Here is a 56,618-nt window from a genome sequence, read left to right on the forward strand (position 1 = left end):
GTTTTTATATTTAACTGCGCGATTTGTTTTAGCTCATCTTCGCTAAGACAAGCCAAATTTGCTAAATTTGGCTGTATTTCGCTCTCATAAGTGCCATTTTCTCCCCATAAAATGGATTTTTGCTTGTTTGCGATAACGCTTGAAATCAAATTTAGAGAATTTTTGTCTATGTGGTATTCATCGACATCGTATTCCCCACACACCACAGACTCGCCAAGTCCGTAGTTTGCGTTGATTAAAATTTCGTCAAAATTTCCATTGACTGGATTTATAGCAAAACTCACACCAGCCTTATCAGCAAAAATCATCTCTTGCACGACCACAGCCATATCAGCATTTTCTTGCGCAAAACCTTGTTTGTGGCGATAGGCTATGGCGCGAGGAAGCCAGAGCGAGATGAAACACTCTTTGATTTTTTGCGTAATTTCATCTATGCCTTTTTGGTTCAAAAATGTATCGTGCGCCCCTGCAAAAGCCGAATTTGCAAGATCTTCTAGCGTAGAAGATGAGCGGACGCTGTAAGATTTGTTTGCGCCAAGTAGCGCTAAATTTTCTTTGATTTCATCTTTCAAATCATCTGGCAGAGGCAAATTTAATAGCTTTTTTCGTAAATTTTCGCTCTGTTTTTCTAAAATTTCTAAATTTCCATACTCGAAGTTCAGCTCTAAATTCGCATTTGCGATAAATTTTTTATACGCACTAGCTGTAACGATAAAGCCCTGTGGCACAGCAAAACCAGCTTGACTCATTTTGGCTAAGCTTGCACCTTTTCCGCCACAAAGCGCGATATTTACGGCTTTTTGGTCGTTAAATTTTAATATATTCATTTTTTTCCTTTACGCAATAAAAACAAATCGTAGCTAGCATAATGCCTACAATGCAATCGATTAAATAATGATAGTGCAAATACACCGTAGAAACCCAAAGTAGCAGTGTTGGGATCAGCCAAATACGAAATTGTTTTTTATCAAATTTGAAATTAAAAAGCAAAATAAAGCACGAAACACCACAATGCAGACTCGGGAAAACATCGGTTAGATTGCTGCCTTTGGCGTAGTTTTCGTTTAATAAATCAAAGAAAAAATATCCTTGCAAAGCTGAGTGAAATTTTTGAGCCAAAAACTCATACGGACCGATTGCAGGGACAAAAATATAACCCAAAAACCCGGCAGCATAAAGACTCATAAGTCCAGTGTAAAATTTTTGGGTCAAATTTTTTTTGACAATGTAATATATAAAAAAGAAAAGCAGTTGTGGCAGAAATAAAAGATAAAAAAATGCAAAAATTTCAGTTAAAATTTCGCTATGAAATTTTTGCAAATAAAAACCCACAAAATCCCCAAATAGCGCACAATCAACGCTGTATAAAAATGCGTCTTTTTTGCCACTAGGATTAATGAAGGGCGAAATGTATCTAAGCAAGACAAAGATTAAATTCATTAAAAATACATAAAATCCAAAACGCAAAATTTGGCTTTTGCTAGAAATATTATAAACTATCGCACACATGCAAACTACGCAAAATATGGCAAATGCGTATTCGCCGAAAAATAAAAGTCTAAGTAATAAAATGCTAAAAAATGTAAGCCAAAGCACTTCGTGTGCTAAGATATTTTTATAAATTTGTGCAAATTTCATTTTCTAACCTCAAAAAGTCTTTTCTTGCGTTTGGAAAAATTGCTAAATTTAAAATAGCAAAAAGGTGTTTTTTAAAAGCGCCGTATAATCTAAACCCAAATAGCGAAAAAATCAAGGCAAAAATCACAACCAAAGCCCCAAATCCTCCACCAAAAACCATACCCAAAACAGCCAAAATAAAGTAAAAAACCGCCCCGATTCCATATCCTACAATAATTTTATATAGCGATATAGTGTGGATTTCCTCTGATTTTTTGCCAGCGAAAAACGCACAGATTATGGGGATAAAATTTAGCGCAAATGTCGGCAAAACCACAACCGAAGTTATAAATAAAGTCCAAAAAGCAAGGAGGATATTTTTTGGATAAATTGCGATTTTTTTGTAAAAAAGTAGATTTTTGCCTTTTATTTTTTCTTCGTAAATTTGCAAATTTTGTGTTAGATTTGTGAAATTTTGCTTTTGTAATTTTAATAAAATTTCGCCGTAATTTTTGCTCTCATCAAACAGCGTGGCTAAAATAGCGATTTTATGCGCATTTTGCATATCTTTTTCGCTTTTGTAGCTGGTTAAAATCTTTTCAAAATTTTGGGTTAAGTTTGCGTGAATAGTATTTGGATTTGCAGAATTTACGATAATTTCCTCGCCCGAATTTACAAAAACCTTTCCGCCCATACAGGTCGGATCATCGTAAAATATCGCAAACGGCGTGATTGCAAGGGATTTTTTATTTTGTTTTACAAAGGTAGCACTAAGCGTAGAAATTCCCTTTTCGAAAGGCAAATGCGATAATCCAAGCGAACTTGTGCCCTCTGGAAATATGCAAAGCGGAGTGTGATTTAGGGTGTTTAGCATATTTTTAAAGGCTCGTATATTTTTTTGTTTGTAGGTTTTTGGTTCGTCTTTTTCGCGAAAAATCGCAATTCCTGGAAATAAAATTTTTAAAAAGAAATTCCTTTGAAGGGACTTTGCAAGAGTAAAAACTGCATTTTTAAAAATGTATGAATAAACCCAGCCATCAACCGCCCCGTTTCTGTGTGAAAGGGCGAAAATTTTGGCGCACTTGATGCGATTTGTGGCAAAATTGTCAAATTTGGTAATTTTTCGAAAATATGAATTTGCTATAATCCAAACTAAAATTTTAGAAATCACTTCTGCTCTTTGAAAATAAAATAAGCAGACATTTTACAATAAATTTTATAAAATTTCTACGCTTAATAAGTAAATTTAAAGCTAAATTTGGATAAATTTGCCATTTTTTGCAACTAACTGCGTGAAGAAGTGTTTTCAAAATCACCGCTATTTTGAAAACAGTTGGTTTGATACTTTCGCCTGAAATTCGTTAAACCTAAGTGCAAGTTGCATTAAGCGGAATAAAATTTTAGGAGTGTAGGATGAAAGTTCGTCCTTCTGTTAAGAAGATGTGCGACAAATGTAAAGTCGTCAAACGCAAAGGTGTTGTCCATGTAATTTGTGACAATCCAAAACATAAACAAAGACAAGGATAAGTTATGGCTCGTATCGCAGGTGTTGATTTACCAAAGAAAAAAAGAATTGAGTATGGCCTAACTTATATCTATGGTATAGGTCTTTTCACTTCAAGAAAAATTCTTGATGCCACTGGCATTTCTTACGACAAAAGAGTTGCTGATCTAAGCGAAGATGAGGCTGCTACAATCCGCAAAGAGATCCAAGAAAACTATATGGTTGAGGGTGATCTTAGAAAAGAAGTTGCGATGAATATCAAAGCTTTGATGGATTTGGGTGGTTATAGAGGTTTAAGACACAGAAAAGGTCTTCCTGTTCGCGGTCAAAAAACAAAGACAAATGCTAGAACCCGCAAGGGCAAACGCAAAACTGTCGGCGCGGCAACTAAATAAGGATTGAGAAATGGCAAAAAGAAAAGTTGTTAAGAAAAAAACCGTTAGAAAAAATATAGCAAAAGGTATCGTTTATATCTCTGCTACATTTAATAACACAATGATTACAGTTACAGACGAAATGGGAAATGCTATCGCATGGAGCAGTGCTGGCGGACTAGGATTTAAAGGCAGCAAAAAATCAACTCCATACGCAGCTCAACAAGCAGTAGAAGATGCGCTTGGCAAAGCAAAAGAGCATGGCATTAAAGAAGTTGGTATCAAAGTTCAAGGTCCAGGTAGCGGTAGAGAAACTGCTGTAAAGAGCGTGGGTGCTATTGAGGGTATTAAAGTTACATTTTTAAAAGACATTACTCCTTTGGCTCACAATGGTTGCAGACCACCAAAACGCCGCCGCGTATAATAAATTTAGGAGAATATAATGGCTAGATATACAGGACCAGTTGAAAAATTAGAAAGAAGACTAGGCGTTGATTTATTTATGAAAGGCGAAAGAAGACTAGCTGGAAAAAGCGCTCTTCTAAAAAGACCTTATGCGCCAGGCCAACACGGACAAAGACGCGCTAAACTTAGCGAATACGGCTCGCAACTAAGAGAAAAACAAAAAGCTAAATTTATGTATGGCGTTAGCGAGAAACAATTCCGCAAACTATTCGCAGAAGCTGCTCGTCGCGATGGAAACACAGGTGCGATTTTAATCCAACTATTAGAGCAAAGACTTGATAATGTAGTTTATAGAATGGGTTTTGCTACAACTCGCCGTTTTGCAAGACAACTTGTAACTCACGGACATATTTTAGTCGATGGAAAAAGACTAGATATCCCATCATACAATGTAAAAGCTGGACAAAAAATCGAAGTTATCGAAAAAAGCAAAAACAATCCTCAAATTTCAAGAGCGGTTGATTTGACAGCTCAAACAGGTATCGTTGCTTGGGTCGATGTAGAGAAAGAGAAAAGATACGGAATTTTCTCACGCGTTCCAGAAAGAGATGAAATAGTTATTCCTGTCGAGGAAAGATTTATCGTAGAGCTTTACTCTAAATAGTAGGTGAAACATGAGAAAAATTACAACATCAGCTCATATGCCAACTGAATTAAAGGTTGAAAATGTCAGCGAAAATGTTGCTAAAATCGTAGCATATCCTTTTGAGACAGGATACGGCGTCACTCTGGCTCACCCTTTAAGAAGATTGCTATATACTAGCACCGTCGGATTCGCTCCGACTGCTGTCAAAATCGAGGGTGTAACCCACGAATTTGATAGTATGAGAGGTATGCTCGAAGATGTTGCTGCATTTATCATAAATTTGAAAAGCCTAAGATTTAAAATCAAGGGCGATTCAAAAAGAGAGGTTGTAGAATACAGCTTCAAAGGACCAAAAGAGATTTGCGGAAGCGATCTTTGCAACGATTTGGTCGATGTAGTAAATCCTAGCGCATATTTGGCTACTATTAACGAAGATGCCGATTTGAAATTTACTCTAATCGTAGAAAAGGGCATTGGTTATGTTCCAAGCGAAGAGATAAGAGACACTCTTGATAGCGATTATATCGCGCTTGACGCTTTCTTTACGCCTGTTACAAAAGCAGTGTATGATATCGAAAATGTCCTAGTCGAGGATAACCCAGACTTTGAAAGAGTAGTATTTACGATCACAACTGACGGACAAGTAAGCGCAATCGACGCATTTAAAAATGCGTTAGAGGCTATGTATCAACAACTAAGCGTTTTCAAAGGCATAGTAAATATCAATATTTCTGATACTTTGGGAAAACAAATCCCTACAAATTCAGAATTTGCTAAATTATTTGAAAGCATTAATAGTTTGAATTTAAGCGCAAGAAGCTTTAACTGCTTAGAAAAAGCCGATATTAAATTTGTCGGTGAAATCGCTATTATGAGCGAATCAGAGCTAAAAGACCTTAAAAATTTAGGTAAAAAATCTCTTGAAGAGATTAAAGGCATTATGGAAGAAATCGGTTATCCATTGAGTAATGATAAACCAGAATTTTTAAGCAAAAAAGATAGCCTTAAACAAAAGCTTGAAGAGCTTAAAGCACAATCAAAAAATTAAGGATAATAAATGAGACACAATCACGGATATAGAAAGCTAGGTCGCACTTCGTCTCATCGTGCTGCACTGCTAAAAAATTTAACTATCGCATTAGTAAATAGCGGCAAAATCGAGACAACGCTTCCTAAGGCAAAAGAGCTTAGAAGTTATGCTGAAAAACTAATCACAAGAGCTAGAAAAGGCGATAGCGAAGCTCATAGATTTGTTTTCGCTGCATTACAAGACAAAGGCGCAACAAACAAACTAGTTACCGAAATCGCTCCAAAATACGAGGGCGTAAATGGTGGCTATACTCGCGTCATCAAAACTCGCGTTCGCCGTGGCGACGCAGCTGAGATGGCATACATCGAGCTAATTAGCAAATAATCAAAATTCGGGAGAAATCCCGAATTTTAAATTTTAAAATTCTTCAAATTTCCCTTTAAATTTCAACCTTTAAATTTAGATTTTAATCCCAAATTTACGCAAAATATTGTAATATTTCGACTTTTAAAAGCCTCAAAAATAAAAAAAGGAAAAAGTTGCAAATCCAAAATGATTTTTTAAAAAAACTAATTGATTTAAGGCACAAAATCGCCTTTGGTCTTATCCTTATCATCACCTGCGCGCTAATGGCGTATTCAAAGAGCTTTATGACAATCGCCTTTGGAATTTGCATTTTTATCTTTGCGATAAATTTGCTAAATCAAGCCCTAAGCGGTCTAAGCATAATCGAAAATTTCTTACACAGCGTAACTTCTAGCAAATTTAAAAGCTTCCTTTTTGGGTTTATCACGACCTTTATCATGCAATCAAGCGGCCTAGTTAGCGTGCTTGCGATATCGTTTTTAAGCGCGGGGCTAATCGGGCTTAGCGCTGGGCTAGCTATCATTTGCGGGGCAAATTTGGGCACGGTTTCTGGTGGCTGGCTCTTTGCACTGGGGCTAAAAACGCAAATCGCATACTACGCAATGCCTCTGATAATTCTAGGCTCGCTGTTTTTATTCACCAAAAACCAAAATTCCAAAAGTTTTGGCTATTTTTTATTTAGTTTAGGGCTTTTGTTTTTAGGAATCCACTATATGAAGGGCGGATTTGAGGAGATCAAAGACACGGTCGATCTAGCAAAATACGCTATGAGCGGGTTTGGCGGGCTTTTGATTTACACATTTGTGGGTATTGTCATTACGATACTGACCCAGAGCTCGCACGCCACGCTCGCCCTTGTCATCGCAGCTCTTGGCGCGTCGCAAATAAGCTACGAAAACGCAATCGCAATCGCCATTGGCTCAAATATCGGAAGCACAATCGTGGCAGTCATCGGCTCACTTTCGGCGAATTTCGACGGAAAAAAGCTAATGCTTGGCCATGTGATTTTCAATGTCGCCACGGCTGTTTTGGTGATCGCACTGATAAAATACTTTGTGCTTGCCACAGACTGGGTGAGTGCGTATGTGGGGATAAAAAGCGATGATTACGCGCTTAAACTCGCTGTTTTTCACACGATTTTTAATACTTTTGGGTGCATGATTTTTTATCCGCTGATTTCAAAACTTGAAATTTTACTAAACAAAATCATCACCGGCAAGGTCAAACGCGCCAAAATCATCAAGGCAAAATTTCTCGACGAAAACGCGCAAAAGGTGCCAAATACAGCATTTATCCTGCTTATCAAAGAAATGGGCAGGCTGTATTCTAACACCGTCTCAATCGTGGCAAAATCAATCAGCATTAGCAAAAATGACCTTAGCTCAGAGCTTGGCTCGGCTGAGATTATCGCCAAACGCTCGAAGCCAAAGGAGATAAATTTCGACGAGCTTTACGAAAACCGCTTCAAAGAGCTTTACTCTCAAATCACAGACTATCTCATCGGCGCTAGCGCAAACGCCAAAGACAGCGATTTGGCGCGCTTTATGAATATCCGCAGAGCTAGCCTGCTTCTAGCCGAAACGCTAAAAGATGTCAAACTAATCCAGCCAAATATCTTTAAATTTATGAGCTCATCGAACGAGCATATCCGCGCCGAATACGACAAACTGCGCGCAAAAATCGTGAAAATGCTCCGCATTATGGATAATTTGCGCGATTTCGAAATTGATAGCAAAGAGGGTATGAAGGAGCTTAGGGCGCTTTTTGAAGAATACCGCAAAAGCGCGCTTGCGCCCGATAAACTTTTAGCTGGGAAGCTCATTTCAAACAAAATGGCGACCTCGCTGATGAACGATATGGAAATCGTCAATGAAATCACTTCAAGGCTTTTAAAAATCGTGGAAATTACATTTAATTACGGCAAAGAAAACGATGATTTTGAAATCATCCGCGATAATCTGCGCCCAAAAGAGGCGTGAAATTTAGCTTTTATGTCAAATTTAAGTAGTAAATTCGCACCAAATTTAGCCCCTTTTGGTAAAGGGGCATTTGGATTAATCCGCCAAATTTATCGTATCGATAATCTCTCTGGCATGGATTGCGTAGTCGTTGGCAAGGGCTTTTTGGAAAATTTCGGCTAGTTGCTCATACGAGCCATCACCTCCGCCGAAAAACTCGCTATCGCCGAAATTTCGCTCATTTGTAGAGATTGTTTTATTATAAATCGGCTTGCCGTTTTTTAGAATTTTAAGCTTCAAATCGTAGCTGATAAATGGTTTGGCCGTCACATCAAAGCCATCTGCGCTATAAAAGCCAAATTTAAAATCGCTGATTTGCGGGACGATTAAAAGCGCGCTAGGGCTTATGAGTTTTTCATCGCTTATCGTATTTGCTCGCACCAAATACGAGCCGATAAATCGCTTCGTCTCGCCTCCGACAAACTCGCCAAGGCTAAGGGTTAGATCCTTTTTTTTGCCAAGGCTAGTTGAAGAGACGAAAGTTTGCTCGCTCATAATATCAGCCGGGATATAAATTTGAGTTTCCCTCATGGCGTTTGCGACTAGGATATTTTCATCATACGGGGCGACATCTGCGCCGTTTTTGAACTCGGCCTTGTGTGCGCAACCGGCAAAAAGTGCGCAAACAAGGGCAAAAGAAAAAAGCTTTTTCACGAAATTTCCTTTATTTTATCACTTTTACGACATCGTCAAATGCACGGCGTAGTTTTTTAGGCTGCGGATTTACGCGGTATCCAAACGGAAGCACGAGTGCCACGCGGCGGTCGTTTGGCTCGTATCCTAGCACTCTTGTAAGCTCAGCCCTATCATCAATCCCCTCGATTGCACAGCTATCGATCCCACGACTTGCGGCCTCGTTCATCATAGTCATCGCTGCGAACATGCATTGAGCGTGCGACCAGCCAAATAGCAATTCATCGTCATTTTTGAAATTTGCATTTAAAAATTCATCGTAGAATTTCACCCTTGCTTCGCGCTCTTCTGCGCTTTTGTCCTCACGGCGAGAAATCATTTTGGCGATGTATTCACTGCCGTTTTTGAGCTCAGAAATTTTCGCCATGATTACGACAAGGCGCGCTGAGGTGGTGATTTGAGGCTGTTTCCAGCAAAGATTGCAAATTTTTTGCTTCATTTCATCATTTTGGATAACCAAAAAATCCCATTGTTCAAGCCCAGTCGAGCTTGGAGCTAAAATTCCAGCTTCTAGGATTGCTCTGAAATCCTCGTCTGATATTTTTTTGTTTTCGTCAAAAATTTTGCATGCGTGGCGAAAATTTAAAATTTCTGTATGTGTCATACTCTCTCCTTATTTTAGTTTGATTATGTAGCCATTGGCGAAATTCTCAAAGCTAGCGTTTGATTCGCCGCTGATTTCGAGGGTGTAAAAGCCCTCATCTCTGGTGATATTAATGTCATAAAACCCGCCCACATTTACCATAAATCCAGCCTGACTAAGCTTCATTTCGTCCCTAAAAAGCTCGATTTTTGCGAATTTGCTTTTGTTTGTATCGAGGGATTTAATCTCATCTTTTGTGATGATTTCGAGACTATGATTTTTGATAACGAACTGCAATTTATCATCAAATTTGATCGTCTCTAACGGCAAATCAAGGCGTGGCGTAAAATATGGCTTAGGCATAGAAATACCGCCGTTTTGCTCCAAATTTGGGTCATTTGAAGTGACAGAAACATCTAAAATTTTAGAAAGCGCAGGTTTAGCTCGTGCGCTTAGCATAAAATCATCTCGCCAATCCACAGAGCGATTTATGTCGATGATTTTTTCCTGTGTTGCGCCATTTTCGTCGCTATAACGCACCACGATTTGCTCGATTATCTTGGCGTTTGAGGGGAGTGAAAAGAGCTGCGAAGTGAAGTCATCTGGCGGGATTATGGGTTTTATGACTTGAAATTTAGGTGCGCTTAAATTTTGTTCTGCGCTTGAATTTTTGTCTTTGTTTGTGGAATTGGTGTCTAAATTCGCGCTAGAATTCGTATCAGCTAGCAGTAAAACTGCGCATAAAAAGGGTAGTAAAATTTTCATTTAACCAAATCCGGATCTAGCAATCTGCGCTCCAAATATGTCTTTTGAAGCTCGGCATTTTCACTTTTTAGCCTCTCGATATCCGAAAACAAAAACGCCTTTTGCTTTTGCAAATCGCGCAAAACCTCCAACGAGCGCTTGCCAAAAAGCACATCGTATAAGAAAAATCCAGCGTAAGCGATAGCCACTAGCCCGCAAAGCGCAATGGCGATTTTTTTAAATGGCGATTCGATTTTTCTGAAATTTCTAGGTTTGCTAAATTTTGGCGAATTTTGCGAATTTTGCGAATTTTGTTTTGGCGCAGTATTCGCTGTGCGGGCAGAATTTGCGCCCGAATTTGGCTTTTGCGCCGAATTTGCGCCAAATTCTTGCTCGTAGAAATTCCCGGCTAAATTTTCACTTTTGCCCTCTTGCTCATCGTAAAATTTAGCCCCGATTTGGCTTAAAATTTCGCTATCATCGCCAAATTGTGCGCGCTGGGCGTAAGAGCCAAGCTCGCGCGCACCACTACCCTTTTTTTTAAAAAGCATTATAGTTTGTTGCCTAAAAATTCGTCGCTTTCGCACTCGATTTCAAGCAAGCGGTTGTATTTTGCGTTTCGCTCGCTTCTTGAAGTAGCGCCTGTTTTGATTTCGCCTGTATTTAGCGCGACCGCAAAATCAGCGATAAACGCATCTTCGCTCTCACCACTTCTGTGGCTCATAATGCAACGATAGCCGTTGCGTTGCGCTAGGCGCACGGTTTGCATGGTTTGGCTAACAGAGCCAATTTGATTTGGTTTAATCAAAATCGCATTTGCCACGCCTTTTTTGATACCTTCTAGTAAAATTTTCTCGTTTGTTACAAACAAATCATCGCCCACGAGTTGCACTTTTTTGCCAAGGCGCTCAGTTAGCTTTTTCCAGCCGTCCCAGTCATCTTCGCTTAGACCATCTTCGATAGAGAAAATCGGGTATTTTTCGCACAAATTCGCGTAGTATTCGATTAGCTCTTCGCTTGTGAATTCTCTGCCTTCTAATTTGTATTTTCCGTCCTCGTAAAGCTCGCTAGAAGCGACATCTAGGGCGATTTTAATCTGCTCGCCTGGTTTGTATCCAGCCTTTTCGATTGCGCTCATAATGATTTTAATCGGCTCTTCGTTGTCTTTTAAATTTGGTGCAAAACCACCCTCATCGCCCACAGCTGTGCTATGACCTGCGTCATTTAGGATTTTCTTTAAAGTTTGATAAATCTCGGCTGCTGCGCGCAAAGCGTCGCTGAAATTATCGAAACCAAACGGCATAATCATAAATTCTTGGAAATCCACGCTGTTGTTTGCGTGTGCGCCACCATTGATGATATTAAACATCGGCACAGGCAAAACGCTAGCGTTTGCCCCACCCAAATAGCGATATAGTGGCATATTTAGGCTTTTTGCAGCCGCTCTTGCAACCGCCATAGATACGCCCAAAACAGCATTTGCGCCTAAATTTGAGTAATTCTCAGTGCCGTCAAGCTCTAACATAGTATCATCGATAAATTTTTGATTATACGCATCGGCTCCCACGATTGCCTCAGCGATTGCTTCATTTACATTAGCGACCGCTTTTAGCACGCCTTTTCCGCCAAATCTCGCGTCTTTATCGCGTAACTCCAAAGCCTCTCTTTTGCCAGTGCTTGCCCCACTTGGCACTACTGCGCTCGCTACCGTGCCGTCGCTTAGCTCGACTGTGGCTTTAACCGTCGGATTACCTCTGCTATCTAAAACCTCGATTGCATACACATTTTCTACGAATACCATTATTCTTCTCCTTTATCATCATCGCTAGAATCGCTTAAATTCACGCCTTCGCTTCCCATTTGTTCTTTTATTTTGCCTAGAATTTCATCAGCTACGCTTGGATTGTTTTCTAGGTAAATTTTGGCATTTTCTCTGCCTTGACCAAGCTTCGTATCGCCATAGCTAAACCACGCGCCACTTTTATCGACAATGTCGAGTTTGACGCCATAATCTATTAACTCGCCGACTTTGGAAACGCCCTTGCCAAACATAATGTCAAATTCTGCCACTTTAAACGGCGGAGCCACCTTGTTTTTGACCACTTTTACCTTCGCGCGGTTGCCGATTGGTTCCTCATTTTGTTTGAGTGTGGCGATTTTGCGGATATCGATACGCACTGATGAGTAAAATTTCAGCGCATTTCCGCCTGTGGTGGTCTCTGGCGAGCCGTATCCTGTCATACCGATTTTCATACGAATTTGGTTGATGAAAATCACCGTTGTTCCCATTTTATGCACGACGCCTGTGAGTTTGCGAAGAGCTTGGCTCATAAGTCTAGCTTGAAGTCCTACATGCTGATCGCCCATATCGCCGTCGATTTCGCTCTTTGGCGTAAGTGCTGCGACGCTATCTACAATTATCAAATCAATTGCGCCACTTTTGGCTAGGGTTTCGACGATATCAAGGGCCTGCTCGCCAAAATCAGGTTGGCTTACATATAGATTGTCTGTATCTACGCCCAAATTTGCGGCGTATTTGACATCTAGCGCGTGCTCGGCATCGACAAATGCGCAAATTCCGCCAGCCTTTTGGCACTCGGCGATGATATGAAGTGTCAAAGTAGTTTTACCAGAGCTTTCTGGTCCGTAAATTTCGATAATTCTGCCCTTTGGCACGCCACCGATTCCAAGGGCGATATCAAGGCCGACTGAGCCTGTGGATATCGCGTCGATCGCCTCGACTTGCTTATCGCCAAGGCGAACCAAAGTGCCTTTGCCAAACGCTTTGTCAATCGATTTTAGCGCGGCGTCAAGGGTTTTTTTCTTTCCTTCGTCCATACTATTCCTTAAAAAAAATTTACCGCTGATTTTAGCAAAATAACTTTAATAATAGGTTGTGTTATATGGCGAAATTTAACCCTTTTTTGTTATGATTGCACAAAATCAAATTTAAGGTAAGATTATGAAAAACATTAGCGTTGCTCACTCGCCCGATGCGGACGATATTTTTATGTATATGGCGATAAAATTTGGCTGGGTTAGCTCAAATTTGCTTAAATTTAACAACACAGCAGATGACATACAAACTCTAAATTTAAGCGCATTAAACGGAATTTACGATGTTTGTGCGATTTCTTTTGCATTGTATCCAAAAATTTACGCTGATTACGCTCTACTTCGCACGGCTGTGAGCTTTGGCGAAGGCTATGGCCCAAAACTGATAAAGAAAAAAGGCGTGAAGCTAAAACCGAATTTCAAAGTCGCCCTAAGTGGCGAACACACGACAAATGCGATGATTTTTCGCATTGCTTACCCAAACGCTAGAATTGTGTATAAAAATTTCTTGGAAATCGAAAATGCCGTGCTTAGCGGAGAGGTCGATGCTGGGGTGCTGATACACGAGAGCATTTTGGATTTTTCTAGCGATTTGTGCGTGGAACGCGAAATTTGGGATATTTGGAGCGAGTTAAACGGCGAAAATTTACCGCTTCCACTTGGCGGTATGGCACTTCGCAGATCGCTGCCACTCACAGACGCGATTGAATGCGAAAGGGTGCTAACCGATGCCGTGCGGGTCGCTCATGCAAATAAATCTTTGCTTTCAAAAATGCTGATTGAGCGAGATTTGGTGCGAGTTGATGATAAAAAACTAGAAAAGTATCTAGGTCTTTATGCCAACGAAAATTCGATTACGATGAACGAAACGCAACTAAACGCAGTGCAAAAGCTCTTTGATTTGGGCTTTGAAAATGGCTTTTACAGCGAACAAATTTGCGCACGAGATATGCTGATACCAACGGAATATAGCGAGATTAGGAATTCGTAGGATTTTAAATTTCGCAAAAATACTGCCCCGAAATTTTAAATTCGTGGCAATGACAAATTGAGTTTAAATTTTGCCTAATTTGTCATTGCGAGCGCAGCGAAGCAATCCAGCCACGCCGTCAAGCGTTTTTAAATTAAATTTAAAGTGAGAAAATTTGACTATAAGAGAAATAGAAGTTTTAAGAAAATTAGCATTAAATAAGATTAATGGACTAAAAATTCCGTTTTTTCTTTCAACTCTCGCAATCCCAATTGCGGTCGGATTTTTGTTATATAAATTTGGCGATATAGAATTTGCTTTGCCTTTGGCTATTGTAATTTTTGGTATGTCAGCGATGAAATATATAATGATAGATTTTATTGACGCAGACCAGCCTATGACCATAAAAAGAGAAATAATGCCATTTTTGCCACTGTTAATTTTAATGTATTTTGCTGATGATATAACCAAATTTATACCAAATTTCGGCTATGTATTGCTTACGATATTTACAATACTTGCTATGATTATGTCGTTTTTATTGCTTGTGAAATTCGCGAAAATGGACGAAATAAAAAAATACAAAGATTTATTCAAAAATAGATATTTAAAGGACTATCTTGCAAAATTTGGCTATGAATACCAAGAAAAAGGCACATTAGACCAAATAATTTTAAAACATAGTAAATTATTTAACCCGTCCGAAATTTCAAATATAAACGATAAAATTTGCGGGAAAATCGACAAGGTAGAATTTGTTTTTTGTGATTTAATTATCAAAAAAGAGCTAAAAGACGCGCTGTATTTTGGCGTGTTTTTTTATGCAGAATTTAACAAAAATATAAAATCAAAAACTTTCATAAAATCAAAAGACAGCAAGATAAAAACCGCGGAAAATTTGAAAAAAATCGTTATGGACGACACGAAATTTAACCACACTTTCGAAGTTTATAGCACAGATGCTATAAATGCTATGTATATATTAAGCCCTGCATTGATGAAGAGAATTTTAAGCCTAAAATGGCATTTAAATTTTCCGATTAGCATTAGCTTTGTGGGAAGCAAAATTTACATTTTTATCGATACAGGCAAGGATAATTTCGAGCCAAATATCGATATAAGTGCGATAAAATCGGATAGAATTATCAAAACAGAACTCTCGCACTTTTTATCTATCGTAAAAACTCTAAATTTAAATACAAGAATTTGGAAAGTGTGAAATATTGTATAATAACGCAAAAATTTAAGGCATAGTTATGGCGAAAATTTATAAGGAAATTGATTTTTCAAAATATAGTTCGGTGAAAATCGGTGGCGTGGAAAAAGTTGAAATTTTAGACGAAAACAGCGAATTTAACGGCTTTGTCGTGGGTGGGGCAAATAATCTTTTAATCTCGCCAAATCCGCCACAAATCGGCATTTTAGATGATAAATTTGATTTCATCGCACTTGACGGCGACATTTTAAAAATCGGCGCAAAAACAAAAAGCGGTAAAATTTACAACTTCGCAAAACGGCAAAATCTCGCAAATTTCGAGTTTTTAAAAAATATCCCGGGCACACTTGGCGGACTTCTTACGATGAACGCAGGACTTATGGGCTTTGAAATTAGCCAAAATTTGCTAAGCGTTCGCACAAGTCTTGGCGAATTTGGCAAAGACGAGTTAAATTTCGCCTATCGCCACAGCGAAATAAAGGGCATTATTTTGGAAGCCAAATTTAGAGTTTCGCGCGGTTTCGACGCAACCCTTAGCGAAGCAATCGCGCAAAAAAGGGCAAATCAGCCAAAGGGTGCAAGTTTTGGAAGCTGTTTTAAAAATCCGCAGGGCGATAGCGCTGGTAGGCTCATCGAAGCAGTGGGTTTAAAGGGCTTTCGTGTCGGAAACTGCGGATTTAGCGAGATCCACGCAAATTTTCTCATAAACTACGGCGGTGCGACATATTTTGAGGCAATCACGCTCATAAATTTAGCCAAAATGCGCGTAAAAGCCGAATTTGGCGTGGATTTACACGAGGAAGTGGTGATTTTATAGCGCCAAGTTTCCTTGCGCGCTTGCTGATAAATAAATTTTAAGCGAATTTGCGATATAGGCTAGCCAAATTAATCACGGAGTTTTTCATGACTTGCAAGCACGATTTTTATAGCCATAAACCTATTATCCCAAGCCAAGCGTCGCACTCGCACAGCCACTCTCATGGCAACTCGCACAGCCACGAGCATTTTCGCAACCACGCTCACTCGCACCACGATCACAGCCACGCAGTGGGGGCGAACACAAACAAAAAAATGCTTAAAATTTGTATCGCAATTACGATTTTTGCGATGATTTTTCAATTCGTTTATTCTATCATTACAAATTCTCTCGCACTTTTAAGCGACACGCTCCACATGTTTAGCCACGCTTTTGCCCTAACTCTAAGCTATTTTGCGGTGAAAATTTCAGAATTTAGCGGTGGAAATGAACGGACATTTGGATTTTTTAGAGCTGAGATTTTAGTCGCTTTTGTAAATTCTATTATGAGTTTTGGGTTCGCCCTTTTTATCGTGTATGAGGCTGTGTGCAAACTGATAAACCCTGAAAGCATAGACGCAAAAACCCTTTTGGTGGCTGCTTTTATCGGGCTTGTAGCAAATGCGATGAGCGGACTTTTGCTAATCAAAGCTGATATGCAAAATATAAATATAAAATCCAGTTTCATACACATGATGAGCGATTTGCTAAGCTCGGTTGGCGTTATTTTGGGTGCTGTGATTGTGTATTTTACGGGTGCGTTTTGGGTGGATTGCGTTTTGGCTATGATGATTGCCTTTGTGATTGGAAAATGGTCATATTCTTTGGCGAAAGATAGCGTAAATGTGCTTTTAGAGACTTCGCCGATACCTATACAAAGCATAAAAAATGAAATTTTATCGCATGAGTTTGTGCTGGATACGCACGATATTCACCTTAGCGAAATTACGCATAATTTTTATGTTTTGACGGCTCATATCGTAATCGAGCGTGAAAATTTGGATAAATTTTCGCAAATTATATGCGAATTATCGCAAAATTTAATGCAAAATTTACATATCGCACACTGCACATTTCAGCCAGAGTGGAGTTGAAATTTGTGTTAAATTCGCACGAAATTTAACATTGAACGATTTCTTAAATTTTAGGCAAAATTTTGAAATTTTGCAAAAACACTAACCTTGAATTTTAAATTCGTAGATTGCTTCGTCGCTATCGCTTCTCGCAATGACAGATTGGGCATAAAATTTTAAATTTATGCCCAATGAATTTTACTGATAGTTTTACTCACTGACCATCAGAGACCCATTTTCCGCTGATGCCCTTTACGGCGTCTGCCGCTTTGATTTCCACATCGCTGTTATCTATATCTATCAGGTGATAGCGGTCGTTGCCCATATCCATTTCCTTCATATATGAAAGCTGTCTAAGTCCATGGCGAGTTTCTATGCGCTCGACGAGATCGTGCTTTGATGACTCTGGCAAGGCATAGACGAGATCAACCGATGCCTGATCTGCTGCTAGGATATCAAGCGAGGCGACGATGCCGATATCAGGAGTCACGACAGGGGCTGCGGCAGTTCCTTCGCAATCGCAAGAAACGCTCATATTGCGCAATACATTTATAAAGGCGATTTTGTGAGCGAAATATGTCGTTATTGCTTTGGTAGATTCGCTCATACGCTCCATAAGCTCTTCTTCGCTGATACTCCACTGACCTTTGCCCTCTGCGGTGTGGATCCATTTTTTACCTATTCGTCCGTCAGCGCAACCGATACCGATATTTTTATTCGAGCCTCCAAATCCGCCCATCATGTGTCCCTTGAAGTGAGTAAGGGCAAGAAACGAATCATAATCAAGGATATTTTTTCCCATAGACATTTCGCTAAACCATTTACCATGTGGCACCGGTAGCAACGCTGTCCCAGCTTCGTCTATTATATCTACCCTAGAAAAAGTCCAGCCATTTGTTTCGAGAGTTTTGCGGTGATCTTCTGTGTTATACCTTGCGCCTGCGTAATATGTGTTTGTCTCTACAATAGAGGCATTAGCAAGACGAGAACTCATAAGCTCCTTTACCCATGGGCGCGGAATAATATTTGGTCCGTGTGGCTCTCCGGTGTGGAGTTTGACCGCGACTTTGCCGACCAATACGCTTTTAATTTTATCAAATATTTTAACTAGTCCTGCGGGAGAGAGATCCCTTGTAAAATATACATAAGACTCAGGCCCTTTGCGCTGCTCATACGAGATATAGCGTTCTCCGCCGACACCAGGGACTGGGTTTTTAGACGCGTTTGTTTCGTCTTTTTTCTCCGTTGCGCTAGCATAGTTTGAGAGAGCACCAAGTGCCGCTGCGGCTCCTGCCATTTTCACAAACTTGCGCCTTACAATATCTTGCATAGCCTATACCTCTCTTTCTTAAATATTATACAGTTCTTTACTATTATAAAACAATTCAGTTAATAAAATATTTTTGCGCTTCGGCCTTATCCTCAAACGGCGTGGCTATAAATTTTTCATTTTCGATGATGACTTCGTAGCTTGTGCCTGGTTGAAATTTCATATAAGTTAGCGCGAATTTCGCCGCTAACTCCATATCATCGCGACTAGCACCACGCGAAATGAGCGAGTATGCACCTACGAGCGGTTCGGTAAATTTAATGCGCACAAATTTTGGATTTTGGATATTTCTTAGGCGCGCATTATCTTCCTCGTTGCGTCCGATTATCATTTTTGCGCCACCGTTTAGGCGCAAATGACGGCCGAATTTTAAAATTTCAGCGTCCTGCGGGGTCTGCAATTTTTCAAATTTCATCATATCTTTGATTTTATCGGCGTAGCTTTGGATTGTAAGCAAACACCCGCCAGCTGGCGTTTCGTAATCATCAAAGCCAAATTCCCCCGCTAACTCCATTTGGCGCGTTCGTCCCCTGCCGCTGATATCTAGCAGTTTTTCGCGATCGACCCAGCCGTTGATTTCAGGCGCGCTTGGTGCCATTAGTTTCGCGCTTAGTGGGCGCAAGATTAGGTTATTTTCATCGCTACTTAGTTTGCGCACCTGCGCCATTGCAGCGGCCCTTTGGCTCATCGGGCGCTGTCCTAGCACCTCGCCAGAAATCACAAAACTAGCCCCAAGTGCTTCTAGCATAGAAAGCGCGGTTTTAAACATATACCCGTGGCAGTCTATGCAGGGGTTAAACTGCTTGCCATAGCCGTATTTTGGGCTAAAAAGCACATTTTGCAAATACTCATCTCTGATATCCACGCGCAAAAATTCAGCCCCAGCCATGCGCGCTCGCTCGCTCATAATCTCGCTTTTATCATCTTTACCACCAAAGCCAATATCCATATAAAGTGCCGTAACGCCGATATTTTGCATAGTTATTAATTTTATGGCTAGCATCGAATCTAGCCCACCGCTAAAAAGTGCGAGTGCCTTCATTTTTTTCCTTTTAATTCGTTTATTTTTTTTTGATATTCGAGGATTTTATCGAGCCTGTCAGGGTCGTTTGAAACAAGCAATTTTTGCATTTGCTCCTCTAAAACCCTGCGACGAAGAAGCATGCAGGCCTTGATAAAATTCGTCTCGTTTGTAATGGCTAAAATTTTATTATCCAAGGCAAGCGCGCGCAGACTTTGCTCGTCATCTTCGCTTTTTTGCGCTGATATCAGGGCTTCATAGACTCTGCCATGCATACGGAAATCCTGCACGCTAAGGCAGTTTAGGCCGTTTGCCATGAAATTTTCGTTTAAAAGCATGGATTTTATGACTTGAAGCTCGGTTATGTCTTTTAAATTTGAGCTTTCTGGTTTTGGCGCGTTTTCTTGCGGTTTTAAATTTTGCTTTGGCGCGAAATTTGCGCTCGCACCCGAATTTGAACTTAGCGAAAACGCACTAGGCGAAACATCTAAAATTTGCGCTACCAAACTCGTATATGACTGCGCTACCACGGGATTTAGCGCGTTAGTAAATTCTTTGATTTCATTTAGAGCTTGTTCTTTTTGCACAGGGCGGGTTAGGTCGTATTTTTTGGCGATTTGCCTAATCAAAAACTCTCCGCCCTCCATGCCATTAGCGTAAATTTGGGCTAGTTCGCGCACTTTGCCAGCTTGCACCATATCGGCTGGATCTGCGCCACCGCCTATGATAACCACGCTATTATCAATCCCGTTTGCGCATAAGAGTCTAGCACTTTTTATCGCAGCGTTGATTCCTGCGCTATCTCCGTCGAAGCTTAAAATCACGCGCAAATCCCCGCGTTTAATCAGTGGCAAATGTAGTGGCGTCAAAGCTGTGCCGAGCACGGCTACTGCGTTGTCGATACCTGCTTGATGAAGCATTATGACATCCATATAGCCCTCTGTGATGATGAGGGTTTTTTTATCATACGCGCTTTTTTTGGCTAGATTGTAAGCGTAAAAAATCCGCGATTTATCAAAAACCGCGCACTGGGGCGAATTTACATATTTGGCAGGATTGCCACTAATCGTGCGCCCGCCAAAGCCCACGATTTTGCCCGTGTGGTTGTGAATCGGAAATGTAATGCGCTCGATAAAGCTAGCATAGCTTCCGCGCTCGTTTTGCTTAATCGCGCCCACATTAAAGGCGTCGCGCGCTTCGATTTGCTCGTTTTGCAAAACACGGATTGTCTGCGCACTAGGCCCAGCCCAGCCAAGGCCAAATTTCTGTATCGTCTCATCGCTAAGACCGCGCGAGTGCAGATACTCTACCGCGCTAGGATTGTTATAAAGCTGACTTTGGTAAAAAGCATTTAGAATTTCTAAAATTTTTTTATCTTCGCGCTGAAAATTGCGCTCATTTGTGTATTCGAGCTCGAAACCATACATCGAGGCTAGCTTTTCTACGGCTTCTTTGAAATTTAGCTTTTCATAGTCTTGGACGAATTTTATGGCATTTCCACCAGCCTTGCACGAAAAGCAGTGGAAAATCCCAAGCCGTGAGCTCACGCTCATGCTAGGGTGCGAATCATCGTGAAATGGGCAAATTCCGACGAAATTTGAGCCAGAGCGTTTGAGTGGGACATATCTTTCTACGACATCTACGATATCAGCGACGGCTAAAAGCCTTTCAATACTTTCATTTTTAATCATTTGCAAATTATACCCACACTTTGCTATAATCGCCCTTTATTTTATACCACGAGGCGAAATTTGGACAATTTTTTTCTTGATGATCGCGATCCGATTTTTGGGCTAATTGTTTTAATCAGCATTATTTTGTTAGTTAGCGTTTTAAGCTATGTTTGGGGGATTTTTCATAAAAAAAACGAAAGGACAAATTTAGAGAATTTTATCAAAAAATTTGACACCCTAGACGCGCTTAGCGACGCTCACCGCGAGCTTTTATCAAGCCCGCAAATCGATCAGCCTACCCTTGGGGTGTTAGCGAATTCTTTTGTCAAAAGTGGAGATTATGAGCGGGCGATTGAAATTTATCTAATCGCGCTAAATAAAACCACAAACGGCGCACAAAGGGAGTTTGTGCTGACAAATTTAGGCATTGTATATTTTAAAGCTGGATTTATGGGCAGGGCTGAGGAGGTGTTTTTGGAAGCTTTGCGTCTGCGCCCACGCAATCAAACCGCGCTAAATCACCTAACCGTGATTTATGAGAGGCTTCGCAGGTTTGACGAGGCGTTGCAGGTCTTAGACGCGTTGCAAGAACAAGGCGTAGATGTCTGGCAAGGCGCGCAATATATCAGAGCTCAAATCATAGCAAATGACGCAAACACGCCATTTAGCGAGAAAATAAGGCAAATTTTAGCCCTAAATTTCAAGGGCGCAAAGAGATTCTGCATAGAGCTTTTTATTAAAAACAAAGAGCCATTTGGCGAATTTAGCGAATTTCCAAATTTGAGCGAAGTGATTGATTTAATCTATCCGCTAAAAACAGCCGTAAATTTGGGCGATAGCGACTATAATGCGCTTTTTTACGCGCTTGGTAGAAGCGAGAAAAAGCCAGAAAAACCTAGCCAAATTTTCGAAATAAACGCCCTTGTAGCGATGAAGGAAGCGGGATTTGCGGGGGCTAGTTTAGCCTTTTCGTATTCGTGCGCAAAATGCAAAAGCCAAGTTGGGATATTTTCTCATCGTTGCCCTGTGTGCTACGAAATGGCTAGCGTAGGCGTGAGTGCGAAAATCTCGGAAGCAAACAATGAAATCGGTCAGACTTTTTAGCGACGGTAGCAGTCTTGGAAACCCAGGAGCTGGGGGCTGGGCGTATATTTTAGAATACAAGGGCGCTAAAAAATGCGAGTGTGGCGGCAATGCGTGCGCTACAAATAACCAAATGGAGCTAACCGCGACGATTATGGGCTTAAAAGCGCTTAAAGAGCCATGTGAAGTGGAGCTTATCACAGATAGTCAGTATGTGGTAAATGCGATAAATTCGTGGCTTCATAAGTGGATAAAAACGGATTTTAAAAACAAAAAAAACGAGGATTTGTGGAGGGAGTATATCAGAGTGGCAAACGGCCATAAAATCACGGCAATTTGGGTAAAAGGGCATGCTGGACACCCGCAAAATGAGGCTTGCGACAGCCTAGCTAGGGGCGAGGCGCAAAAGTATAAAAAGGCTTAAATTTTGCAATGAGCGTTGCTAAATTTAAGAATTTTTGCAAATTTAATAAAGGAAAAAAATGCAAAATTTATCAAATTTAGAAGAAAAACTTGGTTATAAATTTAAGGATAAGGCAAGGCTTGCGGTCGCGCTAACGCACAGAAGCGCCAAAAATGGCGCAAACAACGAGAGATTGGAGTTTTTGGGCGACGCGGTTATGGATTTGATAGTAGGGGAGTATTTGTTTGTGAAATTTAACTCAAATGAGGGAGATCTCAGCAAACTGCGCGCGGCACTTGTCAATGAGACGAGTTTTTCGAAATTTGCTAGGTTTTTGGGGATTGGGGCGTGTCTGAATATGTCAGCTTCCGAGGAAAAAAACGGCGGCAGGGAGAAAAACTCGCTACTATCTGATGCTTTCGAGGCGACGATTGGCGCGCTGTATTTGGAGGTGGGGCTAGAAAAAACGGCCAAAATCGTAACCACTCTGCTAGAAAAAATTTATCCAAAGATCGAATTTAATGAGCTTGTGAAGGATTATAAAACCTCGCTTCAAGAAATCACGCAGGCAAAATTCGGCGTTACGCCCGAGTATCGCTTGCTAGGCTCAACTGGACCTGATCATAAAAAAAGCTTTGAAATGGCGGTTTTCGTGGGTGGCAAGGAGTTTGCTAGGGACATCGGAAACAGCAAAAAAGAAGCCGAACAAAAGGCAGCAAAGATTGCGATTGAGATTTTAGAAAAAAATTAGGATAAAAAATGAATACACTAGGTATAAAACTCAGGCTTTCGACTTTTGGGGAGAGCCACGGCGTGGCGATTGGTGGCGTATTAGACGGCTTTCCGGCAGGTGTGAAAATCGATACTAAATTTTTACAAGCCGAACTAGACAAAAGAAAACCCGGCGGTAAATTTGCCACTTCACGCAAAGAAAGCGATGAGGTGCAGATTTTAAGTGGCGTGTTTGACGGGCTTAGCACGGGTGCGCCGATAGGATTTGTGATTTACAACGCAAATCAGCACTCAAAAGACTATGAAAATTTAAAAGAGCTTTTTCGCCCGGGACACGCTGATTTTGGCTATTTTGCTAAATACGGCATTAGGGATCACAGAGGCGGGGGCAGAAGCTCGGCAAGAGAAACGGCGATAAGGGTCGCAGGTGGGGCGTTTGCGCAGATGCTTTTAAATGAATTTGGCGTGAGCGTGAAAAGCGGAATTTTAAGCGTAGGCGAAATAAATGCTGAGAATTTAGAGTTCGAAAATGCCGATAATAGCGAGATTTTCGCACTTGATAAGGGTGTGGAGAATTCGCAAAAAGAGCTAATCGCAAATTTAAAGAAAAAAGGCGAGAGCGTGGGTGCGAGTGTGCTAACAATCGCAAATGGTGTGCCAAAGGGGCTTGGAGAGCCGCTTTATGCTAAGGCTGACGCGTTAATCGGCGGGGCATTCGTGGGGCTAAATGGCGTAAAAGCCGTAGAAATTGGCGACGGCGTAAAAGCTTCGGGCAAATTTGGAAGCGAAAATAACGATTTTATGGATAAAAATGGCTTTAAATCAAACCACGCAGGTGGCATTCTAGGCGGTATTACAACAGGGGAGCAAATCATCATAAAAACGCATTTTAAGCCAACGCCTAGCATTTTTGCCGATCAGCCGACGATTGATAAAAATGGCGATGAAACGATTTGTTCGCTTCGTGGTCGCCACGATCCTTGTATCGGAGTGCGTGGCAGTGTCGTCTGCACGGCACTTTTACGGCTGATTTTGGCTGATTTACTTCTGCTAAATGTAAGTGCAAATTTGGGGAATTTAAAGAAAATTTATGGGTAAATTTAATGCAAAATAGTATTTTAAACCAAAATAAAATTTACCCATTAGAATTAAAAAATTCAAAAGTGATTAAAAATTTGTCAATTTTGCAAATTTTTGTTTCATTATTTTTTGCTATGGCATTTATTCCGTTTTTTCTTTCGCCTTTTGGCAAATTTGAATTTTATTTTGCCTTGTCTTATTTTGTGATTTATTCAATAAGGGCTTTTAAATTTAAAATATTTTTAAAAAACAGCAACAAAGCAAATCTTTTTAAAATACTTATCGTAGGAATTACGCTAATTTCATTATATTGGATTTCGTTTGGTTATTTGGATTATATTAAAGAGTATGCGAAATTTATAGCTATTTTGCCAATTTTAGGTTTTTTGCTGATTGTAAAAGCATATTTGATGACAGATTATATTGATTTCAAACTTTCGGCATTATTGCATTTTTTTTATCTTTTGTCTATTTTATTGGGACTATTTGCTTTGCTTGATAGTGAGCCAATTGAACACGCTATTATGGCGGCTGGGTTGGCTGGTATTATAATTATTATTCCAATGTTTTTTCTATTTGTATTCTTTATTGAAACTATTGCTGAGTTTATATTTTGGAAAAAAATTTTAAAAAATAAAAGGGTCAGTTTAAAGGAAAAAAATGAGTAATAATCTTCCAAATTGGGGCGAAATTTTCCCCTTAAAATCGGGGTTAGGAAGCGTAACTTACATTAAGCCGACCATTAAAAATAAAAATATAATCGTGGGCGAATTTAGCTACTATGCTGGGCAGGATTTTGAGGGGCAGGTTACGCACCATTATGATTTCATCGGCGACAGGCTAATCATCGGCAAATTTTGTCAAATAGGTTTTGGGGTGGAGTTTATGATGAACGGCGCAAACCACGCTATGGGCGGTGTTAGCACATTTCCGTTTTATATTTTTAAGGGCTTTTCGCAAGACGCTCCGAGCCTTGATAAATTGCCGATTAAAGGCGACACGGTGGTCGGAAACGATGTGTGGATAGGGCAACGCTCGCTCATATTACCAGGAGCTAAAATCGGTGATGGCGTGATAATCGGCGCTAATAGCGTAGTCGGTGGCGAGATAGAGCCGTATAGCATAGTCGCCGGAAACCCTGCACGGCTAGTGCGAAAACGCTTTGATGATGAGATGATAAATTTGCTTTTAGAGTTTAAATGGTGGGACAAAAGCGTGGCAGAAATCGAAAATTTGGGCGAAATTCTTTCAAGCGATGATTTAGTAAGCGTAAAAGAAAAAATCAAAGAAATGCTTGGAAAAACCGAATAAATTTAATCAAATTTGATTGAAATTTGGCGGTGCAAATTTCAATCAAAACCAAATTTTAAATCTCACCTTTTAAAATTTTAACTATTGTGCGAGGCAGTATTTCATGCTCGATTTCGTGGATTTTGGCTTCCCACTCATCGCGCGTTTTGCCCTCTCTGGCAAAAGCCTCTTGGGCTATGATTTTGCCCCCGTCAAGCTCCGCGCTGACTAGATGCACGCTCACACCGCCTACTTGCATATCGCTTGCAAAGCTCTCGTCGATTGCGTGCGCGCCCTTGAAAAGTGGCAGAAGCGACGGGTGCAGGTTAATCGCCCTGATTTGCTCGCAAAATACCGGCGTAAGCACTCTCATAAAGCCCGCTAGCACAGTTAGCTCGGCGCCACTTTTTTTGATAACTTCTACTACTTTTGCGTCAAATTCTTCTCTACTAACAAACGCTTTATGATCAATAACAACGCTTGTTAGTCCGTATTTTTCGGCTTTTTGGATACCTAACGCGTTAGGTTTGTTAGTTAGTGTTAGCGCGACCTCGATTTTAATATCGCCAAAAATTTTGCCATGAAGCTTTTCTAAAATCGCCTCTAAATTACTTCCGCTGCCGCTAAAAAGCACGGCTATTTTTTTCGTAACCATTTTATCTCCTCGATGATGTCAAATGGGTTTAGTGAATATGAGTTTTTTCTAAAATTTCGCCCAGCTAGTGCGTGAGCCAAAACACCATTTATCGCGGCTTCGCGTGAGCTATAACCTTGGGCTAAAAGCCCTGTGATGAGGCCTGATAGCACATCGCCACTGCCTGCTTTGGCTAGCGCGCTAACTCCCCTCTCGCACACAAAAAGCTCGCCATGGTGCGCTATAATGGTGTTTGCGCCTTTTAGCACGAGCACGGATTTGGTAGCAAGCGAAAATTTTCGTGCTAAGGCAAAGCGATCTTTTTGCACTTCGCTCACGCTTAAATTTGCGATTTTTGCCAAGCTTAGCAAGGCGGCAAATTCCTTCGGGTGTGGCGTGATAACGGCGTTTTCGTTAGTTTGCAAAATTTCAATGATTGAGTCAGAGTAGCACAAATCCGCGTCGATGACGCAAGGCGTGTTAGATAGGATTTGTGTGTCAAATTTCGCCCCTCCTAGCCCCATACCAGCCCCGATTGCGCTAGCGCCCAAAAACTCGTTTTTGCGCATTAAAATCGGATTTAGATTTTTTACCTTGCCTACGATGCTGACTAACCCTGCGCCGATTGCGTGCGCGCTAAGGGCGGCGATTTGGGCTGCGCCACTCATTTCGCCAGAGGCGATAAAGGCGTGGCCAAATTCGCCTTTATTTGTGTTTTTTTTCTTTCGAAATGGCAGGCGCAAATCGGACTTTTCTAGCAAAAACGCATCAGGCGAAGTGGCAAATTTATCCTCGCAAATGCCTAAATTTGCCAGTTTTATCTTGCCGGTAAAATCTTTTGCCAAATCGCTAAAAAGCGAGATTTTCAGCGCTCCCATACACACCGTGTAATCTGCCTCAAACGCCATAGGTCTTGGCACGCCAGCCAAATCAATTCCACTTGGGATATCAATGGCGATTTTTAGGGCTTTGGCATGGTTTGCTCGCCCTAGTATCTCGCATACTTTTTTATCCATATCGCGCGATAAACCGCTTCCAAAAACGCCGTCGATTATGCAGTCAAATTTGAAATTTTCCAAATTTTGGCTAAATTTCACGCCGACTTTTTTGGCAATTTCGCTTTGAAATTTAAACGCTTCGTTTTTTGGCTCGCCAAAGATTAAAAACGCCTCGCACAAATAATCCCCACTTAGCCTACGAAGCACGCAAATAGCGTCGTTTGCGTTATTTCCTGCGCCACATAGGGCTAAAATTTTTGCCCCCTTTTTCAGCTTTTTGCGGATTAAAATTTCTACGCCACTAGCGGCGTTTTCCATTAAAATTTTCTCATCAATGCCTAAATTTTGGCTTGCGTTTTTGTCAAATTCGGCTGTGCTAAAATATAAATTTTTCATATCTCGCTCCTTGTTCGAAAGCTCAGAGCTTCGAGTAAATGAACCTTTGCGATGACCTCGCTCTCGCTTAGATCAGCGATACTGCGTGCTACTTTTTTGGTTTTTATAATCCCTCTTTGGCTTAGATTATACCTGCTAATCGCGCTTTCTAGGATATTTTGCGCGCTTGATTCCAAAACGCAAAATTTCTGCACATCCTTATCGCTTAATTTCGCGTTTAGCTCGTTTTGCTGCCTTAATTTTTGCGCGCGAAAGGCGCACACCACCCTCTCATACATCTCTTCGCTAGATATGCTAGTTCTATCGTCCTTGCTGACCTCGTCCATAGCCACATACAGATCAATCCTATCAAGCAGTGGCCCAGAAATTACGCTTTTGTATTTTTTGATTTCGTTTGCCGAGCATGAGCATGAGGTCGATTGCGAAAACAAATGTCCGCACGGGCAGGGATTTTGCGCTGCGACAAAGATAAATTTCGTCTCATACTCTGTTTTGGAATTTACCCGAGAGATTAAAATTTTATTATCTTCGAGTGGTTCTCGCAGGCTTTCTAAAATTTGCTTTCCAAAGTGCGGAAGCTCATCGAAAAACAGCTCACCACCGTTTGCCAAAGCCACCTCGCCGATACGCGCCCCTAGCGAACCACCGCCGAAAATCGAGCTTCTGGTGCTTGTGTGATGAGGCGAACGAAAGGCTCTGAGTGCGCTAAAATCGACATTTTTGTTGTTTAATGACTCGTAAGCGCACGAAAGCAAAATCTCACTCACGCTTTGAGGTGGCAAAATTTGGGCTATGCGTTTAGCGCACATTGATTTGCCGCACCCTGGGCTACCCTCAAAGAGTATGTTATGCATACCGCTAGCGGCGATTAGGCTCGCTCTTTTGGCTCTTTCTTGGCCTTTTATGTCTTTGAAATTTAGGGTGAAATTTCGATTTGGGACATAAATTTCATTGCCGATTTTAATGATATCTTTAAAAATCGGGTGAGTTTCGCTCATAAGGCAGGTCGTGGCAAATTCATCATCGCTAAAAAATCTAATCGCTTCTGCTAAATTTTCGACCGCATAAACCTCGTAATTTGGGATTGTTGAGGCTCTAAGCGCGATTTCTTTTGGGACTAAAATTTTAGCATTTTTCACATGTGCGCTTAAAAACAGCAGCGTCGAAAACAAAGAGGCCGTGGATTTAAGCGTGCCGTCAAGTCCAAGCTCGCCAAATACGAAAAAATCGTCCCCAAAGCTCTCTTTTTGCAAAGCGATTAAAAGCGCGATTGCAAGGTCGAAGTGCGAGCCGTTTTTGGGCACATCAGAGGGGGAGAGATTTATAATGATTTTAGAGGCTGGGAATTTGAAATTTAGGCTCATCAAAGCCGCTTTTACCCTGCTTTCGCTCTCTTTGATTGTGGTTCCGGCAAGTCCAACGATATTAAAGCCAGGAAGGCCTCTGACAAATGTGCTTTCTACACTGACACTGATTAAAGTATCGGTAAAAACAGCGCATTTTAGAGATTTCATTTTGATTTTTCTTTTTTGTTTTTGCGGTATTCTTTGTCAAATTTTTTGCGGTTGTTGTAGCCTATGCGCTCGATAAAAAGGTGCCCGTCTAGGTGGTCTAGCTCGTGCTGGATACACACAGCCAAAAGCTCATCGGCGCTTAGCTCGTGTTTTTCGCCATTTCTATCTTGGTAATTTAGCATGATTTTGCGCGCTCTTTTGACCTCTTCGTAGTATCCTGGCACGCTAAGGCAACCTTCTTGGTAGATGATTTCATCTTCTTTTTGTGTGATTACGGGGTTTATGAGTTCGAGCAAATCGGCTTTGTCTTGCACACCCTCTTCGTTGGCTAAATTTATCACAACGGCTCTGATTGGATTAGCCACTTGGATAGCAGCTAGTCCAATGCCGTTTTTGCTTATCATGGTTTCATACATATCGTCTAAAAATTTCGCCAGCTCATCGTCAAATTTGACGACCTCTTTGGAGCGAACATGGAGTTTTTTGTTCGGATATGTAAGAATTTCTAAAACCATTATTTAAAGCTCTTTTCCAATACCTTGTCGATTAGTCCATACTCGCTGGCCTCTTTCGCGCTCATGAAAAAATCTCTCTCGCAGTCTTTTTCGATATCGCTTAAATTTTTGCCTGTGTTTTGGGCTAAAATTTGATTTAGTTGCGATTTCATACGCAAAATTTCTTTTGCTTGGATTTCGATATCGGTGGCTTGGCCTTGTGCTCCGCCGAGAGGTTGGTGAATCATAATGCGCGCATTTGGCAGGGCATATCGTTTGCCCTTGGTGCCACAACTAAGCAAAAATGCGCCCATTGAAGCAGCCTGACCTATGCAGATCGTGCTGACATCTGGTTTGATGTAATTCATAGTATCATAAATGCTAAATCCGCTCGTAACCACGCCACCGGGGCTGTTGATATACATATAGATATCTTTGTCTGGATCTTCTGCCTCTAAAAATAGCAGTTGGGCTACGATTGCGCTGGCTACATCGTCGTTGATTTCGCCACTTAGCATTACAATGCGATCTTTAAGCAAGCGAGAGTAGATATCATAACTCCTCTCGCCTCTGCTTGTTTGCTCGATTACATAAGGTAAAAACATTATTCGCCTTCTTTGTCGTCTTTGTTTTTGCTAAAAATATTGTTGAAAAGTTTTTCTTCGATTAGCGCCATTTTAACAGCTGGTAAAACCCCTCTTTTGCGATATTCTTCAAGGTGAGCTTTCGGATCTAGGCCGTTTGAGTAGGCTTCGAAGTAAATAGCTTGGATTAGCTCTTGATCGCTTACATCAATACCGCGTTTTTTAGCCAAAGCGTCGATTAAAAATGTGATTTTTACGCTTTTTTCTGCGCCAGCTCTAAATTCATCGCGTTTTTTCTCAATTGCTTTTTGATCTTTTTTAAATTCTTCGATTGTAGCCTCATCAAATGAGCGCCAAGCGTTGTTGAATTGTAAATTTATCTCTTGCTCGACGATTGATTTTGGCAAATCAAAGTTAAATTTCTCAGCCAAAGCATCAGCCATTTTTGGTTTTAACTCTTCTTCGATTTTTTTGCGAAGTTTGTCGTTTTTGAGTTGTTCTTTAATCGTGCTTTCAACCTTTTCTTTTGTAGGTTTTTCCTCGCCTGGAAGTATGCGTTTTAGCATATCCTCATCAAGCTCAGCAGCTGGTTTTTTGCACTGAATTTCATGTAGTTTTACTTTAAAAATCGCGTCTTTTCCTGCAAGGTGTTTAGCGCCGTATTCAGCTGGGAATTTCACGCTTACATCGCGCTCCTCGCCGACTTTTAGTCCAATCATACCGTCTTCAAAACCCGGGATAAATTGATTTGAGCCGATTTCAAGCACATAATCTTTCGCTTCGCCACCCTCGAAAGCCTCATTATCAACGAAACCTTTGAAGTCAAATTTGGCAAAATCGCCCTTTTCAAGCTCTGTTTTATCTGATTTTTCTAGTGGAGCGACCATTAGTAAAATTTTATTTATCTCGTCCTCGATTTCTTTTTTGGTTACGCGAGGTGTCGAAAACTCAGGGATTAGCTCCTCGTATCCGTCGATATTAACCTCTGGGCGGAAAGAAATTTCCATCTCTACATCGATATTTCCGTCTTTTTCATCGTATTTAGAAAAAATTGGCTCGCCGATTACTTCATCGGCTTTTTTATTTACGCTTTTGATTGATTCGTCGATGATATTTTTAAAAATCTCTTGTTTTGCATCTTGTTCTAACTGCGCGCCGTATCGTTTCATCACGACTGCTACTGGGACTTTGCCCTTTCTGAAACCGTCAATTTTAAGGTTTTTGGCGGCTTTTTTAGCAAGATCATCTACTTTTTTAGCGATAGTGTCTGCATCGATTTTTGTGCTTGCTACTGCGTTAGCAGAGTTTGTTAGCTTTGCATTGATTTCCATAAATTTCCTTTTAAAAAATTTTAAAATTAAAGCGCAGAATATACCAAAATTTTGCTTAATAATTTTAAAATTTGGCAAATTTTATTGTTTGGGGCTAAATTTTGCTTTTAAATTTTAGCGTTATAAAAGGGGAGTTTAAGTAATATGCGCGAAAAATTTTAAAGGAAAAATATGGACGAAAAAAGCAGGGAAGAATTCGCTTCTTGTGTCGCTAAAATGCTAACTTTGCTTGGCGAAAATCCTAAGCGCGAAGGGTTAATAAAAACGCCAATGCGTGTGGCAAAAGCGTATGAATTTCTTACTAGCGGATACGAGCAAGACCCCAAAGATGTGCTAAATGACGCACTTTTTGAGAGTTCAAATAATGAAATGGTGCTTATTAAGGATATTGAATTTTACAGCCTTTGTGAACACCACCTTTTGCCTATTATTGGGCGTGCGCATGTGGCGTATATACCTAATAAAAAGGTCGTTGGACTATCCAAAATTCCGCGTATGGTAAATATTTTCGCGCGAAGATTGCAAATCCAAGAACAACTCACCGAACAAATCGCAAATGCGCTCCAAGAGGTCATCAAGCCCCTTGGCGTGGGCGTCGTAATCCAAGCCCGCCACATGTGTATGGAAATGCGTGGCGTGCAAAAAATCAACTCCACTACGACAACTTCGGCTTTGCGTGGGCTATTTATCAGCCGAAACGACACTAGAAAAGAGTTTTTTGATTTGATAAATTCGCCAAAAACATTTGGATTTTAGCGTTGGTAAGTTAAGGTGAAATTTAGTCTAATGATTATATTATCAAACTAGCTTTCAAAAGATTAAATATATCTCATTAATAAAAATTTAAGAAAGGAAATTTATGGAGCGTGTTTATTTAGACAATAACGCTACAACTATGGTTGATCCCGAAGTTTTTGAGGCGATGAAGCCATATTTTTGTGAAAAATTTGGAAACCCAAATTCACTTCATAGCTTCGGTAGCGAAACCCACCCAGCTCTAAGGCGGGCTATGGACGAGCTATACGAGGGGATTGGCGCAGCAGACGCGGACGATATCGTCATTACAAGCTGCGCGACAGAGAGCAACAACTGGGTTTTAAAAGGGATTTATTACGACAAAATTTTATCAGGCGAAAAGGACAATATCATAATCAGCTCTGTCGAGCACCCAGCTATCAGCGCGACCTGTGAGTTTTTGGAGCGAGTGTGCGGGGTAAAAATCATCAGGCTAGGCGTGGATAGCAATGGCTTAATCAGCCTAGATGAACTAAGAGAGAAAATCAACGACAAAACAGCCCTTGTTAGCGTAATGTGGGCAAACAACGAAACAGGCACGATTTTCCCTGTAAAGCAAATCGCAGATATCGCGCACGAATTTGGCGCACTTTATCACACAGACGCTGTGCAAGCAATGGGAAAAATCCCTGTAAATGTGCGCGCAGCAGGCGTGGATTTTTTAAGCCTTTCTGGACATAAATTTCACGCTCCAAAGGGCGTTGGCGCGCTATATATCAAAGATAGCAAACCACTTACTAGCCTGCTTCATGGTGGCGAACACATGGGCGGTCGCAGATCTGGCACGCTAAATGTCGCTAGCATAGTGGGACTTGGCAAGGCAATGGAGTTAGCGAATAAATTTATGGCTTTTGAAAATTCGCATGTCAAAAGGCTACGCGATAAATTAGAGGACGCTTTGCTTGAAATTCCACATGTCTATGTCGTGGGAGAGCGCGAAATTCGCGTGCCAAATACGATTTTAGCCTCGATTCAAGGCGTAGAGGGCGAGGCTATGCTTTGGGATTTGAACAAAGCAGGAATCGCTGCTAGCACGGGCTCAGCATGCGCTAGCGAAGCACTAGAAAACAACCCGATCATGGAAGCAATCGGCGCAGATAAAGAGCTAGCTCACACAGCGCTTCGTTTATCTCTTTCTCGCTTTAATACAGAGGCTGAGATTGATTATGCCATAGAGCATATCAGCAAGGCAATCACCAGACTTCGCGGGATTTCTAGCACATTTGCTTACGCCCCACAAGGTTATCAAAAATAAGGATTTAAAATGGCAAAAAACGATTTAATAAATGGTTCGATTTGGGAGCAATACTCAAACAAGGTTCAAGATCGCATGAACAACCCTAAATTTATGGGCGAAATCACAGAGGAGGAGGCCACTGCGCGCGGTGCGAAGCTAATCGTGGCTGATTTTGGCGCAGAGAGCTGTGGGGACGCTGTGAGATTATACTGGCTCATCGACCCTGCTACTGACATTATCATTGACGCTAAATTTAAAAGCTTTGGCTGTGGCACGGCAATCGCTAGTAGCGACACTATGGCAGCGCTTTGTATCGGCAAAACCGTCGATCAAGCTGTAAAGATTACAAATTTAGATGTCGAGCGCGATATGCGCGATACCCCTGACGAGCCGGCTGTCCCACCACAAAAAATGCACTGCTCAGTAATGGCGTATGATGTCATCAAAGCAGCTGCGGCAAAATACAAAGGCATAGATCCTGAGCATTTCGAAGATGAGATTATCGTGTGCGAGTGCGCTAGGGTGAGCCTTGGCACGATAAAAGAGGTGATTAAGCTAAATGATTTAAAAACCGTCGAGCAAATCACACAATACACAAAGGCTGGCGCGTTTTGCAAATCTTGCATTAAGCCCGGCGGACACGAGGCTAGGGAGTATTATTTAGAGGATATTTTAAAGCAAACAAGAGAGGAAATGGAGCTAGAAAAACTCCAAGCCCAAGCCGGTGCGTGTGCGAGTTCTGGCACGGCGCCAGAGGCGAAACTAAGCTTTGAAGAGCTAAATTTAATCGGTAAATTTAAAGCGGTCGAGGCGATACTTGATAGCGATATTCGCCCAATGCTTCAAATGGACGGCGGAAATCTCGATGTCATCGACATCAAACCAAGCGATGATGGCAAAACTGACATTTATATTCGCTATCTGGGTGCGTGCTCAGGGTGCGCTAGTGGCGCAGGCGCGACGCTATATGCGATCGAGGCGGTTTTGAAGGATAATCTAAGCGAAAATATCCGCGTAATGCCGATTTGATGATATACAGGCTAAATTTGGGCTTTTGCTTCAAATTTAGCCGAATTTAATACCCTAAAAACACTTGCTTTTAAATTTTAAATTCACAGATTGTTTTGGCGATAAATCGCCTTGCAATGACAAATCAATGCTTTTAAATTTTGCCTGCTAATGAATTAAAAATTTAAACGCTAAATTCGCAAATTTCGCGCCATAATAAATTTTATTCTAATCCTAAATTTAGTATAATCGCGGGATATTTTTTATTTAAGGACAAATCATGAGACCAGTTATACTCGATAGCGTAAAACATGCAGATCTAAAATATCACGCAGACGCGATTCCAAACGAGCCGTTTGTGCCTGTAATCGCGCCTGAGGTTCCAGCGTGTTCTGATAAATTAGTCATCGTTTTTACAAACGAGCCTGAGCCAAAAATGGTAGCACTTCTAGGCCGTTCAAAAAACCTTTTAATCGACAAAAGCTACAAAGGCATGGTGCCATCAGCTATCCAAAACTACCCATTTTTCCTAGCTAAAATCGAAGATCGCATGGTGATTTGCTTCGATGAGGACGCCAAACAAATCAAAGGCGAGGGCGAGGCGCTGTTTGAAGAGGGCAAACCAACGCAGTTTTTGGAAAATTTGAAAAGCGTAATGAAAAACTACTGGGAGCTAAACGCCATTACTAGCGAGGCTGCAAAAGAGCTAAAAGAGGCTGGCGTTTTGGAAGCAAAAGAGCTAAATATCCAAAAAGACGGCGAGACGATTACGCTATTAAACGGCTTTTTGATACTAAACCGCGAGAAACTTTTGAGCCTAGATGATAAAAAACTAGCCGAATTTGCGCGCAAAGGCTATTTGGAGCTAGCGTTTTTCCACCTAAAAAGCCTAAGCAATCTACAAACCCTAGGCGATAAAATCATGGCAAAAGACGCGCCAAAAAGCAATTAAAGAGCAAATTTAAAGGAATTTTAATGATACCATTTAGCGATGAAGAGCTTTTAAATCCTGTCAAGGCTAGCCTCGATACTATCCGCCCAATGCTACAAAACGACGGCGGTGATATGGAGCTTCGTGGCATTAAAAACGGCGTTGTGTATGTTACGCTCACAGGACATTGTCATGGTTGCGCTGCTAGCGGACAGACGCTGAAATTTGGCGTAGAAAGACAGCTTCGTATGGATATCCACCCAGAACTTAGCGTCGTAAATATCCCACAAGGCGAGAATTTTGAGCTATAAATCAAAAGGGCTAAACGCCCTAAAATCTGGCAAATTTGAGTTTGCTAAAACATTTTTTGCCTTAGCGCAAGAGCAAAAACCAAGCGATGAGCTTTTGTTTTTAATCGAGCTTTGCGATTTGGGGCTTAGCGAGCCAGAAGAGGCCTTGATGCTGTATGAATTTTATACCCTAAAACCTAAGCCAAAACCTAGCGTTTTGTTTCGAATTTTAAACTCAATTAACGAAAAAATTGTTAAGAAAAATGCTGAAATTTCAAAGAAATTTTCAGATGAGGCTGAGGGGATAGACGCGATTTTATACAAAGATTTCATGCGTGTTGTAAAGGAGAGCGGAAGCTTTAAAAATGTCTTTGAGAGCGTGATTTTCTCGTCAAAAATCGCGGTTGAGAACAAAGACGAGATGATCGAGTTTTTGCAAAATTTGCTTGCAAATGGATTTGATGAAATTTGCATTAATTATATCGAGGCGAGTTCGGAGCATTTCGCTGGGGATTTGCGCCTAGATGAGATTATAAAAAAGATAAAAAATGAAAATAGGGATTAAAAATAGTTTTATCACCGATAATTCGGGCGAGTGCGAGAGCGGGTGCTATTTTGTGCAAACTAGCGCAAATGCCAAATTTAGCGCACAAGCCGAGCAAAACGGCGCACAAATCATTTCTATTAGCGAAGCAAAGGCGCTTTTAGGGATTGATGAGGGTATTAAAATCGTAGGCATTACCGGCACCAACGGCAAGACCACGACCGCTGCGCTGATTTATTCTATGCTTTTGGATTTGGGGTATTCTGTGGGGCTGTGTGGCACCAGAGGGGCTTTCATAAACGATAAAAGAATCGATGAAAAGGGGCTTACGACAAGCTCTGTTTTTAAAACAATGAGTTATTTATGGGAGGCTAGCAAACAAAAGTGCGAATTTTTCGTCATGGAGGTTAGCTCTCACGCAATCGCGCAAAACCGCATTGAGGGGCTAAATTTCGCGCTTAAAATTTTTACAAATTTAAGCCAAGATCATTTGGATTATCACAAAACTATGGAAGAATATGCCGCGGTAAAAAGCTCGTTTTTCGCCGATGAGAGCGCAAAGCTTATCAACAAAGACGACGGCCATATCGAATTTAACCTAAAAAATGCCCTAACTTATGGCGTGAAAAATCCAGCCACTTTTAGCGTGCTAGCTTACAGCGTAAAAGGCGCAATCGACGCTATGATAAAAACCCCAAATGGCGAGTTTGAAATTTCTAGCGAATTAATCGGCGAATTTAACCTTTACAACGCCCTAGCAGCCTTTGGCGCAGTCAAAATGCTAACTAATAAAAACGAAAAAGATATCGCGGGGGCTTTGTCGAATTTCGCAGGGGTTGAGGGCAGGGTGCAAGTAGTAGCCAAAAACCCCCTTGTCATCGTGGATTTCGCGCACACGCCAGATGGGCTCGAAAAGGTGTTAAATGCGCTCAAAGATAACGAACTAATCGTGGTTTTTGGCGCAGGTGGCGACAGAGATCCTCTAAAACGCCCATTAATGGGGGCTATGGTGGAGCATTTCGCTAAATTTGCAATCATCACTAGCGATAATCCACGAAGCGAAGACCCCGAAAAAATCATAGCTCAAATCGAAGAGGGCATGCGAGATAAAGAAAAAATCACAAAAATCGCAGATCGCAAAGAGGCGATTAAAAAGGCGATAAATTTGGCGCAAAATGGCGAAGTGGTCGTGATTTTGGGCAAGGGCGATGAAACATACCAAGAGATAAAGGGCGTAAAATATCCATTTAGCGATAAAGATGTCGTTTTAGAGATTTTAAAGGAGCAAAAATGAAAATAACAATGCTTCAAAGCAAAATTCACAGAGCCCGTGTAACGGACGCAAATCTAAATTATGTTGGCTCGATTACGATTGATAAAGAGCTTTTAAAAGCTAGCGGTATGATTGAGTTTCAAAAGGTTGAAATTTTAAATATCAACAACGGTGAGCGATTTAGCACATATATCATCGAGGGCGAGAAAAAGGGCGAGATTTGCCTAAATGGCGCGGCTGCGCGCAAAGTTTGCGTAGGCGATGTGGTAATCATAGTAAGTTATGCTGATATGAAACCTGAGGAAGCGAAAAAATTCAGGCCAAAAATCGTGCATGTAAATGAAAAAAACGAGATTGTGGAGTAAGAGATGTTTGAGGGAATGGATTTTTCTAAAATGGGCGAAATGATCGAGCAAATGCAAGAAAAAGCAAAGCAGATCCAAGAAGAAAACGCCAAAAAAGAATTTAGCGTCAAAGTCGGCGCTGGTATGGTCGCTATCAAAATCAACGGCGCTGGCGAGGTTTTAGATGTGGAGATCGACGATAGCCTTTTGGAGGACAAAGATAGCTTGCAAATTTTGCTAATCTCAGCGATAAATGACGCCGTAAAACTCATAGAAAACGAAAAGAAAAACGCCGCAACTGCCATGCTAGGCGGTCTTGGCGGACTAGGCGGATTTGGCGCGAATTAGGAATAAAAATGGAAATTTTGAAGGAATTTAAAGAGTATTTGCGCGAAAATCCACTCCATGCGCCTAGCTTTCACCCATATTTCGAAGAGGCATTAAATTATATGTTGGGTGCTGGTGGGAAGCATTTTCGCGCTCAACTGCTTCTTGGCGTGGTCGCTGCTATAAATAAAAATAAATTTGCAGACGCCCTGCCTGTCGCAAAAGCCCTAGAAATGGTGCATACATACTCGCTAATCCATGATGATTTACCCGCTATGGACAATGCTGATTTTAGGCGCTCTCATCAAACCATACACAAAAAATACGATGAGGTTACAGCGATACTCGTGGGCGATGCGTTAAATACTGACGCTTTTTTGGTGATTTCTAAGTCAAATTTAAGCGCAGAGATTAAGGTAAAATGCGTTGAAATTTTAGCCAAAAATGCTGGTTCAGCGGGCATGGTTTTGGGTCAAGCGATTGATTGTTATTTTGAGAAAAAACACCTAGAAATATCAGATTTAAAATTTTTGCACCTTCACAAAACAGGCGCCTTAATAGCCGCTTCGTTTGAATTAGGCGCTGTTATTGCGGGTTTGGGCGATGAAAAGGCGAGGAAATTTTATGGCGTCGGGCTAAATTTGGGACTAGCTTTTCAGATACAAGATGACATCATCGACGCCACACAAAGCTCCCAAACCGCAGGAAAGCCTACTATGCACGACACAGATAAAAATTCTTTTACAAATTTACTCGGCGTCGAACGCGCCAAAGAGTATAAAAACTCACTTATTTCGCAAATCAAAGAAAGTATGAGCGATGAGAGTGAAAATTTGCAAAATTTAGTATCAAATTTGATAAACAAATATCTGAAAGGATAAAAATGAGAAGTAAAATTTCAAACACCATTAAATTTTTGAGTGCGGATATGATCCAAAAGGCTAATTCTGGCCACCCAGGCACTCCTATGGGGCTAAGCGATGTGATGAGCGTGCTTATGGAAAAGCTAGTGCATAATCCAAAAAATCCAAACTGGCTAAACCGCGATCGCCTCGTATTTTCCGGCGGTCATGCAAGTGCTTTGGTGTATAGCTATCTATATTTGAGTGGCTATGATATCGCGCTGGAAGATTTGAAAAATTTCCGTCAGCTCCACTCCAAAACCCCAGGTCACCCAGAAATCACAACCCCTGGCGTAGAAATCGCCACAGGTCCGCTAGGTCAAGGCGTGGCAAACGCTGTGGGCTTTGCAATGGCGGCAAAATACGCTGCAAATTTGCTAAATGACGAAAACACAAAGGTAATCGATCATAAAATTTACTGCCTTTGCGGGGACGGCGATTTAGAGGAAGGTATCAGCTACGAAGCATGTGCGCTGGCAGGTTGCCACAGCCTAGATAATCTCGTCATTATCTACGATAGCAACAAAATCACGATTGATGGCTCAACTTCGATTGCATGGGACGAGGATATCAAGGTTCGCTTCGAAGCCCAAGGTTTCGAGGTGGCTCGCATAGACGGACACAATTTCGACCAAATCGAATTTGCCCTAGACGAGGCCAAAAACAAAACCAAACCATACCTAATCATCGCAAATACCGCTATTGGCAAGGGCGCATTAGAGCTAGAAGGTAGCCACAAAACTCACGGCGCACCTTTGGGCGAGGATCTCATAAAAAGAGCCAAAGAGGCACTGGGCTTTAACCTTGATGAGAGTTTTAGCGTGAGCGAAGATGTGCTTTTTGCCACTCGCGCAGCCGTAGAAAAGGGCGATTTGGCTGAGAAACTATGGAACGAAAAAATCGCAAATTTAAGCGCAGAAAAGAAAAATTTATTAAACTCACTTCAAAATCCAAATTTTGACGCTATACAATTCCCTGATTTTAGCGGTCAAAAGGTCGCCACGCGCGATAGCAATGGCAAAATTTTAAACGCAATCGCGGCTGCGCTTCCTAGCTTCATAGGCGGAAGCGCAGATCTTGCGGCGTCGAATAAAACAGAGCTTAAAGGTTTTGGCGACTTCCCGTATGGCAAAAATTTCCACTTCGGGATCCGCGAACACTCAATGGCTGCGATAAACAACGCAGTGGCTAGATATGGGCTGTTTATCCCATTTTCTGCGACATTTTTTATTTTTAGCGACTATCTCAAAAACAGCGCTAGAATGGCGGCACTTATGAGCCTAAGGCACTATTTCGTTTTCACTCACGATAGTATCGGCGTAGGCGAGGACGGCCCGACTCACGAGCCAATCGAGCAACTCTCAACCTTCCGCGCAATGCCGAATTTCTACACCTTCCGTCCAGCTGACGGCAACGAAAATGTAGAGTGCTGGCGCGCAGCACTGGCCACAAACGCCCCTGCTGCCTTTGTTTGCTCGCGCCAAGGCTTGGAAGCTTTGCCAAAGGCTGTATTTGGCGAGGCAAAAAACGGCGCGTATTTGATCAAAGAGTGCGAAAACGCCGATATCACGCTAGTAGCTAGCGGTAGCGAAGTAGGAATCTGCCTAAAAGCCGCCGCGCTTTTACAAAGCGAAAATATCAGAGCAAATGTCGTTAGTGCGCCTTGTTTCGAGCTTTTGTGCGAACAAAGTGAAGAATACAGGGCTAGAATTTTCAAAGGCAAAGTCCTAGCTGTCGAGGCTGCAAGCGCGCTAGAATGGTATAAATTCGCTGATGAAATTTTAGGTATGAAGAGCTTTGGCGAGAGCGCACCAGCTGGCGAGCTATTCAAACTTTTCGGTTTTAGCGATCTAAATGTCGCAAACGAAGCGAAAAAACTTCTAAATAGATAATCCAAAATTTAGCCAAATTTCAAAATTTGGCTAAATTCTATTTGCAATCGCTCGGCGAAATTACGATAGAAGCTAGGTTAGCATCAATCCCGGGCGGGGTGTAGCGCCACTCCATGGCGATTTCGTTATCTCTGTATTCGGCTAGCTCCTCGGCCTTGCAGTAAAGCTCCAAAAGCTCGCCACTTTTTAATACCAAATTTGAGCGCAATTTATCCTCGATTTCGTTTATTTTTTCCATTGCTTCTGGTGGAAGGTCGAATTCATAGTAGTGCGTCAAAAGATTATTTTGGCAGGTTATGTCGCTATAAATCACAACGCCGTTTTTGTATGGTAAATCCTTTTTGCTAGCCTTGATTAGCGCGATAGTTTCGGCGTTTTGGCATTTATCGGCGTTTTCTTGTGCGCTTTTATTTTGATTTGGAGCCGATAAAATTATCGTTTGCGTGGAAGTGGCTGGCTGAGAGGAAACAGCTGGCGTATCAGGTATGGCTAGCGTGGTAGAATTTATAGGTTTTGTCGGTGTTGCGGAGTTTGCGGCGGCGATTTTGTCAAATTCGCGCGAAATTTCTAGCTCTATGGAATCATTTTTTTTCGTGTTAGCTAAGCGCTGTTTTTCTCTTTTTTTCTCCTCTCCACACCCCGCTAAAAGCACCAAAAGACCAGCCAAAACTAGAAATTTTCTCATAAATTTCCTTTTTTTAAATTTTGCAAGAATTATAACGATTTAGGCTTAAATTTGTAATAGCAAAATTTAGCCAAATTTAATATATGATTAAAATAAATTTACCACGGAAGTGTATAATCCTCGCATTTTATCTCATTTTAAAGGAGTTTTAATGAAAAAATCTCTACTTAGCCTTAGCGTAGTTGCGATGATTGCGCTTAGCGGTTGCTCTAACAAATCAGAAACTTTGGGACCTGATGTCTATGACGAGCATGGATTAAACCAAGAACAAAACGCCAAAACTATCCAAATTCTCTCAATCGTCCCAGCCAAGGTCAGGGTCGATAATACTGAAAACAAACGCTTAGCCCAAGCCGCAGGTGGCGTAGTAGGCGCTGTGGGCGGAGCTGTGCTAGGTCATAAAATGGGCGGTCGCCACGAAACAGGCGGAGCTGTGGCTGGTGGCGCGATAGGTGGCGTGCTAGGAGCAGGAGCAGGATCGATGGTAAGCGATACCAAGGTAATCGACGCCGTGACAATCACATATAAAGATGGCAAATCGCTTAAAAGCTCGACACAAGCAGGTCGCGTGTGCCAGTATGCTAATGGCGAAGCGCTGATGATTTCATCATACTCTGGCGAGACGAGAATCCAGCCAAACGCGGTGTGCGCTGATTAAATTTAGCCGAATTTACCCGTGAAATTTACGGGTAAATTCCACTTTGCAAAAAATCTAAAATTTACAAATTTTTATTAAAATATAGAACAAATTTCAAAATTTAGGATTACAATGAAACTTCAAATGTCCCTAATCTCGGCTGCTTGCGTGGTGATAATCATAGCAGGACTTAAAGCTGCTGGCTCGATTATCGTGCCGTTTTTGCTAGCGATTTTTATCACGGTTTTGATTTCGCCACTAATGCTATCTATCCAAAAACTGCGCGTTGGGCGATTGTTTAGCTTTTTGATTGTGGTTTTGGGATTTCTTGGCGTTATGGGATTTATGGGCGATATCGTATTTAAGGCGGTCAGAGAGTTTTCGGCGCAGTTACCAGAGCTGGGGGCGAAATTCAACCAGGTCCTAGGTGGCGCGCAAGAGAGGCTGAATAATTACGGCATTGATTTTGATCTAGCTAGCCTCGGTGCTGAGCCCTCTGAAATGGTATCTCGCGCGACAGCTGTGGCGAAAAAAACAGGCGGAATTGTCAGCACTGGGTTTTTTGTCTTTATTTTGGTCTCTTTCATGGTCTTTGAAAGCTCGGTAATTGATGCGAAAATCAAATATTTTTCCGCTCGCAACCGCGGTATGCATAAATTTATGAAAAAATTTGCCCCAAGCCTGAAAAAATATCTACTTATAAAAACGATTTCAAGCGCCACGACAGGCGCGCTAATCGGGCTTTGTCTGTGGCTACTTGGCGTGCCGTATGCAGCACTTTGGGGGATTGTGGCCTTTATGCTAAATTATATCCCTACAATCGGCTCCATAATCGCCGTTTTTCCGACACTTTTTGTAACCTTGGCGACAATGGATTTAAGCGTGAGTATTTGGGTCGTGGCGATCTATCTTATCATAAATGTCGTCATCGGAAATATCATCGAACCACGCTTCATGGGCGAGGGACTGGGGCTTTCGACACTAAGCGTGCTTGGAGGTCTTCTTCTTTGGGGTTTTGTCTTTGGTGTGGGGGGTATGTTTTTGGCTGTGCCACTTACTATGAGCATACAAATCGCGCTAAATTCGAACGAACGCACGAAATCTATCGCTACGCTTTTAAGCAATAAAATTGAGCATTAAATTTTAAAATTTTAAAATTTCGCTAGGGAAATCCTAGCGAAATTTAGCTATTAAACATAGCCTTGATCTATCATCGCATCGGCTACTTTGCGGAAACCTGCGATATTTGAGCCAAGCACAAGGTTGCCCTCATCGCCGAATTCTTTCGAAGTCTCGTAGCTAGTGCGGAAGATATGCCTCATAATCTCGTGAAGGCGACCATCGACCTCCTCGAAACTCCATGATTCAAGTTGCGCATTTTGCATCATTTCTAAGCCACTTGTAGCCACGCCACCAGCATTTGCTGCTTTTGCAGGGCCAAATAAAAAGTCTTTTTGGCTTAGCATAAAATCAATCGCAGCTAGCGTGCTAGGCATGTTTGCGCCCTCGCATACAAGGCGACATCCGTTTGCGTATAGGGTTTTGGCGTCCTCTAAGCTTAGCTCGTTTTGTGTAGCGCTTGGGAAGGCTGCGTCGCATTTGACGCTCCATACGCCATTTCTGCCCTCTGGATACTCGCTAACTGGGGTAAATTTGGCGTTTTTGCGCTCTTTGGTGTATTCTGCTAACCCCACTCTAAGCTCCTCTTTTAGCTTTTTAAGTAGAGCTAAATCAATGCCATCTGGATCGTAGATAAAGCCGGTAGAATCGCTAACGGTAACTGGTTTGGCTTCTAGTTGATATAGTTTTTCGACTGTGTAGATTGCGACATTTCCTGCGCCAGATATTGCGCAGACTTTGCCACGAAGTGCTTCGCCTTTTTTGGCTAGCATTTCTTGTGCGAAATACACTGAGCCGTATCCTGTGGCTTGCGTGCGAGCTAGGCTTCCGCCCCATGCTAGGCCTTTGCCAGTAAGTGCGCCATCAAATCTGCGAGTGATTTTTTTGTATGCGCCATACATATAGCCGATCTCTCTACCGCCCACGCCGATATCGCCGGCTGGGACATCTGTATTTTCGCTAATAAGTCTGTGAAGCTCTAACATAAATGCTTGGCAAAATCTCATAATCTCGCCGTCGCTTTTGCCTTTTGGATCGAAATTTGCGCCACCTTTGCCGCCACCGATATTAACGCCTGTGAGTGAATTTTTGAAAATTTGCTCGAAACCTAAAAATTTCAAAACGCCCATATTTACGCTAGGGTGAAATCTAAGACCGCCTTTGTATGGGCCAAGCGCTGAGTTAAACTCGACGCGGTATCCCGTATGCACGCAAGGCTCGCCACGATCGTTTGTATAGACTACGCGAAAGCTCAGGCTTCTCTCTGGCACAGTGATTCGCTCTAAAATTCTGTGTTTTGTGTATTTTTCTTCGCGCTCGATTAGGGGAGCAAGAGAGTTAAAAATTTCAGTCGCTGCTTGTATAAAAACTTCTTCGCCCGGATTTTGCTCTTTTAGGTTGTTTAACAACCCTGCCACATAACTATTCATATCTCCTCCTTAAATTGGTTTATAATTAAATTTGCTTGCTTTTTTTAGGAAAATTTTAAGTGCGCGCCTCTCGCGCGCGCCGACTTTGTAGCTTATGAGTTGGAGGTATTCTAAGATGTCTTTTTCAGCAATTCCTCTGCTTCTAGCGTATTTGATGAGGATATATTGTGGGATTTTGACCTTAGTGCGTAAAAACGCCTCGGTAAGTTTGGCGTAAATTTCGTGATTTTTAACCGAGCATAAAATTCCAAAAACAAATGGCAAATTTGTGTTTTTGTGCCAAATTTCGCCCAAATCGTAAAATTTCTTTTCCCCTTGCGATAAAATCGCGCGCAGAGCGTTATCGCCGATGATGACCTCGCCATTAATGCCTAAAATTCGCGAGAGCATATTTGAGCTCATCGAGGCTGGATCTAGGCGCGGGGTGGTGTTTTTACGCACGAGCACGCTTTTTACCTTTTTTTGGGCGACTATGCCAAGAGGGTGGGTGGAGTATTTTTTGTGGCGGGATTCTATGCTAGAAATCACGGCCGCATCGACACGCATTGCGCGCAAATCGCGACAGAGCTTGCTAGGCACACCTTTTTTGAGTTCTATGAATTTTTTGGTATGCGCTGGCAAAGGTAGAGATTTTAAATACACATGAAAAGGGAGTAAATTTAAATAATCTATCTTGCCAAATCGCATCCATATTCCTATTTTAAAATTCGTAAATTATATTACTATTTTTGTAAGAAAAAGTTAAAATTTTTAAATTAATAAAAACTAATAAATTTTGCCACCAAAGAAGTGGCAAAATTTGGATTAATCGGCTTGTGAGATTGAGAGTGAGTTGTATTTGCTAAACTCGACTATGCCCTCGCCGCCTTCTTTGAAGTGGATACTCACACCTTTGTCATTTTCCATGTAAATTCCGCTAGCTGAGCGTTGGCGAGTTAGGTTGTGAGTTTTGCCCTCGCTATCGGTTAAAACCGCTGTGTCAAACAAATCGTTTGAAGCTAGGCTTAGTTTTTTGCCATTTTCGGTTTTGAAATTTAGCACTTCCATTTTGGCGGTCGCTGTGGTGTGGTTTTGCTCGTTAATCGCGTCCTCTGGGGATTGGCGAAGCTGCTTTGAGGCGCAACCTGCCAAAAGTAAAAGTGCAGTCATGCATGAGAGAATTTTGCTCATTTTCTATCCTTTTAAAATGAAATTTTACGCAAGAAATCTTGCAAACGCGCAATTATAGTCAAAATTTATATTTCGATAGTAAATAAAAATTTACTATTTTCTACGATTTGCCTAAATTTGCATTGATTTCATCAATCAGCGATTTTCGCGTCTCCCAGAGCTTAGCCGATAAATCTACTTTGTAGGTTTGTGGGTGGATATTTCGCAGGTATTCGCACCAAAATTTCGCCTTGGCCTTGCGTGAAAATTCGGCGATTTGCATGACGGATTTTTTCTCGCCGACAAATTTACCATTTACAAACACAGGCTTTAACATAGCCTTTGCGCTGAAATTTTCGAGTTTTTTGCGTTTGTAAGTGTAGAGTGGGTGGAAGATTTCAAGCGGTGCGCCTTCATCGATACTTTCATTTTCAAGCGTGATTAAATCCGCTAGCGCCATGCCACTATCTTTGTCATAGAGTCTGAAAAACTGCTTGTAGCCGGGGTTGTTTATCTTGCGTGGGTCGTTTGAAATTTTAATCTTTGGCAAAATTTCGCCCTCTTTTTCGATACCGCTTAGCTTATAAACGCCGCCAAGGCTTGAACTATCGCCACCTGTGATTAATCTCGTGCCAATGCCCCAGCTATCGATTTTAGCGTCGAAAAGTTTGAGCTGATCGATCGCGTATTCGTCCAAATCGTTGCTGGCTGTGATTTTGGCGTCCTTAAATCCAGCGTTATCAAGCATTTTGCGAGATTGTTTGGTCAGATACTCCAAATCGCCAGAATCAATGCGGATTCCAAGCGGTTTGTGGCCTTGCTCGCGAAGTTCTTCAAAAACCTTAATCGCATTTGGCACGCCGGAATTTAGCGTATCGTAGGTATCGACGAGCAAAAGCGCGGAGTCTGGGTAAATTTTGGCGTAAGCGCGAAAGGCCTCGATTTCGCTAGGAAAGCTTCCAATCCACGCATGAGAGTGTGTGCCGATAGCTGGTATGTCAAAAATTTTGGCAGCCAAAACATTTGAAGTAGCCACGCAACCGCCGATTATAGCGGCCTTTGCGCCAAAAATCGCAGCACTTTTATCCTGCGCTCTGCGAAGCCCAAACTCCATTACGCTACCCTCTCCTGCGCTGAAATTTATGCGCGAGCTTTTGGTAGCGATTAGGGTTTGGAAATTTATGGTGTTTAAAATCGCAGTTTCGATTAACTGCGCCTCGATGATATTTGCTTTGACGCGTATTAGTGGCTCGTGTGGAAATACGACCTCGCCCTCATCGACAGCGTAAATTTCTCCACTAAATTTAAAATTTTCAAGGTAGGCTAAAAATTCCTCCTTAAAACTCCCAAGCGAGCGCAAATACTCTATATCATCACTGCTAAAATGCAAATTCTCTATATAATCCACCACTTCGCTCATACCACAAAATATCGCATAACCGCCACCACATGGGTTTTTGCGGTAATACATATCAAAAACTGCGACTTCGTGCGGTTTTAAGAAAAAATATCCTTGCATCATTGTGAGTTGATAAAAGTCAGTAAGCAGGGCTAAATTTGATGAATTTTCGAAATTTTGCATTTTTTAAATACCTTAAATTTTGAAATTTCCCGAAAACGGGAAATTTCGATTATTTTGATTGTAAAGATTTTTTGTAAGCCTCGAAATCGAAATTGCTTACTCTTGCTACGCCATCATCTACGGCAGCTTTTGCAACAGCAGCTGAAATAATAGCAAATACGCGCGGATCAAATGGATTTGGGATAATATAATCTCGTCCAAATTTCAAATCAGGCTTGCCTAGCATTTTTAGCACATCTGGGTGGATTGGCTCACGGGCTAGCTCCGCCATAGCGCGAGAAGCGGCTAGTTTCATATTTTCGGTGATTTTTTTAGCCTTTACATCTAGCGCGCCACGGAAAATGTAAGGGAAGCCCAAAACATTGTTGATTTGGTTAGCAAAGTCGCTTCTGCCAGTGCCTACGATCGCATCGTCCCTCACGGCATGCACCTCATCTGGGTAGATTTCAGGCACAGGGTTTGCAAGAGCGAAGATTATCGGCGTTGGCGCCATTGATTTTACCATTTCGGCTGTTACGACGCCTGGTTTGCTAAGGCCAAGAAACATATCCGCACCCCTCATCGCATCTGCTAGACTTCTATCGTTTGTGTCGATAGCAAATTCCATTTTTTGTGGGTTTAAATCGCTTCTGCCAGTATGAATTACGCCCTTTGAATCAAGCATAATTACATTTTTTGCGCCAAGGCTTTTATATAGTTTCGCGCACGCGATACCTGCTGCACCTGCGCCTGAGACTACGATTTTCATATCTTCGATTTTTTTGTCACTGATGTAGGCTGCGTTGATTAATCCCGCACCTGTAATCATCGCCGTGCCGTGCTGATCGTCGTGCATGACAGGGATATCGACGGCATTTTGTAGTTCTTTTTCGATCTCAAAGCACTCAGGAGCTTTGATATCTTCTAAATTTATTCCGCCAAATGTCGGCGAGATAGCCTTGCAAATTTCGACTATTTTTTTAGGGTCTGTTTCGTTTATCTCGATATCAAAAGCATCTACGCCAGCAAATTTTTTAAACAAAACCGCTTTTCCCTCCATTACTGGCTTTCCTGCGATTGCACCTATATCTCCTAGCCCTAAAACGGCCGTTCCGTTTGTGATAACTGCGACAAGATTTGATTTGTTGGTGTATTTGTATGCTAGCTCATTATCGGCCTCAATCACCTTGCAAGGCTCGGCCACACCTGGTGTGTATGCTAGGGTCAAATCCTCTGGTTTAGCGCATGGAGTTTTGACATTTATGCCGATTTTTCCGCCGATATGATACTCTAACGCCCTTTCTTTCAAATCATTTTGTGCCATTTAAATTCCTTTCTGTAATAAGCTAGAAATTCTAGCTTTAACCTCGTCGCTACCTAAAATTTCAATCATTTCAAATATCGACGGACTTACGCTCGTTCCTGTTATGGCGACTCGCAAAGGTTGGGCTAAATCTTTTAGCTTCACTTCGTTTGCCTCCAAAAATTCCATTGTCTTTGCCTCGATTTCGCTTGCAACGAAATTTGAGGTTAAAATTTCTTGGAATTTTGCGAGTAAGGCTATCGAATTTTCGTTGATAAACTTTTTATACGCTTTTTCATCATAAATTTTTAAAGGATTGATTAAGGTTGCGATTCCGTTCGCCATTTCGGCTAGGGTTTTTGCGCGCTCTTTGTATTGATCGATGATAAGCTCTTTTTTAGGGTGATTTACTATATCTACGCCAAATTCTAGCAGGTGGGCGCAGGCTTCGGTAACGCTTAAATTTTTAATGTAATGCGCATTTAGCCAATCAAGTTTGGTTTGGTTAAATGTGCTTGCACTTTTGCCGATATTATTAGGATTAAAGAGTTTTTTCATATCGTCCATGCTAAAAATTTCATCGTCCCCATGCGACCAGCCAAGGCGGACTAAGAAATTTAGCAGAGCTTGTGGCAAATAGCCCATTTTTTTGTATTCCATGACATCTGTCGCGCCGTGGCGTTTAGAGAGTTTTGAGCCGTCAGAGCCATTTATCATAGCAACATGGTAAAATTTAGGCACTTTAAATCCAAGTGCGTTATAAAGCACGATTTGTTTTGGGGTATTTGATAGGTGATCATCGCCTCTGATGATATCTGTAACGCCCATTAGCGCGTCATCTATAACGACCGTGAAATTATAAGTCGGCGTGCCGTCGCTTCTAGCGATGATAAAATCGTCTAAAATGTCTTTGGCTTCAAATTTCATATCGCCCTTAATTCCGTCGCTAAACTCAATCGTGCCGTCAAGTGGCGATTTTATGCGGATTACTGGCTCGATACCAACCGGCGGAGTGCCTGTGAAATCGCGATACCTATTATCGTATTTTGGGCGCTCTTTTCTGGCTTCTTGCTCGGCTCTTAGCGCGTCTAGCTCAGCCTTGCTCATATAGCATTTATATGCTTTGCCCTCATCAAGGAGCTTTTGGACATATTCTTTGTATAAATCAAATCGTGAGCTTTGATAGACGATTTCGCCGTCGTAGTCTAGACTGCACCATTTAAACGCCTCTTCGATAGCCTTTGCGGCCTCTACCGAATTTCTTTTTAAATCCGTATCTTCAATGCGAAGCAAGAATTTGCCGTTATTTGCTCTTGCGTATAGGTATGAAAACAGCGCAGTTCTTAATCCGCCGATGTGCAAATACCCTGTCGGGCTTGGTGCGAAACGAGTTACAATCATAAATTTCCTTTTTAAAATTTTACTTTTTAATGTTATAATCGTGGGATTATAAAGCAAAAAGACTAAATAAAGGTTGAAAATGATAAAAAAACTAGCCGTTGTTGCACTTTTAGGTTTTGGCGCGTTAAACGCAAATGTCGTAAATAGCGTCGTGGCTGTCGTAGAAAACGAGCCGATTACGAATTACGAATTAGCCAGAGTCCAAAAGGCCACAGGTGCCAGCCCGCAAGCTGCAATGGAAATTTTAATCAAGCAAAAATTGCAAGATTCTGAGATTAAACGCAGAGGAATCACTGTAAGCCCAGCTGAAATCGATAATCGCATAAAAATGATTGCCGAGCAGAACAAACTTAGCCTAGAACAGCTACAAAAGGCACTAAAACAGCAAAAAATGTCAGAAGAGGCGTTTAGAGAAAATGTGCGTCGCGGAATTTTAGAAGAAAAGCTCTATGGGCCACTTTTTGCCGATGTGCAACGCACCGTAACGCCACAAAATGTGCGCAGATTTTACGAGCAAAACCCATCTTTATTTACGACTTTTGATAGCATTACGCTAACTCGCTATATCGCTAAAACAGAAAGCGCTCTTAATCCTATCAAACGCAATCCAAACGCACGACCAGGAAATGTGTATGTAATGCGTGGCACGCTAAAAGCCAATCAAATGGACGCAGGGCTAAAATACATCGTTACAAGCGTGGATAAGGGCAAATTCTCGCCAGTTATCCCTACGGCAAATGGATATGAGATGTTTTATGTCAATGACAAAAAGGGCGTGCAAACGGCTGATTTTGAAAGCGTGCAAGAAAAGGCAATCGAAGCCTATGTGACAAACAAACGCAAAAAAATGGTTGAGGAATTTAACGATAGAATTCGTTCTAACGCCAATGTCCGCATAATAGATCGCAACCTAAACCCTACAAATTCTACAAAAAAATCTAAATAACCTACCCAAAATTTTGGAAATTTTAAAATTTCCAAAATTTAAATTTTAATGAAAATTTGAAATTTACCCCACGCTAAATTCGTAAATTTAGCGTGGAATTTAAAGTGTAGTTTTGAAATTTATTTTAATTTTGAAGTTTCAATGATAAATGGCACTGAATTTAGGCCAGATGAGAAGTATTTATCGGCGATAGCTTTTGCGCTTTTTAGTTCCTCAGGGCTTACGCTTGAAGCGTTTGCTTTGTTATCTTCGGCATAGTATTTGCGCAAAACAGCGATTTTTTCGGCGTCAGTTTTGGCTGATTTGACCTCTTTGTAAATCAGTGCTGATTTGGCATGACCGCTATCTCCATGCACTGATGTCATTATGATTTCGACATTGTTGCTTTTAAGCGTTCGCTCGATTTCGGCTAGCTCTCTACGACAAAATGGACACTCAGCGTCAGTTAGCATTAGCAAAGTTGGCTTTTTAGGGTCATTTCCAAGGGTAATGATATTGTCTTTGCTTTCGCTTTTATAGACGCTTGCTACCCCTTTTGAAAGTCTAGATTGTTTGATTTGGTCTTTGTAAAGAATCTGTTTTTTAGGGTCGATTACATCCATCAAAACCAAATCTCCACTAGTGAAAATCACCTCTTCTTGTGAAATTTCGCCATTTGAAATTTTCAAAATCACAGCTTGGATATCTTTTAGCCCTTCTACTGGCATACGCTCAGCCACGCTGATTTTTAAATTTGCTGGCAAACCGCCATACATAGATAAAATTTCGCTATCGCTAAGCGCGGCATTTAGGCTTAGCGCGCCCGCAAGCGAGAAAAGTAAAACTTTTTTCATTTTCTTCCTTTTTTAAAAAATCCAACGATTTTAGCCAAAATTTGTAAATAACTTATTTTTTTAAGTAGCGTTTATTATCGATTGTGATGATATCGCCTAGATTATCGAGGTATTCTAGGTAAGAAATCGCAAATTTCCTGCTTAAATTTAGCCTCTCTTTGACATTTGCTACATCGGCAAAACCAGCTTCTTTTATCAAATCATAAAGCTTTTTGATAATCTGGCTTAAATTGCCAGCCTCCACAAAGAGATTGTGCGCTAGGCGAACTACCTTTTTAGAATATGTTAGTTTTTTCAGAGCGTCATCGCCACTGACGCGGTCGATATCGAGCATTTCGTAGATATTATATGGCGCAAGCGGGGCGATTCCGCCTTTTTTGATGATGTCGAAAATTTTGCCCTCCAAACTCTGTTTTAAATCCTGTAAATTCGCCCCTTTTTTGATATACACGCCACCGGTTTTTTCTATCACGCTGGCCCTTTCTAGCTCGCTAAGCACGAGGGAGGCTAAGCTTTCGCTAGCCCAAGAGAGTTTTAGGGCGATTGAGGTTGGGGAAAATACAGCGTGCGGGTTTTTTGCTATGATAAATTTAATCAGCTCTTTGATATCGTCAATCGCGCTATTATCATACACGCACAGCGTCGCTTCGTCAAAATATGTATTTGGTATCGTCTTAGCAATCGCTTTTGCGCTATCATAATCCATATCAAATCTCTGATACGCCGAAAACAGCCCAAATCCGTGGCGGTGAAATTTGCTTAAAATTTCAAAGGCTTTTTTGAAATTTTTATGCAAAAGTGCTGTTAAAAACTCTGCCTTATTTGCCTTTTTTAGTGGCTCGATGACCGCATTTAGCACCCTTCCACCCCCACATACGCGAGAGTTTGCCAAGCATACAAATGGCTCGTCAAATTTCAAAAACATAGTTTTTTCAAATTTGAAATTTATCAAAAATTCGCCACTTCCAAGCTCTTTAATAATGCGCGCTTTTGCCGGCGTTTGCTTTGAGCCCACACAAAAGCTCACATCCTCCCCATGCGCTATTTTGCCACGAAAGAGCGTATCGGCTTCGTTAAATCCCCTAAAAAAGCCCTTTTTAGTAAGGATATAGCCTCGCTCTAACTCGCTAGTTTTAGCATCAAGCGCGATTGCTACGCGGTTTGGCGCATACGCAACCTGCGTGTCGGTATCGTGGATTTGTAGGCTTTTGGCGGTTAAAATTTTGCCACAATCTGCGCAAAGAAGTTTTTCGCCACGCGAAATCGCCCCGCTAATAAGCGAGCCAGTTACCACCGTGCCAATGCCTTTTAAAGTGAAAATTCTATCTATATAATAGTGCAAAATTCCCCCATTTTTGCGCGGTTTTGGCTTTATGTTAAATAGATAAGATTTAAGCTCATCAACGCCTAAATTTGTCTTTGCGCTTAGGAAAAATGTATTTAAAATTTGCAAATTTGAAAATTTGGCTATAAATTCCTCGCACTCTTTTTTAACTTCGTTTTGGCGCGCAGAGTCCGTGAGATCGCACTTTGTGATACACAAAACCACGCTTTTTACATCTAAAAGCGATAAAATTTCGATATGCTCCCTGCTTTGGGGCATTAGCCCGTCATCGCTAGCGACGATTAAAAGCGCGCAATCAAACGCATACGCCCCACTAATCATGGTTTTTACTAAATTTTCATGCCCCGGAACATCGATAAATGCTATATTTGCGTTTTTTGATTTTAAATTTGAAAAGCTTAAATCAATCGTGATTCCGCGCTCAATCTCGCTTGCTAGCCTGTCTCCATCGACGCCATTTAGCGCCTTTATAAGTGCGGTTTTGCCATGATCGATATGCCCTGCTGTGCCGATTATGACGCTATTCATACATTTCCTTTAAAATTTTTATTAGTTTTTGCAAATCGTGCTTTAAAATGGCGCGAAAATCGAGCAGAAATTTATCATTTTCAATGCGCCCGATAATCCCACGCGCCCTAAATTTCGCCGAAATTTCCTCTGGGCTAGCGTTTTGGCTAAGCACCAAAGCGACGCTATCGTAGTTTTTGCAAGGCAGACTCCCGCCGCCCACAAAGGTTTTTGTGCGAATAAGGCTTGCTTGAAATTTAGTATTTTTTAGCGCGTCCAAAACACCCTGCGCGCGCCTTTCAAGCTCGCTAAGGGGCAGATGAATTTGATCAATCGTAGGAATTAGCGAAAATTCTTTGTTAATGTAAGCCTTAATCGTTTCGTTTAAAATCGCAAGTGTGATTTTATCAGCGCGAAGCATGCGCAAAAGCTGATTTTTGCGCAGTTTTTGGATTAAGGATTTCTCGCCCAGGATTATTCCGCACTGCACGCTTCCAAAAAGTTTATCTCCGCTAAAACTAATCAGCCTAGCCCCAGAGGCTAAAATTTCGCCAATTTTTGGCTCGTTTTTAGCTAAATTCGCGCCTAAATCATTTACGCTCCCGCTTCCAAGATCGTAATAATCAATGATTTCGCTAAATTTTTCCTCTTCGCAAATTTTAAATTCCAGCTCTTTTTTCTCGTAAAATTCAGCCTTTTTTTCGCTCGCAAATTTTGCCAAACGCGAAATTTCGCCTATTTCCACACTTTGCGTGAAACCTGAAATTTCAAAATTTGAACGATGAATTTTCATCAAAACTGCCGTATTTTCGTTTATGGCGTTTTGATAATCCGAAATTTTAGTCTTATTCGTGGTGCCAACCTCGCGCAAAATCGCCCCAGAGTTTGCCATGACCTCGCTTACCCTAAAACTCCCGCCGATTTCGACTAGCTCGCCACGACTTACCACGACTTCGCGCCCCCTAGCAAAGGTATTTAGCACCAAAAACACAGCCGCTGCGTTGTTATTTACCACAAGTGCGCTCTCACAGCCAAAAAGCTCAGCCAAAAGCGCGCTAGTATAATCGTAGCGATTGGAGCGCGCCCCGCTATCTAGGTCGAATTCGAGGTTAGAATAGGCGCAAATCGCCCCCTGCGCGCGAGATAAAATTTCAGGCGAAATCACGCTACGACCGAGATTGGTGTGAAGCACGACGCCAGTTGCGTTGATAAGCGGTCGAAGTGCGAGATTTGCGAATTTTTCGTAGCGAGATTTGATTTGCGCGATGATTTGCTCTTCGCTAGCGCAAGAATTTTCGCCATTTACTAGGCTGGTTCGAAATTCGTTTATGACCTCTTTTGCGATCCGTAAAATCACAGGCTTCAAAAGTCCGTGAAATTCCGCGCTATTTGCGATTTTATCGACTTTGGGAAGTTTGATTTGCATTTAAAAAATCCTATAAATTTTGTTTTTACGGACCATTTTTATCACTATTTTTATTAAAATTTAACATGCCAAAAAAATTACAAATTTAACTTATGTTTAGTTTAAATTTACATTTAACGATTGTTTAGAAAATGAGTGTAAAAAATGCGAATTTTGTTTTTAGGATAGAAAATGAGCGAATATGGATTTAGCCCAGTGGGGGTAAAAGAGGCTATTTTAGGCGATAGCATAGAGGTTTGCACTGATAGCGAAAAACACTTTGTCGTGGCAAATTCGCCTAGCTTAAAGGCTGAAATTTACGCGCCAGAGATAAATTTTTATATAAATTCCACAAACGATGAAATGCTTCAAATCGCTAGAAATGTCGAAATTTTATACGAAGCAAAGGCGGTGATGTTTGATTATGGCGCGGATAATGCCTATCAAAAACCAGTGGGAAAAAATATAATTTTCGTAAGCGATAATGAGCGCGAAAGCTGTGTAAATGCGCTCAAAAACGCTGGATTTAAGGTGATTTGCCTAACTCACGCTGAGGTGAAATTTGTCTATGGTGGGATTGGGGATTTGAGTGTAAGCGTGCTAAGCAATACCGATGAATACGAGGTCGAGGCCGATTTTTTCCTAGTAGAAAATGCAAAAAGTTATCAACTTCGCCAAAGTGGTTGCTATGAAATCGCAAGGCTAAATGATGATGAAATTCTAGCTCTCGTATCCGAAAAATCGCCGATTTACACTTACAAAAACAACATTTCATTTAACGCAAACCTCTGTCAATACGAGGGCAGGAGAGTGGAGCTGTGCGCCAAATGCGTGGAGGTTTGCCCTAGCGTGGCGCTTTTGAAAGATGAGCAAAATCGCAAGCTTGAAATTTCGCATATTGATTGCATAGCCTGTGGTAGGTGTGTGAGTATCTGCCCCACAGGTGCGATTAGCTCGGCAAAACAGCCACCAATCGCAATTAGCCAAATGGCAAAACTCTACGCCGGCAAAATTCCGCTTCTTGCCCATGAGGCGAGCTTTGGCGAGATTTCGGGCGTGAGTTTGCCTTGCGATGTGCTTCCTTTCGGAATTTTTGCTAAATTTCAGCTTGATGAGGTTTTTTTGCTTAGCATAATGCAAGAAACAGGCTCGCAGGTTGTGCTTTTTGAGGGCGAGATTTGCGAAGCCACAAAAGATGCGATAAGTCTCATAAATAGCGCGACAATGGCGATTTACGGCAAAGAGGCTGTATTTGTAGCTAGCGATAAAAAGGGGCTTGAAACTGCGCTAAATTTGGCTAAAAGTGGGCAAAAATGGAAAT

The 56,618-nt window shown here is 41.5% G+C and carries 60 protein-coding genes (2 of these 60 cut by a window edge); 32 read left to right on the forward strand and 28 right to left on the reverse strand.

All coding sequences use genetic code 11. From position 1 onward, the window contains the following. The 3 genes in view from PF027_RS00345 to PF027_RS00355 are tightly spaced (each overlapping or abutting the next) and all read right to left on the reverse strand, a layout consistent with a single transcriptional unit that may run on beyond the window. Positions 1-827, reverse strand: the 5' portion of a protein-coding gene (locus tag PF027_RS00345; RefSeq protein ID WP_270872054.1) for a PEP/pyruvate-binding domain-containing protein. The gene continues 1,654 nt to the left of window position 1, outside the view; the window shows 827 of its 2,481 coding nt (coding positions 1-827); it begins with the start codon at positions 825-827; the stop codon falls past the left edge of the window. Next, positions 808-1,638, reverse strand: coding sequence for a phosphatase PAP2 family protein (locus PF027_RS00350; RefSeq protein ID WP_270872055.1), 831 nt, complete (start codon positions 1,636-1,638; stop codon positions 808-810). Before PF027_RS00350 ends, PF027_RS00345 begins: the two co-directional genes overlap by 20 nt. Beyond that, positions 1,616-2,788: a 1-acyl-sn-glycerol-3-phosphate acyltransferase gene (locus PF027_RS00355; protein ID WP_270872056.1), complete on the reverse strand. Its 1,173-nt coding sequence runs from the start codon at positions 2,786-2,788 to the stop codon at positions 1,616-1,618. Before PF027_RS00355 ends, PF027_RS00350 begins: the two co-directional genes overlap by 23 nt. A 242-nt stretch (positions 2,789-3,030) precedes the next feature. Between PF027_RS00355 and rpmJ the strand changes: the two genes are divergently transcribed. From rpmJ to PF027_RS00390, 7 genes are all read left to right on the forward strand, one after another. Next, positions 3,031-3,144 (forward strand): 50S ribosomal protein L36, encoded by a 114-nt coding sequence (rpmJ, locus tag PF027_RS00360; RefSeq protein WP_270858514.1) that lies wholly within the window; start codon positions 3,031-3,033, stop codon positions 3,142-3,144. Between the two features lie 3 nt (positions 3,145-3,147). Beyond that, entirely contained in the window at positions 3,148-3,516 is a 369-nt protein-coding gene (gene rpsM, locus PF027_RS00365; RefSeq protein ID WP_270858513.1) for a 30S ribosomal protein S13, read from the forward strand. A gap of 10 nt (positions 3,517-3,526) precedes the next feature. Continuing rightward, positions 3,527-3,919, forward strand: a complete 393-nt coding sequence (rpsK, locus tag PF027_RS00370) for a 30S ribosomal protein S11 (protein WP_270864765.1) — start codon at positions 3,527-3,529, stop codon at positions 3,917-3,919. Between the two features lie 18 nt (positions 3,920-3,937). Next, entirely contained in the window at positions 3,938-4,564 is a 627-nt protein-coding gene (rpsD, locus tag PF027_RS00375; RefSeq protein WP_270858511.1) for a 30S ribosomal protein S4, read from the forward strand. A 10-nt stretch (positions 4,565-4,574) separates the two neighbouring features. Continuing rightward, positions 4,575-5,594, forward strand: a complete 1,020-nt coding sequence (locus tag PF027_RS00380) for a DNA-directed RNA polymerase subunit alpha (protein WP_270872057.1) — start codon at positions 4,575-4,577, stop codon at positions 5,592-5,594. A 9-nt stretch (positions 5,595-5,603) separates the two neighbouring features. After that, on the forward strand, positions 5,604-5,960 hold the full coding sequence (gene rplQ, locus PF027_RS00385; protein WP_270872058.1) for a 50S ribosomal protein L17: 357 nt from the start codon (positions 5,604-5,606) through the stop codon (positions 5,958-5,960). A 155-nt stretch (positions 5,961-6,115) separates the two neighbouring features. Beyond that, the gene (locus PF027_RS00390; protein WP_270872059.1) at positions 6,116-7,921 is read left to right on the forward strand and encodes a Na/Pi cotransporter family protein; all 1,806 of its coding nucleotides are present in this window, start codon (positions 6,116-6,118) and stop codon (positions 7,919-7,921) included. A gap of 75 nt (positions 7,922-7,996) precedes the next feature. Here the strand turns inward: PF027_RS00390 and PF027_RS00395 are convergent, their stop codons facing one another. From PF027_RS00395 to recA, 6 genes are read right to left on the reverse strand one after another with little or no spacing between them, the layout of a single operon-like run. Next, complete coding sequence (locus PF027_RS00395) at positions 7,997-8,614, reverse strand: hypothetical protein (protein WP_270872060.1); 618 nt, start codon at positions 8,612-8,614, stop codon at positions 7,997-7,999. 10 nt (positions 8,615-8,624) lie between these two features. Beyond that, positions 8,625-9,257, reverse strand: coding sequence for an NAD(P)H-dependent oxidoreductase (locus tag PF027_RS00400; protein ID WP_270865815.1), 633 nt, complete (start codon positions 9,255-9,257; stop codon positions 8,625-8,627). A 9-nt stretch (positions 9,258-9,266) separates the two neighbouring features. Next, positions 9,267-10,001 (reverse strand): hypothetical protein, encoded by a 735-nt coding sequence (locus tag PF027_RS00405; protein ID WP_270872061.1) that lies wholly within the window; start codon positions 9,999-10,001, stop codon positions 9,267-9,269. Further along, positions 9,998-10,531 (reverse strand): FtsB family cell division protein, encoded by a 534-nt coding sequence (locus PF027_RS00410; RefSeq protein WP_270872062.1) that lies wholly within the window; start codon positions 10,529-10,531, stop codon positions 9,998-10,000. Before PF027_RS00410 ends, PF027_RS00405 begins: the two co-directional genes overlap by 4 nt. Then, positions 10,531-11,781 carry a phosphopyruvate hydratase gene (gene eno, locus PF027_RS00415; RefSeq protein WP_270872063.1) on the reverse strand — a complete coding sequence of 417 codons (1,251 nt, stop codon included), beginning with the start codon at positions 11,779-11,781 and terminating at the stop codon, positions 10,531-10,533. Before eno ends, PF027_RS00410 begins: the two co-directional genes overlap by 1 nt. Continuing rightward, on the reverse strand, positions 11,781-12,818 hold the full coding sequence (gene recA, locus PF027_RS00420; protein ID WP_270858502.1) for a recombinase RecA: 1,038 nt from the start codon (positions 12,816-12,818) through the stop codon (positions 11,781-11,783). Before recA ends, eno begins: the two co-directional genes overlap by 1 nt. Before the next feature lie 124 nt (positions 12,819-12,942). Between recA and PF027_RS00425 the strand changes: the two genes are divergently transcribed. The 4 genes from PF027_RS00425 (at position 12,943) to PF027_RS00440 (ending at position 16,891) form a co-directional block, all read left to right on the forward strand. After that, positions 12,943-13,806 carry a menaquinone biosynthesis family protein gene (locus tag PF027_RS00425; protein ID WP_270872064.1) on the forward strand — a complete coding sequence of 288 codons (864 nt, stop codon included), beginning with the start codon at positions 12,943-12,945 and terminating at the stop codon, positions 13,804-13,806. 265 nt (positions 13,807-14,071) lie between these two features. Next, positions 14,072-15,004, forward strand: a complete 933-nt coding sequence (locus PF027_RS00430) for a DUF3137 domain-containing protein (protein WP_270876803.1) — start codon at positions 14,072-14,074, stop codon at positions 15,002-15,004. A gap of 37 nt (positions 15,005-15,041) precedes the next feature. After that, entirely contained in the window at positions 15,042-15,818 is a 777-nt protein-coding gene (locus tag PF027_RS00435) for a UDP-N-acetylmuramate dehydrogenase (RefSeq protein WP_270872066.1), read from the forward strand. An 86-nt stretch (positions 15,819-15,904) separates the two neighbouring features. After that, positions 15,905-16,891: a cation diffusion facilitator family transporter gene (locus PF027_RS00440; protein WP_270872067.1), complete on the forward strand. Its 987-nt coding sequence runs from the start codon at positions 15,905-15,907 to the stop codon at positions 16,889-16,891. A 193-nt stretch (positions 16,892-17,084) separates the two neighbouring features. Here PF027_RS00440 and PF027_RS00445 read toward each other — a convergent pair whose 3' ends face one another. Genes PF027_RS00445 through dnaG form a run of 3 tightly spaced genes read right to left on the reverse strand, consistent with a single transcriptional unit; the run spans position 17,085 to position 20,912 of the window. Then, positions 17,085-18,200 carry a DUF362 domain-containing protein gene (locus PF027_RS00445; protein ID WP_270872068.1) on the reverse strand — a complete coding sequence of 372 codons (1,116 nt, stop codon included), beginning with the start codon at positions 18,198-18,200 and terminating at the stop codon, positions 17,085-17,087. A 55-nt stretch (positions 18,201-18,255) separates the two neighbouring features. After that, a complete protein-coding gene (locus PF027_RS00450) occupies positions 18,256-19,242 on the reverse strand; it encodes an argininosuccinate synthase domain-containing protein (RefSeq protein WP_270872069.1) in 987 nt (328 codons plus the stop codon). After that, a complete protein-coding gene (gene dnaG / locus PF027_RS00455; RefSeq protein WP_270872070.1) occupies positions 19,239-20,912 on the reverse strand; it encodes a DNA primase in 1,674 nt (557 codons plus the stop codon). Before dnaG ends, PF027_RS00450 begins: the two co-directional genes overlap by 4 nt. A 60-nt stretch (positions 20,913-20,972) precedes the next feature. Between dnaG and PF027_RS00460 the strand changes: the two genes are divergently transcribed. From PF027_RS00460 to PF027_RS00485, 6 genes are read left to right on the forward strand one after another with little or no spacing between them, the layout of a single operon-like run. After that, positions 20,973-21,998, forward strand: coding sequence for a tetratricopeptide repeat protein (locus tag PF027_RS00460; protein ID WP_270868523.1), 1,026 nt, complete (start codon positions 20,973-20,975; stop codon positions 21,996-21,998). After that, complete coding sequence (gene rnhA, locus PF027_RS00465) at positions 21,976-22,401, forward strand: ribonuclease HI (protein ID WP_270872071.1); 426 nt, start codon at positions 21,976-21,978, stop codon at positions 22,399-22,401. The genes PF027_RS00460 and rnhA overlap by 23 nt, the downstream gene beginning before the upstream one ends. A 58-nt stretch (positions 22,402-22,459) precedes the next feature. Then, positions 22,460-23,131 (forward strand): ribonuclease III, encoded by a 672-nt coding sequence (gene rnc / locus PF027_RS00470; RefSeq protein ID WP_270864748.1) that lies wholly within the window; start codon positions 22,460-22,462, stop codon positions 23,129-23,131. 8 nt (positions 23,132-23,139) lie between these two features. After that, positions 23,140-24,210, forward strand: a complete 1,071-nt coding sequence (aroC, locus tag PF027_RS00475) for a chorismate synthase (RefSeq protein ID WP_270872072.1) — start codon at positions 23,140-23,142, stop codon at positions 24,208-24,210. Between the two features lie 5 nt (positions 24,211-24,215). After that, positions 24,216-24,860 carry a hypothetical protein gene (locus PF027_RS00480; protein ID WP_270872073.1) on the forward strand — a complete coding sequence of 215 codons (645 nt, stop codon included), beginning with the start codon at positions 24,216-24,218 and terminating at the stop codon, positions 24,858-24,860. After that, complete coding sequence (locus PF027_RS00485; RefSeq protein WP_270872074.1) at positions 24,853-25,503, forward strand: CatB-related O-acetyltransferase; 651 nt, start codon at positions 24,853-24,855, stop codon at positions 25,501-25,503. The genes PF027_RS00480 and PF027_RS00485 overlap by 8 nt, the downstream gene beginning before the upstream one ends. A gap of 55 nt (positions 25,504-25,558) precedes the next feature. On the opposite strand, the gene purN is transcribed toward PF027_RS00485, so the two are convergent. The 6 genes from purN to tig are packed head-to-tail and all read right to left on the reverse strand — an operon-like array spanning position 25,559 to position 31,433. Next, entirely contained in the window at positions 25,559-26,137 is a 579-nt protein-coding gene (gene purN, locus PF027_RS00490) for a phosphoribosylglycinamide formyltransferase (protein ID WP_270872075.1), read from the reverse strand. After that, positions 26,119-27,510 carry an NAD(P)H-hydrate dehydratase gene (locus PF027_RS00495; RefSeq protein ID WP_270877278.1) on the reverse strand — a complete coding sequence of 464 codons (1,392 nt, stop codon included), beginning with the start codon at positions 27,508-27,510 and terminating at the stop codon, positions 26,119-26,121. The genes purN and PF027_RS00495 overlap by 19 nt, the downstream gene beginning before the upstream one ends. Next, entirely contained in the window at positions 27,507-29,024 is a 1,518-nt protein-coding gene (locus PF027_RS00500) for a YifB family Mg chelatase-like AAA ATPase (RefSeq protein WP_270877279.1), read from the reverse strand. Before PF027_RS00500 ends, PF027_RS00495 begins: the two co-directional genes overlap by 4 nt. Continuing rightward, positions 29,021-29,539, reverse strand: a complete 519-nt coding sequence (def, locus tag PF027_RS00505; RefSeq protein WP_270877280.1) for a peptide deformylase — start codon at positions 29,537-29,539, stop codon at positions 29,021-29,023. Before def ends, PF027_RS00500 begins: the two co-directional genes overlap by 4 nt. Continuing rightward, the gene (gene clpP / locus PF027_RS00510) at positions 29,539-30,123 is read right to left on the reverse strand and encodes an ATP-dependent Clp endopeptidase proteolytic subunit ClpP (protein WP_270858485.1); all 585 of its coding nucleotides are present in this window, start codon (positions 30,121-30,123) and stop codon (positions 29,539-29,541) included. Before clpP ends, def begins: the two co-directional genes overlap by 1 nt. Then, positions 30,123-31,433: a trigger factor gene (gene tig, locus PF027_RS00515; RefSeq protein ID WP_270858484.1), complete on the reverse strand. Its 1,311-nt coding sequence runs from the start codon at positions 31,431-31,433 to the stop codon at positions 30,123-30,125. The genes clpP and tig overlap by 1 nt, the downstream gene beginning before the upstream one ends. Positions 31,434-31,604: 171 nt before the next feature. Between tig and folE the strand changes: the two genes are divergently transcribed. From folE to tkt, 11 genes are all read left to right on the forward strand, one after another. After that, entirely contained in the window at positions 31,605-32,189 is a 585-nt protein-coding gene (gene folE / locus PF027_RS00520) for a GTP cyclohydrolase I FolE (RefSeq protein WP_270869311.1), read from the forward strand. A 103-nt stretch (positions 32,190-32,292) separates the two neighbouring features. After that, on the forward strand, positions 32,293-33,483 hold the full coding sequence (locus PF027_RS00525) for a NifS family cysteine desulfurase (protein ID WP_270868510.1): 1,191 nt from the start codon (positions 32,293-32,295) through the stop codon (positions 33,481-33,483). Between the two features lie 9 nt (positions 33,484-33,492). Further along, a complete protein-coding gene (locus PF027_RS00530) occupies positions 33,493-34,494 on the forward strand; it encodes an iron-sulfur cluster assembly scaffold protein (RefSeq protein ID WP_270872079.1) in 1,002 nt (333 codons plus the stop codon). A 259-nt stretch (positions 34,495-34,753) separates the two neighbouring features. Further along, on the forward strand, positions 34,754-35,425 hold the full coding sequence (locus tag PF027_RS00535) for a SapC family protein (protein ID WP_270877281.1): 672 nt from the start codon (positions 34,754-34,756) through the stop codon (positions 35,423-35,425). A gap of 23 nt (positions 35,426-35,448) precedes the next feature. Further along, positions 35,449-35,715, forward strand: coding sequence for a NifU family protein (locus tag PF027_RS00540; RefSeq protein WP_270858479.1), 267 nt, complete (start codon positions 35,449-35,451; stop codon positions 35,713-35,715). Beyond that, complete coding sequence (locus PF027_RS00545; RefSeq protein ID WP_270873300.1) at positions 35,705-36,259, forward strand: histidine kinase; 555 nt, start codon at positions 35,705-35,707, stop codon at positions 36,257-36,259. Before PF027_RS00540 ends, PF027_RS00545 begins: the two co-directional genes overlap by 11 nt. Continuing rightward, positions 36,243-37,532, forward strand: a complete 1,290-nt coding sequence (locus PF027_RS00550) for a UDP-N-acetylmuramoyl-L-alanyl-D-glutamate--2,6-diaminopimelate ligase (protein ID WP_270877282.1) — start codon at positions 36,243-36,245, stop codon at positions 37,530-37,532. Before PF027_RS00545 ends, PF027_RS00550 begins: the two co-directional genes overlap by 17 nt. After that, positions 37,529-37,876: an aspartate 1-decarboxylase gene (gene panD / locus PF027_RS00555; protein ID WP_270858476.1), complete on the forward strand. Its 348-nt coding sequence runs from the start codon at positions 37,529-37,531 to the stop codon at positions 37,874-37,876. Before PF027_RS00550 ends, panD begins: the two co-directional genes overlap by 4 nt. A gap of 3 nt (positions 37,877-37,879) precedes the next feature. Further along, complete coding sequence (locus tag PF027_RS00560) at positions 37,880-38,203, forward strand: YbaB/EbfC family nucleoid-associated protein (protein ID WP_270858475.1); 324 nt, start codon at positions 37,880-37,882, stop codon at positions 38,201-38,203. Positions 38,204-38,211: 8 nt separating this feature from the next. After that, positions 38,212-39,063 carry a polyprenyl synthetase family protein gene (locus tag PF027_RS00565; RefSeq protein ID WP_270877283.1) on the forward strand — a complete coding sequence of 284 codons (852 nt, stop codon included), beginning with the start codon at positions 38,212-38,214 and terminating at the stop codon, positions 39,061-39,063. Between the two features lie 2 nt (positions 39,064-39,065). Then, complete coding sequence (gene tkt, locus PF027_RS00570) at positions 39,066-40,976, forward strand: transketolase (RefSeq protein ID WP_270877284.1); 1,911 nt, start codon at positions 39,066-39,068, stop codon at positions 40,974-40,976. A gap of 37 nt (positions 40,977-41,013) precedes the next feature. On the opposite strand, the gene PF027_RS00575 is transcribed toward tkt, so the two are convergent. Then, positions 41,014-41,661 carry a hypothetical protein gene (locus tag PF027_RS00575; protein ID WP_270872085.1) on the reverse strand — a complete coding sequence of 216 codons (648 nt, stop codon included), beginning with the start codon at positions 41,659-41,661 and terminating at the stop codon, positions 41,014-41,016. A 151-nt stretch (positions 41,662-41,812) separates the two neighbouring features. Between PF027_RS00575 and PF027_RS00580 the strand changes: the two genes are divergently transcribed. Then, positions 41,813-42,319 (forward strand): glycine zipper 2TM domain-containing protein, encoded by a 507-nt coding sequence (locus PF027_RS00580; protein WP_270872086.1) that lies wholly within the window; start codon positions 41,813-41,815, stop codon positions 42,317-42,319. Between the two features lie 111 nt (positions 42,320-42,430). Continuing rightward, positions 42,431-43,438, forward strand: a complete 1,008-nt coding sequence (locus PF027_RS00585; protein ID WP_270864775.1) for an AI-2E family transporter — start codon at positions 42,431-42,433, stop codon at positions 43,436-43,438. A 50-nt stretch (positions 43,439-43,488) separates the two neighbouring features. On the opposite strand, the gene gdhA is transcribed toward PF027_RS00585, so the two are convergent. From gdhA to gltX, 6 genes are all read right to left on the reverse strand, one after another. Beyond that, positions 43,489-44,847, reverse strand: a complete 1,359-nt coding sequence (gene gdhA, locus PF027_RS00590; protein ID WP_270872087.1) for an NADP-specific glutamate dehydrogenase — start codon at positions 44,845-44,847, stop codon at positions 43,489-43,491. Between the two features lie 9 nt (positions 44,848-44,856). Then, positions 44,857-45,534: an MqnA/MqnD/SBP family protein gene (locus PF027_RS00595; protein ID WP_270872088.1), complete on the reverse strand. Its 678-nt coding sequence runs from the start codon at positions 45,532-45,534 to the stop codon at positions 44,857-44,859. A gap of 117 nt (positions 45,535-45,651) precedes the next feature. Next, the gene (locus tag PF027_RS00600; RefSeq protein WP_270872089.1) at positions 45,652-46,017 is read right to left on the reverse strand and encodes a hypothetical protein; all 366 of its coding nucleotides are present in this window, start codon (positions 46,015-46,017) and stop codon (positions 45,652-45,654) included. A gap of 100 nt (positions 46,018-46,117) precedes the next feature. Further along, a complete protein-coding gene (locus PF027_RS00605; RefSeq protein WP_270872090.1) occupies positions 46,118-47,578 on the reverse strand; it encodes a nicotinate phosphoribosyltransferase in 1,461 nt (486 codons plus the stop codon). A gap of 49 nt (positions 47,579-47,627) precedes the next feature. Continuing rightward, the gene (locus tag PF027_RS00610; RefSeq protein ID WP_270872091.1) at positions 47,628-48,881 is read right to left on the reverse strand and encodes a malic enzyme-like NAD(P)-binding protein; all 1,254 of its coding nucleotides are present in this window, start codon (positions 48,879-48,881) and stop codon (positions 47,628-47,630) included. Further along, positions 48,882-50,261 carry a glutamate--tRNA ligase gene (gene gltX / locus PF027_RS00615; protein WP_270872092.1) on the reverse strand — a complete coding sequence of 460 codons (1,380 nt, stop codon included), beginning with the start codon at positions 50,259-50,261 and terminating at the stop codon, positions 48,882-48,884. A gap of 79 nt (positions 50,262-50,340) precedes the next feature. Between gltX and PF027_RS00620 the strand changes: the two genes are divergently transcribed. After that, entirely contained in the window at positions 50,341-51,207 is an 867-nt protein-coding gene (locus tag PF027_RS00620; RefSeq protein WP_270876278.1) for a SurA N-terminal domain-containing protein, read from the forward strand. Between the two features lie 119 nt (positions 51,208-51,326). On the opposite strand, the gene PF027_RS00625 is transcribed toward PF027_RS00620, so the two are convergent. Genes PF027_RS00625 through selA form a run of 3 tightly spaced genes read right to left on the reverse strand, consistent with a single transcriptional unit; the run spans position 51,327 to position 55,318 of the window. Continuing rightward, the gene (locus PF027_RS00625; RefSeq protein ID WP_270872094.1) at positions 51,327-52,040 is read right to left on the reverse strand and encodes a histidine kinase; all 714 of its coding nucleotides are present in this window, start codon (positions 52,038-52,040) and stop codon (positions 51,327-51,329) included. A 52-nt stretch (positions 52,041-52,092) separates the two neighbouring features. Continuing rightward, positions 52,093-53,913, reverse strand: a complete 1,821-nt coding sequence (gene selB, locus PF027_RS00630) for a selenocysteine-specific translation elongation factor (protein WP_270876277.1) — start codon at positions 53,911-53,913, stop codon at positions 52,093-52,095. Next, positions 53,906-55,318, reverse strand: a complete 1,413-nt coding sequence (selA, locus tag PF027_RS00635; RefSeq protein WP_270876276.1) for an L-seryl-tRNA(Sec) selenium transferase — start codon at positions 55,316-55,318, stop codon at positions 53,906-53,908. Before selA ends, selB begins: the two co-directional genes overlap by 8 nt. A gap of 171 nt (positions 55,319-55,489) precedes the next feature. On the opposite strand from selA, the gene PF027_RS00640 reads away from it, so the two are divergent. Further along, positions 55,490-56,618, forward strand: the 5' portion of a protein-coding gene (locus PF027_RS00640) for a 4Fe-4S binding protein (RefSeq protein ID WP_270872097.1). Its footprint extends 530 nt past the window's final position; the window shows 1,129 of its 1,659 coding nt (coding positions 1-1,129); its start codon is at positions 55,490-55,492; the stop codon falls past the right edge of the window.

Origin of the sequence: Campylobacter sp. VBCF_01 NA2, assembly GCF_027797205.1 — a bacterium.
Taxonomy (GTDB): Bacteria; Campylobacterota; Campylobacteria; order Campylobacterales; family Campylobacteraceae; genus Campylobacter_B.

Excerpts from the sequence above, each read along its gene's own strand:
- PF027_RS00350 (WP_270872055.1), bottom strand. The coding sequence starts at position 1,638 with ATGAAATTTGCACAAATTTATAAAAATATCTTAGCACACGAAGTGCTT.
- rpmJ (WP_270858514.1), top strand. The coding sequence starts at position 3,031 with ATGAAAGTTCGTCCTTCTGTTAAGAAGATGTGCGACAAATGTAAAGTC.
- rpsM (WP_270858513.1), top strand. The coding sequence starts at position 3,148 with ATGGCTCGTATCGCAGGTGTTGATTTACCAAAGAAAAAAAGAATTGAG.
- rpsK (WP_270864765.1), top strand. The coding sequence starts at position 3,527 with ATGGCAAAAAGAAAAGTTGTTAAGAAAAAAACCGTTAGAAAAAATATA.
- rpsD (WP_270858511.1), top strand. The coding sequence starts at position 3,938 with ATGGCTAGATATACAGGACCAGTTGAAAAATTAGAAAGAAGACTAGGC.
- PF027_RS00380 (WP_270872057.1), top strand. The coding sequence starts at position 4,575 with ATGAGAAAAATTACAACATCAGCTCATATGCCAACTGAATTAAAGGTT.
- rplQ (WP_270872058.1), top strand. The coding sequence starts at position 5,604 with ATGAGACACAATCACGGATATAGAAAGCTAGGTCGCACTTCGTCTCAT.
- PF027_RS00400 (WP_270865815.1), bottom strand. The coding sequence starts at position 9,257 with ATGACACATACAGAAATTTTAAATTTTCGCCACGCATGCAAAATTTTT.
- PF027_RS00405 (WP_270872061.1), bottom strand. The coding sequence starts at position 10,001 with ATGAAAATTTTACTACCCTTTTTATGCGCAGTTTTACTGCTAGCTGAT.
- PF027_RS00410 (WP_270872062.1), bottom strand. The coding sequence starts at position 10,531 with ATGCTTTTTAAAAAAAAGGGTAGTGGTGCGCGCGAGCTTGGCTCTTAC.
- eno (WP_270872063.1), bottom strand. The coding sequence starts at position 11,781 with ATGGTATTCGTAGAAAATGTGTATGCAATCGAGGTTTTAGATAGCAGA.
- recA (WP_270858502.1), bottom strand. The coding sequence starts at position 12,818 with ATGGACGAAGGAAAGAAAAAAACCCTTGACGCCGCGCTAAAATCGATT.
- PF027_RS00425 (WP_270872064.1), top strand. The coding sequence starts at position 12,943 with ATGAAAAACATTAGCGTTGCTCACTCGCCCGATGCGGACGATATTTTT.
- PF027_RS00435 (WP_270872066.1), top strand. The coding sequence starts at position 15,042 with ATGGCGAAAATTTATAAGGAAATTGATTTTTCAAAATATAGTTCGGTG.
- PF027_RS00440 (WP_270872067.1), top strand. The coding sequence starts at position 15,905 with ATGACTTGCAAGCACGATTTTTATAGCCATAAACCTATTATCCCAAGC.
- PF027_RS00445 (WP_270872068.1), bottom strand. The coding sequence starts at position 18,200 with ATGCAAGATATTGTAAGGCGCAAGTTTGTGAAAATGGCAGGAGCCGCA.
- PF027_RS00450 (WP_270872069.1), bottom strand. The coding sequence starts at position 19,242 with ATGAAGGCACTCGCACTTTTTAGCGGTGGGCTAGATTCGATGCTAGCC.
- dnaG (WP_270872070.1), bottom strand. The coding sequence starts at position 20,912 with ATGATTAAAAATGAAAGTATTGAAAGGCTTTTAGCCGTCGCTGATATC.
- rnhA (WP_270872071.1), top strand. The coding sequence starts at position 21,976 with ATGAAATCGGTCAGACTTTTTAGCGACGGTAGCAGTCTTGGAAACCCA.
- rnc (WP_270864748.1), top strand. The coding sequence starts at position 22,460 with ATGCAAAATTTATCAAATTTAGAAGAAAAACTTGGTTATAAATTTAAG.
- aroC (WP_270872072.1), top strand. The coding sequence starts at position 23,140 with ATGAATACACTAGGTATAAAACTCAGGCTTTCGACTTTTGGGGAGAGC.
- PF027_RS00480 (WP_270872073.1), top strand. The coding sequence starts at position 24,216 with ATGCAAAATAGTATTTTAAACCAAAATAAAATTTACCCATTAGAATTA.
- PF027_RS00485 (WP_270872074.1), top strand. The coding sequence starts at position 24,853 with ATGAGTAATAATCTTCCAAATTGGGGCGAAATTTTCCCCTTAAAATCG.
- purN (WP_270872075.1), bottom strand. The coding sequence starts at position 26,137 with ATGGTTACGAAAAAAATAGCCGTGCTTTTTAGCGGCAGCGGAAGTAAT.
- PF027_RS00495 (WP_270877278.1), bottom strand. The coding sequence starts at position 27,510 with ATGAAAAATTTATATTTTAGCACAGCCGAATTTGACAAAAACGCAAGC.
- PF027_RS00500 (WP_270877279.1), bottom strand. The coding sequence starts at position 29,024 with ATGAAATCTCTAAAATGCGCTGTTTTTACCGATACTTTAATCAGTGTC.
- def (WP_270877280.1), bottom strand. The coding sequence starts at position 29,539 with ATGGTTTTAGAAATTCTTACATATCCGAACAAAAAACTCCATGTTCGC.
- clpP (WP_270858485.1), bottom strand. The coding sequence starts at position 30,123 with ATGTTTTTACCTTATGTAATCGAGCAAACAAGCAGAGGCGAGAGGAGT.
- tig (WP_270858484.1), bottom strand. The coding sequence starts at position 31,433 with ATGGAAATCAATGCAAAGCTAACAAACTCTGCTAACGCAGTAGCAAGC.
- folE (WP_270869311.1), top strand. The coding sequence starts at position 31,605 with ATGGACGAAAAAAGCAGGGAAGAATTCGCTTCTTGTGTCGCTAAAATG.
- PF027_RS00525 (WP_270868510.1), top strand. The coding sequence starts at position 32,293 with ATGGAGCGTGTTTATTTAGACAATAACGCTACAACTATGGTTGATCCC.
- PF027_RS00530 (WP_270872079.1), top strand. The coding sequence starts at position 33,493 with ATGGCAAAAAACGATTTAATAAATGGTTCGATTTGGGAGCAATACTCA.
- PF027_RS00535 (WP_270877281.1), top strand. The coding sequence starts at position 34,754 with ATGAGACCAGTTATACTCGATAGCGTAAAACATGCAGATCTAAAATAT.
- PF027_RS00540 (WP_270858479.1), top strand. The coding sequence starts at position 35,449 with ATGATACCATTTAGCGATGAAGAGCTTTTAAATCCTGTCAAGGCTAGC.
- PF027_RS00550 (WP_270877282.1), top strand. The coding sequence starts at position 36,243 with ATGAAAATAGGGATTAAAAATAGTTTTATCACCGATAATTCGGGCGAG.
- panD (WP_270858476.1), top strand. The coding sequence starts at position 37,529 with ATGAAAATAACAATGCTTCAAAGCAAAATTCACAGAGCCCGTGTAACG.
- PF027_RS00560 (WP_270858475.1), top strand. The coding sequence starts at position 37,880 with ATGTTTGAGGGAATGGATTTTTCTAAAATGGGCGAAATGATCGAGCAA.
- PF027_RS00565 (WP_270877283.1), top strand. The coding sequence starts at position 38,212 with ATGGAAATTTTGAAGGAATTTAAAGAGTATTTGCGCGAAAATCCACTC.
- tkt (WP_270877284.1), top strand. The coding sequence starts at position 39,066 with ATGAGAAGTAAAATTTCAAACACCATTAAATTTTTGAGTGCGGATATG.
- PF027_RS00575 (WP_270872085.1), bottom strand. The coding sequence starts at position 41,661 with ATGAGAAAATTTCTAGTTTTGGCTGGTCTTTTGGTGCTTTTAGCGGGG.
- PF027_RS00580 (WP_270872086.1), top strand. The coding sequence starts at position 41,813 with ATGAAAAAATCTCTACTTAGCCTTAGCGTAGTTGCGATGATTGCGCTT.
- PF027_RS00585 (WP_270864775.1), top strand. The coding sequence starts at position 42,431 with ATGAAACTTCAAATGTCCCTAATCTCGGCTGCTTGCGTGGTGATAATC.
- gdhA (WP_270872087.1), bottom strand. The coding sequence starts at position 44,847 with ATGAATAGTTATGTGGCAGGGTTGTTAAACAACCTAAAAGAGCAAAAT.
- PF027_RS00595 (WP_270872088.1), bottom strand. The coding sequence starts at position 45,534 with ATGCGATTTGGCAAGATAGATTATTTAAATTTACTCCCTTTTCATGTG.
- PF027_RS00600 (WP_270872089.1), bottom strand. The coding sequence starts at position 46,017 with ATGAGCAAAATTCTCTCATGCATGACTGCACTTTTACTTTTGGCAGGT.
- PF027_RS00605 (WP_270872090.1), bottom strand. The coding sequence starts at position 47,578 with ATGCAAAATTTCGAAAATTCATCAAATTTAGCCCTGCTTACTGACTTT.
- PF027_RS00610 (WP_270872091.1), bottom strand. The coding sequence starts at position 48,881 with ATGGCACAAAATGATTTGAAAGAAAGGGCGTTAGAGTATCATATCGGC.
- gltX (WP_270872092.1), bottom strand. The coding sequence starts at position 50,261 with ATGATTGTAACTCGTTTCGCACCAAGCCCGACAGGGTATTTGCACATC.
- PF027_RS00620 (WP_270876278.1), top strand. The coding sequence starts at position 50,341 with ATGATAAAAAAACTAGCCGTTGTTGCACTTTTAGGTTTTGGCGCGTTA.
- PF027_RS00625 (WP_270872094.1), bottom strand. The coding sequence starts at position 52,040 with ATGAAAAAAGTTTTACTTTTCTCGCTTGCGGGCGCGCTAAGCCTAAAT.
- selB (WP_270876277.1), bottom strand. The coding sequence starts at position 53,913 with ATGAATAGCGTCATAATCGGCACAGCAGGGCATATCGATCATGGCAAA.
- selA (WP_270876276.1), bottom strand. The coding sequence starts at position 55,318 with ATGCAAATCAAACTTCCCAAAGTCGATAAAATCGCAAATAGCGCGGAA.